Origin of the sequence: Saccharopolyspora antiqui (genome assembly GCF_052246905.1) — a bacterium.
Lineage (GTDB): Bacteria > Actinomycetota > Actinomycetes > Mycobacteriales > Pseudonocardiaceae > Saccharopolyspora.
On record NZ_JBQQBO010000036.1, the window covers coordinates 1 to 57671 of the forward strand.

Below are 57671 nucleotides of genomic sequence, written 5' to 3' on the forward strand. Positions count from 1 at the left end.
AACACCGGTGGCCGCGGTTTGTCGCACCCACGACCCATCACCGCTGGTAGCGGCCACCTTTGACGGCGGATAAGAAGGTGTGCCAGGGCTGCTCATTGAAGTTGAGGATGTCGCCGCAGGGGTTCTTGGAGTCCCGTACTGCGGTCGCCTCCGGGGTCAGCGCTACCTCGACGCAGTTGTACTTGTCGCTGTATGTGCTCTTGCGCCAATTGGGTTCAGTCATCGTTCAGACTCTCCGCGATTTTCCTGATCAGTACGCTGGATTCGGCCGTATCCAGCGCTGACTCGTCCAGTGATCGACAGACTTTCATAAACGACCGCACCTCTGAAGGGTCCGTGACGAACAGGCCGAGATTGTAGACCTCTGCGAAAACGTAAGGACTGCCGCTCACAAGCTCGTAGGCGGAGAACGAGGCTTTGATCGACGAGCTCGGCGTCCAGTCGAAGGGGATGACTCGGACCTCGACATTGTCTCTGCGTTGCAGGATGATCAGCTGCTCCAGCTGATCACGCAGGACTCGCGAGTTTCCCAGCGTGCGGTGCAGTACACCTTCGTCGATGAAGCACGACACTCGCGGTGCTCGCGGCTTGCTCAATACGGCTTGACGCCCAAGCCTTGTCGCGACCTTGTTCTCAAGGTCGATGCCAGGCTCCGCTTGATCCCCAAGAACCAGCCGAGCATAGTCGGCCGTCTGTGCCAAGCCCGGCATGACCGACACCTGGACGTCGGTGATCGCGACTGCTTCGCGTTCCAGGACCATCAGGCTGGCCAGTTGGTCGGGAACTCCGTTCGCCAGCCATGCGGCGGTTTCCGCGCTGTCCCCGACCTTTTCGAGCAGCGCTTCCTTGTCCTCGCCGACCACGCCGTAGAGCGCGCAGAGCGCGCTGACCTCTTCCTTGCTCGGTGCGCGCAGGCCCAACTCGTTGCGGTTGACCGAAGATGCGGAGACACCAAGGGATTTCGCCACCGATCGGGTGGATAGCCCAGCATTTTCGCGCAGTGCCCGCAGTTGCACGCCGAGCCCGATCTGACGCAGTTTTTCGGATTGCCGCACGCGCTGACCTCCCGGTTCTTCATTGATCGTGTGTCAGCCGATGACGCAGGTGATTCACCGACCCGGCATCCACCTGTGGTGTCTCAGATTCGCTGACGCAGAAGCTAGCGATCTAGCTTTCCGGTGTCAGCGCTTTGACCAGCGATTAAGCCGAAGGTGGAGCCATGTTGGCAGACCCGTACAGCGATGTCGAAGAGGTCTACTGGATCGTGGGGATCGGCTTGCAGCGGCGCCACGCAACACCGATCCGGCCCGGCGCACAGCCCGGCGGCGAGTGGGTTCCTTCGCTTTGCGAAGTGTGGCTGCGGATTCCGTTCGCCACGCTCTGGGGCCGCGAACCGCGCTCAACCGCTGTCATCGAGCGATGTCCACAGTGCACGGGAACCGTCGAGGAACGCGGGTTTTCCGGGCGGAACTGGGATTTCTGAAAGCGGCAGCAAACTCACGGCTTCCACCCCGGCGGTGCGGTACCGCCGGTTGGAACCGCAGACCGGATCGGCGCGTCGCCCCTCCCCGACCCTCGCGCCGATCCATCCGGCGGCCGGGTGCCAGCGCCCCCAAACCGCACCCGGCCGCCGGAGCCTCACAGTCGCGGAAGCTTCACGACCGCAGCAGTTCCAGGGCCGCCGTGTGCAGGTGGCCGTTGGTGGACAGGGCGGATCCGCCGTCGTAGCGGGGTTCGCCGGAGAGGTCGGTGAAGGTGCCGCCCGCCTCTTCGACGAGCACCTGGGCCGCCGCGACGTCCCACGGGTTGACGATCGGTTCCGCCGCGATGTCGATCACACCCTCGGCGACCAGGCAGTGGTGCCAGAAGTCGCCGAACGCCCGGTTCTCCCAGCAGGCATCGATCAACCGCAGGTAGGACTCCCGCGAGTGGTACTCCACCCACGTCCCGAGGTGCGTCGTCGACACGTACGCATCGGCGAGGTCGCGCACCCCGGACACCGCGATCCGCTCCGGCTCCGCGTCACCGGTGCGGCACCAGGCGCCCGCTCCGGCCGCCGCCCACCAGCGCTTGCCCAGCGCCGGGGCGCTGACCACGCCGACCACCGGACGCCCGCCATCGACCAGGGCGATCAACGTCGCCCACACCGGGATACCGCGCAGGAAGTTCTTCGTGCCGTCGATCGGATCGAGCACCCACGCCCGGCCCGCGCCCACCGCACCACCGCGCTCCTCACCGGCGACCACGTCGTCCGGGCGGCGCTGGGCGAGTTCCGCGCGCACCGCGTCCTCGACCGCGAGGTCCGCGTCGGTGACCGGCGTGCGGTCGGGCTTGCGGTCCACGCTCAGGTCCCGCGCCCGGAACCGGTCGCCGGTGATCCCGTCGGCGAGGTCGGCGAGGTGCAGGGCGAGGTCGAGATCGCTGGTCACGCCAGGAACCCTAGTCCGCCCCGATCGGCGTCCCACCAGGCCCCACCAGGCCCCGGCAGACCCGTCAGACCCGGCGGGACCGGCGAATCGCCCACGACGACGGACGTGATCATCGGCGCCCTCTAGTCTGGAGGCGTGAGCGTGGTGCTGCTGGCAGAAGATGACCCGGCCATCGCTGTGCCGCTGTCCAGGGCGCTGCAGCGCGAGGGCTATTCGGTGCAGGTGATCGAAGATGGCCCTGCGACGCTGCGCGCCGCCGCGTCCGGCGGAATCGATCTCCTGGTGCTGGATCTGGGCCTGCCGGAGATGGACGGCCTGGAGGTGTGTCGGCGGCTGCGGGCGCAGGGCCGCGGCCTGCCGGTGCTGATGCTCACCGCGCGCACCGACGAGGTGGATTTCGTCGTCGGTCTCGACGCGGGCGCCGACGACTACGTGGCCAAACCGTTCCGGCTCGCCGAGTTGATGGCCCGGATCCGCGCGCTGCTGCGCCGCGGTGCCCCGGAAACCCTGGAGGCCTCCGGCGTCCGGCTCGACCTGACCGCCCGCCGGGTGCTGGTCAACGAGCACGAGGTTCAGTTGGCGAACAAGGAGTACGAGCTGCTGCGGGTGCTGATGCAGCACGCCGGCCAAGTGGTGACCCGCGAGGAGATCCTCGAAGAGGTCTGGCCCGAATCCGACCGCAAGGGCAGCAAAACCCTCGACATGCACATCTCGTGGCTGCGCCGGAAGCTCAGCGACACCAACGGCCGACTCGACGAGACGCGCATCGCCACGGTCCGCGGCGTCGGGTTCCGGTTCAACGCGGACTGACACCCGATGCGCCGTCGGATTCTGCAGGCCACCTTGCTCGCAGTCGCGGTCACCGCCGTCGCACTGGGGCTGCCGCTGGGCTTCAGCGCGCTGAAGCTGGTCCAGGACCTCACCACCGGCGACCTGTCCACCCGCGCCCAGCAGATCGCCACGCTGCTCGACGAGCAGATCGCCTCGCAGCGCGCGATCGACCTCAACGCGGCCCGGCTGGCGGTGCCCGGCGGCGCCCGGCTGATCGTCCGCATCCAGGCGCACGACTACGTCTACGGCCCCGATCCCGGTGAGAAACCGTTGGTGGAGAGCGTGCCGATGGTGCAAAGTGGCACGGTCACGATCGCCGCGCCCAGCGGCCCGGTGCGCACCCAGCAGCTCCAGGTGGCGGCGCTGGTGCTGATGCTGGTGGTGTTCTCGGCCGGTACCGGGATGATCGTCGCGACGGTCACCGCCCGGCGGCTCGCCGACCCGCTGCGGCACGTCGCGGCCCGCGCGGCTCGGCTCGGCGCCGGTGACTTCCGCGCCGATCCGCAACGGCACCAGGTCCCGGAACTGGATCGCGTCGCCGACGCGCTGGACGCCTCGGGCGCGGCGCTTTCGCAGCTGGTGCAGCGCGAGCGCGACCTCGTCGGCGACGTCTCGCACCAGTTGCGCAGTCGGCTCACCGCGCTGCACCTGCGGTTGGAGGCGCTCGCCACGGTGGACGACCCGGAGGTCACCGAAGAGGCGAACGCCGCGCTGGAACAGGCCGAACGGCTCTCCGGTGTGCTCGACGACCTGCTCGCGGCGGCCACCGCGGCGCGCGCTCGGGACGCCGAACCGCTGGATGTCTCAAGCCTGCTCACCGATGTGGCGGCCGAGTGGCGGGAGCCGCTGAAGGCCGAGAGCCGGGCGCTGCGGTTGAAGGTGTCGGACGGCCTGCTCGCCCGCGCCACTCCCGCGCGGCTGCGGGAGACCATCGGTGTGCTGCTCGACAACGCCCTGCGGCACGGCGAGGGGACCGTGACGTTGGCGGCGCGCGGGGGCAGTGGAACGGTCGTCGTCGAGGTCAGCGATTCCGGGCCGGGGGTGCCGGACGCGCTGGTGCCCTACGTCTTCGAGCGAGGGTTTTCCGGCCGCGGCTCCACCGGTGTCGGGCTGGCGCTGGCCCGCGCGCTGGTCGAGGCGGACGGCGGACGCCTGGAGCTCAGCCAAGCCCGCCCGGCGCTGTTCGAGGTGTTCCTGCCGATCGCCCGCGCCGACGACATCCTCGGCGTCCCGTGGAACATCGAATCCACCCCCCGCTGACCACCCGTCGCCCCGCTCGTTCTCCGTTCGGGTGAAGTGTGAAGGGCACCTTCTACCAACTAACTTGGTGAAAGGTGCCCTTCACCTCGCCCTCATCGTGTGAACCCGCAGTGGTGCCGCAAGAACGAGATCAAGGACTCGCGGTGGGGCCTGTGGCGGTTGGGGATTTGGGTCAGCGGGCCAGGGTGTGGTCGCGGGGTGGGGAGCTGTGGGGTTCGGGTTGTTCGGCGGGGAAGACCCACTTGCGGAACGCCCACCAGCGGAACGCCATGCCTACCAGCAGCCCGATGATCTGGCCTGAGGTGAAGTCGGCGATCTCCTCCACCAGCCGGGTCGTGAACGGGGTTTGCAGGTGCAGCAGGTACCGGGAGATCCACAGCGGCGCCGAGTAGAACCCCACCCCGATGCCGCTGATCACGAAGTACAGCATCGCCTCGTGGTAGCGCTGGCGCCCGCCTCGGGTGCGAAACGACCACTCCCGGTTCAGCACGTAGGACACCAACGTCGCCGCCAGCACCGCGATCACCTTCGAGGTGACCGGCTTCGGCGACAGGATCGTCAGCTTCAGCGCGTAGAAGATGCCGGTGTCGATGAAGAACGTGATCGCGCCGACGACCCCGAACTTGAGCAACTCGCGATGCCGGATCGCGAGTGCCCGGTACGGCTGCGGGATGCGGGCGAGCACCGAATCGACAGCGGACACATTCCGAGTCTACGGAGCTGCTCCAACCGGGCGTGCTTGAAGATGGCGGTGGTGCCCGTCCGTGAAGGTCAAGCGCTCGACGCCGGACATGGACCACACGCGCACTTCCTCGCGTGCCGCGGTGGTCCGGCCGGTGATGGTCAGGAGGTCGGCATTGAGGGGTGTGTTCATGAGGGGGCTCCTGCGGTTGGTGGTGTCCGGAGCGGGCGAGAACAGCCAGACCTCCGACCGCACCCGCAAGGCAATCACCTCGCGCCGCTCTACCCTCTCCGTCTACCAAAGTGCCCGGAGCCGCCGAACTCGCCCGCCGCGTTAGGACCCTCGAATATTTCTGTGCGGCAGTGTCTGCTCTGGCGCACCCGCACGAGCGTCGCGACAGCCTGTCGCGTCGAAGGCGATGGGCGGCTTCAGCGTGGGCGCGGTCCGGTCAGTCTGCCGGCGCACCGGCGGCGAGTTGATCGGCCCACTGCCGCTGGTGCGGGTCCAGTTGCAGCCGTGTCCGGCCCCACAGGTCGAGATACAGACTCTCTGCGGTGGCATCGATCTGCGTGTCGCATGGTCCGCCCGGCACCCCCACCCTGGTGTGCGCGGTCGTCGCAGTCGTCACCAGTAGCCAGCGGTCACCCGTGTCCGTGCAGTGCACCTCGATCCGGCCGGTACGAGTGAAGCGCCTGCCGTCCCGAACACCGGCGGCCAAGTGGACAGTGAGGATTTCGTCCACGCCGTCGGCAGCGACCTCCGCGGGGATCGTCAGTGCTTCCCCCACGGCATCCGCAATGTCCCAGCCGTGGACGAACGCCTCGTGGGTGAGACACCGCGGCCAGAATGAGACGATGTGCGGCTTGGTGGACCAGTTCCATGCAGCGGCGAGGGGGTCGGCTGCGGCAAGGCGGTCCAGGATCCGATCCCATTCCTCAGCAGCCCACTTGATCACGCGGTCGTCGGGAAGCATCTCGGCGTCGGTGAACTCGGGTTCACCGGCCCCCTGCTCGACGCAGGCATGAATGAAGGAGGCAACGTTGCCGAGATGGTGGACGACGTCGCGGATCCGCCATTCCGGACAGGCGGGGACCGCGGCGTCGAGCCGGTTCTCGGCCATTCGCCACGCCTCCGCGCCCACGGCCCGGGTCGATTCGATGTGGCGTGCGGTGTCCAACAAGCTCATCAGGTTGAACCTTTCGGTAGTGGGGGTTCGGCGGCTTGGCGGGGTGAACCGTTCGGGAGCGGGATCCGGCGGCTGATGCGCCGCGCCACGGCCTTGCCGCCGACGATGAGCATCACCGCGCTGACGATGATGGCCCCGCCGAGCAGCACGTTCGGGCTGAGCGTCTCCTCGCCGAGCAGGGCCCCGAGTACGACGGCGACCACCGGGTTGACGTAGGCGTAGGTGACCACCGTGTCGTTGGGCAGGGTGGCGTTGGCGTAGCTGTATGTCGTGAAGGCGATCATGGACCCGGCGACGACCAGCCACAGGAACCCGGCAATCGAGCCGGCAGAGATCGCCGCGAGGTCGAGGCGCCCGAATTCGCCCGTCACGGCAGCTGCGATGATCAGCAGCACTCCTCCAGCGATCATCTCCAACGACGTCACCACAAGTGGGTGCGAGGGCAATGGGGCGCGGCGGGCGTAGACCGAACCCGCTGCCCAGCAGAGCGACCCGACCAACACGATGGCGGCGCCTCCGATGTCGACGCGGGCACCCGGCCCACCGACGAGCACTCCAACCCCAGCCGTGCCGAGAACGAGCGCCAGGATCATGGTGGCCGTGATCCGCGTCCTCGTCACCGCCGCGTTGATCAGGACCATCCAGACCGGCACGGTCGCCACGATGAGGGCGGCCAGCCCGGAGTCGACGCTCGTCTCGCCGACGCTGAGCAAACCGTTGCCACCGACCAGCAGCAGGGAGGCGATGACCAGAACGGAGCGCAGCTGCCGCACGGTCGGGTGTTGGGCTCCGCGAGCGTGGCGCGGTCCGACGATCGCGAAGAGCGCCGCGCCGGCTGTCAGAAACCGGAAGCCGGCCATAAGCAGCGGCGGAATCGTGTCGACCGCCAATTGGATGCCAAGGTACGTGGACCCCCAGAAGATCCGCACAGTGATCAACGCCAGCCAGGGGAGCAGGCGGCGCGGTGACTCTAAATTAACCCTGATGGTCATATAGGCTCATTAAACAAGGGAGTTTCGACAAGATACCTTAGAAAGGTTAGGATAACTGGCCATGAAGGGCAAGTTCTCGGTATGACGCGACAGATGGACGACATCGACCGGACAATCCTGCGAGAAGTGACGGCGGACGGCCGACAGACCGTCCGGGCGCTCGCGCGGACAGTCGGACTGTCCGAACCATCGGTGCGGGATCGCCTGCAACGACTCGAACGCGACGGGGTGATCACCGGCTACCACGCGGACCTCGACCCCGTGAGCGTGGACGCGGGCACGGCGGCGTTCGTCGCGCTTCGCTTCGAGCCCGGTGAGGCCGCGAAGGCGGTCGTCAACGAGCAACTCGAACGCGAAACCTGCGTGCTCGAAGTGCACGAAGTGGCGGGCGAGGACTGCTACTGGCTGAAGGTGCGCGTGCCTGGGACGGGCGCGCTCGCGGACGCACTCGACCGCATCCGCTCGATCCCACCAGTGATTAGCACGAGCACGACCATCGTGCTGCGCACCGTTCTTGAACGACCACTGGGCCCGGACACCGCGCGTCCTGAGTGACACTCGACGGCCTTCTTTTCATCGAGCCGTCCAGCGCACCCCAAAGGCTCGACCGACACGACTTTCTGAACCCTGCGGAGGATGTTGATGTTGCCTTGGTCAGCCGATCTCGGCGGCCGGTTCGAGCATCGGACGATCGACAGCGCGGTGCTGCGTGACAACCCGCTCGGTGATCCGTATGAGCGGCCGCTGCTCGTGTACGTGCCGCCCGGCTACGACGACGAACCCAGGCGACGCTACCCGACGATCTTCTGGCTGCCCGGATACAGCGGTCATATCGGAATGGCCTTCAACCGCCCGCCGTTCCGGCAGGCGTACCCCGAACTGATCGACGCGATGTTCGGCGGCACGGACGTGCCACCTGCCATCGTCGTCTACTTCGACGCCTGGACCTCGTTCGGCGGCAGCCAGCACCTCGACTCGCCGGCCACGGGCCGCTACCACACCTACCTGTGCGACGAGGTCGTGCCGTGGGTGGACGCGAACTACAGAACCATCCCCGACCGCGATCACCGGGCGATTGCAGGCAAATCCACCGGCGGGTATGCCGCGATGGTCACCCCGATGCTGCGGCCTGACGTATTTGGCGCTCTCGCCACCCACGCCGGTGACGCGCTCTTCGAGACCGGCTACCGGGCCGAGCTGCCCCAGCGGTTCCGGATGCTGCGGGGCGAGTACAGCGGATCGTACGAGAAGTTCCTCGCCGACTTCCGGACCCGGATCGCCAACCCCAGGACCGGCGACCTCGAACTCCTGGAGGTGTACGCCTACGCCGCGGCCTACTCGGCCGACGAGGACGGCACCGTGCGCCTGCCGTTCGACGACATCGGGGCGATCGTGCCCGATGTCTGGGAGCGGTGGCTCGCGTGGGACCCGGTGGTGATGGCCGCGCAGCCGAAGTACGCCGAGGCGCTGAGCTCCATGCGGGCCCTGTGGATCGATGCCGGCAACCGGGACGAATATCACCTCGACGCCGGGGCGGCAGCGTTCCGGCGGGCGGCCTCAGCCGCCGGAGTGCCGGATGACCAGGTCCACTTCGAGCTGTTCGACGGCGGGCACGGTGGGATCGAGTACCGCTACCCGCTCTCGATCGGCTGGCTGAGCAGGGTGCTGGCCGACTGACCGCGCGCACCTGGGGTCCGCGCACAGTCCGCAAGACACCCGATCAAGACCGTCGCGCCCCATCGCCAGCAATCAGGAAAAGTCCAGGTCGGCGGCACGCAGCATCGATCACCGCAGGTCACCGACCTGGCCGATTATTAGGCGACCAAGAAGGCGCGTGGCTCGGCAGCGCGTGCTCGTGAGTGGAAATCCCGGTTTTCACCGGAACAACCACTCACGAGCCCCAGCGTTGCCGGATCACCTCGGCCGTGGTCGAGGTGTCGAGCTGGTCGTGGGGGTTGAGCTCGAACTCGGCGGTGGCTGGGTACTGGTCGACGGCTCCGATGACTGCGTCGTCGCGGTCGGCGGTGGTTCGGTGCTCGGCGTCGTCGTGGTGCTCGTCATCGGTGGCTCGGGCGGGGGCGGCTCGGGCAGGGGTGGCTCGGACGGCGGCTTCAGCGGCGGCGGGCCCGGTGGCAGCGGGATCGGCTGCGATGGGCCCGGTGGCAGCGGCCACCAGCAGTACGCCGGACGCCACGGCGGTCGGACGCCCCCGTCCGGCGGGCATTGCGGCGGCGTGGACGTCGGCGGACGGCTCGTGCTGGTCGGTGGCGGTACCGGCTCCGGCGGCGGCACCCACGGGTACCAGAGCCGCACGGAGATCGGGTCGCTGTCGCTGGCGGATCCCAGGGTGGCGGACACCGGGATCGTCACTTCGCGGATGATCCGGCCGTCGACCGGCTCCCCGGGCCACGGGTACTCCGGCAGCGTCGTCAACCACAGGCGGCCTTCGAAGGACTTGCCGGGCGCCAACTCCGCCGAGCAGCTGATCCGGCGCTCGTCGACGGGCCGCACCTCGCATTCCGGCGGTATCCCGGTGGCCCGGACGCCCTCCGGCAGTCGGGCGACGGCTTCCGCGCGCCCGGTGCTGGTCCCGGTGTTGCGCACGTTGATGTCGATCCGGCTTTGCAGCCACGGCGTGTGGTTCCAGGACGAGGTTTCGACGTCGACCTCGTCGACCGGTGTGGGCGGCCGGACCACCACCGCAACCACCGGCAGTCGCAGCTGGATCGCGGTGCCCGCGACGATGCTGCCGGTGATCTCGCCGCCGGTGGCGGTCTCGTCCGCCCGGATCCGGAAGTCGAAGACGAACGTCTCGCCGGGCTGGAGTCCGCGGTCGGTGGCGCAGGTGATCGTGCCGGGCCTGCTCGTGCAGCGCACCGACGGCGCGCCCGGTGCCTGGGTGCGCACCGAGGTCACGCGCTGCGGGGTGGTCGGGGCCGGGCCGGATTGAACGGCGGTCGGCAGCGCTGCGGTCACCCCCCTGGGCAGGTTCAGCGTGGCGTTGACCGGCTCGGACGGAGCGGATCCGGTGTTGCGCACCTTGATCGGCAAGGCCACCGGGTCGCCACCGGCGACCAGTTGGATGGGCGCGCCCAGGCCCGCCGCGTTCAGCACGGCGCTCGTGGGTGGCGGAGCCGGTGGTGGTGCGCCTGGTGTCTGCGGCGGTTGTTCCGGTGTCTGCGGTGATGGGGTTCGGCGCGGCGGCGCTGGTGGTGGCGGCGCGGGGGTGGGCGAGACCACCGCTGGTGGTGGCGGCGGAGCGTCCGCCAGCGGTGCGGGCTGATCGCTACCAGCGGTCATGGCGATGGCGACGGCCGCGGCCAGCACCGCGGTCGCCACCCCGGCGGTGACCGCTTGGCGAGGTCCGGCGGAGGCCGCGTTCACGGCGCCGGAGGCGCCAGTCGTGGTCCCCGCAGCGGCCGCGCTGGCACCGGAGGACGAGGTGGCGAGGTATCCGGTCGCGGAGGCGCCGAGCACCAGCGGCGCGATGATGGCCCGCAGCGCACCGTTGACATCGGCGAGTTCGGCGGCCAGCGCGCGGCACCGATCGCAGCCGTCGAGATGTGCCTCCACCTGGGCGGTTTCCCGCCTGGACAGTCCACTGCGGGTCCAGGCACCGAGCCGGTCGACCGCCGCCCGGCACTGCTCGACACCGGATTCGGCGGCGTCCAACTGCCCGAGGTGCACCTGCAGGTAGGCCTGGCGGAGCCCTTCGCGGGCCCGGTAGGCGAGTGCGGAAACGCCGTTGGGGGTCAGCCCGAGCAGCGGCGCCACCTGGGCCGGAGTCTGGCCCTCGACCTCGACGTGCCACAGCACCGTCTGCCACCGCTCGGGCAGCCGGGCGAACGCCTGCGCGGCGAGCGAGCGCTCCAACCCGGCGACCGCGGTGTCGGTGAACGGCACGCTGACGTCCGCGCCAGAGACCTCCTCGACATCGTCGGAGAGCTGCACCTTCCGCTCGCGGCGGGTTCGGTCGTAGGCGGTGTGCCGCAGTGCGGTGAGCAGGTAGGCGCGGAACGCGGTGGTCGGGCCGCGCCCGTCCCGGAGCGTGTCGAGCACCTTCGCGAAGGCCTCGGACACCAGGTCATCCGCCTCGGCCGACGACTTGGAGACCTGTCGCGCCATGTTGTACGCCGCGCCCACGTGCCGCTCGTAGAGCTGCGCGTAGGCCGCCGACGAACCGCTGCGAACCTGTTCCAGCAGCTCCCCGTCGCTGGGACCCTGCACTTCTGCCGGGACTGTCGCCACGCTGCACCTTCCTCCCCGCAGGGCAGTGTCGATCCGTTTGTGTAGGGAGTCGCGGACAGCGAAGACCATGACGCGACAAAGACGAAGAATATTGTGATCTAGATCCTATTGCGGACGCCATCGACTACACCGTCATGGGCGACCAATTGCTCCGTCTCGATGACAGCCGGTTGGGAAGAAGGGGCGTTGAGCATGAGGGAGTGGCCGCTGTGGTGCGACGCTACGACCACTCAGGCGCGGCAGCGGGCGCTGCGAGATCGTTGGCGCACCGCGAGCTTCGCGGCTGGGTGGCCGTTTCCGAGCGACTGGTCCTCGTCGGCGGTGGAGGCGGTGTGCGCCGCGATGATCGCGGGGGACGACCTGTCGGAACCGCTGGTCGAACTCGGCGTGGCCAGGGCGGAGGCGGGCGTCGGGCTCGCCGGGACGTTGCTTGACCTGGCCGCGCTGCACGCGGTGTCGACCGGCGAGCACGACGGTCTGGTGTCCGCCGATCCGGATGCCGTGCCGACCGCGATGGTGCGCAGCACCGCGCTGGGCTGGGCGGAGGTGGTGACCCGGCTGTCGATCGGGCGCGAGGTGGTGGATCCGCTCACCGGCCTGAACACGGCGAGCTACCTGCGCACCCGGTTGCACGAGGTCTACCGGGCGGCCGGTGTCGAGGGGCGGTGCGTCGACGAGGAATACGCGCTGATCATGGTTTCGTTCGGCGCCGCGACCGACGGCTTCCCCCGGATGATGGCGATGGTGCTGGTCGCCGACGTGCTGCGGACCGTGTTCGACGGCGGGGAGACGGTGGCGCTGCTGCGGTCGGCGACCGCGGCGGTCCTGGCGGCGCGCGACCAGGCGTTGGCCGCCCGCTGCCGCCAGGCCCGCTCGATGATCCAGCACCGGCTGGCCGCCGACCCGGCCTTGCACGACTGCAGCGAGGTGCACCTGCGCGAGGAAACCCTCCCGGCAGGCCACGAAGAAGCCTGCACCCTGCTGGCAGCCCTTTGATCGGTGCCAGTCCGGATCGGCGGCGATTTCGCGAAATCGCCGCACGCCCCGCGCGACAACGGGTTCGAGGTGCGGCCCTTTGGGATATCGGCGGGGCTTTCCGCTGGCGTGATGGTGTGGCGAAAGTGCTTGTGAGGTGGGTCGCGTTCGGTGGTCCCGGCGCTGGTTCGGGTAGCCCACGGCTCTAGGCTGACGGGGTGGACCACCGCACCGGAACCCCAGTCGTCGGCATGATCGGTGGTGGCCAGCTCGCGAGGATGACCCACCAGGCCGCGATCCCGTTGGGGCAGTCGCTGAAGGTGCTGGTCGCCTCGAAGGACGATGCCGCGGCGCTCGTCGCGCCGAACGTGGAAATCGGCCACCACGCGGACCTCGAAGCGCTGAAGAACTTCGCGCAGGGGTGCGATGTGATCACCTTCGACCACGAACACGTACCCGGCGATCACCTGCGGGTGCTGGCTGCGTCCGGGGTCTCGGTGCAGCCCGGTCCGGACGCCCTGCTGCATGCGCAGGACAAGCTCGTGATGCGCCGCAAGCTCGCCGAACTCGGCGTGCCGGTGCCGCAGTTCGCCGAGGTCACCGAGGTTGGCGACGTGCTGCGGTTCGGCGCGGTGCAGGGTTGGCCGTGCGTGCTGAAGACCACCCGCGGCGGCTACGACGGACGCGGCGTGTGGGTGCTCAACACCCCGGACGGCGCCGAGCGCACCGTCACCGAACTGCTGGAAGGCGGTGCGTCGCTGCTCGTCGAGCAGCGGGTGGCGCTGCGCCGCGAGCTCGCCGCGCTGGTCGCCCGCTCGCCGTTCGGGCAGGGCGCGGCGTGGCCGCTGGTGGAGACCGTGCAGGAGGACGGCATCTGCGTGCAGGTGCTCGCCCCGGCACCGAACGCCTCGGTGGGACTCGTCGAGCAGGCGCAGGGTCTCGCGCTGAAGATCGCCGATGCGCTCGACGTCACCGGCGTGCTGGCCGTCGAGCTCTTCGAGACCGATGCCGGGCTGGTGGTCAACGAACTCGCGATGCGGCCGCACAACTCCGGGCACTGGACCATCGAAGGCTCCCGGACCTCGCAGTTCGAGCAGCACCTCCGGGCGGTGCTGGACTACCCGCTGGGCAGCACCGAACCGACCGCGCCAGCCGTGGTGATGGCCAACCTGCTCGGCTCGCCGACCGAGTTGCGGATGGGCGTGGACGAGCGGCTGCACCACCTGTTCGCCCGCTACCCGCACGCGAAGGTCCACCTGTACGGCAAGAGCGAGCGTCCGGGGCGCAAACTCGGGCACGTGACCCTGCTCGGCGACCGGATGGACGACGTTCGGGAACAGGCGCGCCTGGCCGCGCACTGGCTGTCGCGCGCCGAGTGGCTGGACGGCCACCAGATCCACTGAGCTCCACCGACTCCACTGGCGCCGAAGCAAGAGAATCGAGAGGTCCGAGCGTGGCAGGCGAGAACCCACTGGTCGGCGTGATCATGGGCAGCGATTCCGACTGGCCGGTGATGCGGGCGGCGGCGGATGCGCTCACCGAGTTCGCGGTGCCGTTCGAGGTCGGTGTCTACTCCGCGCACCGCACGCCGCAGCGGATGCTGGACTACGCGCGCACCGCGGCCGACCGCGGTATCCGGGTGATCATCGCTGGGGCGGGCGGTGCCGCGCACCTGCCGGGCATGGTCGCCTCGGCCACCGTGCTGCCGGTGATCGGTGTGCCGGTGCCGTTGAAGTACCTCGACGGCATGGATTCGCTGCTGTCGATCGTGCAGATGCCCGCCGGTGTGCCGGTGGCGACGGTGTCGGTCGGTGGGGCCCGCAACGCGGGTCTGCTGGCGGTCCGGACGCTGGCGGCCGACTCCGGTGAGCTGGGTGCCCGGCTGCGCGCGGACATGGCGAAGTTCCAGTCCGGCCTGGAAAGCATGGTGCTGGACAAGCACACCGCCCTCCAGCACAAAGCCACCCAGGACTGAGTTGGCCTCGTTTTGCCCTGCGGCGCACCACGTAGTGGCGGCGAACGCAGTGGTGCTGTTGCCATCGGCAGCTGGCCGTTCCCGGATTTCTGGCGATTTGTCGCGATTTCATTTCGCATCGCGAAAGCCGTGTGAGCATCTTCTCAGCCCGGCAGGTCGGTCGAATTCGCGTGCTGGGTTGGCGGAATCGACCTCGAAAGGTTTTCCAATGCAGCACAGTCTTCGCGACGTGATGGTCCTGGTCGCGCGCCTCGTCGTGGGCGCGACGTTCCTCGCGCACGGCTACCGGAAGTTCGTGCTCAACGGAATCGACAACGTCGTCGCTTCGTTCGGTGAGATCGGGTTGCCCGCGGTCGCGGCGTGGTTCACCGCGCTGGTCGAACTGCTCGGTGGCGCGGCGCTGATCCTGGGCGTGCTGCTGCCGATCGCCGGAATCCTGCTCGCGGCGGTCATGGTGGGCGCGCTGTTCACCGTGCACCTCAGCGCCGGGTTCTTCGCCGCGAACGGCGGCTTCGAATACGTGCTGGTGCTCGCCGCGGCCAGTCTCGCGCTCGGTTTCAGCAGTCCCCGCTACACCCTTTCCGGACTGTTCAAGGCCAACTCGTCCCGAGCGGGGGAGCGGGCCGCGGCCTGACCCACCTGGCGGAAAAGCGCCGGGTGAGCGGCACTTTCACCCGGCCATTCCGGTCGAGAGCTCCACTTGCCCGGTCCGCCTTCACGACCCCAGTTCGACGGTGATGCGTTCGTCGGATCGGCGCCGATCCAACTTCTGCGGATCGGGGTTGGTGCAGTGCACCAGGGACGCCTGTGCGGCCAGCACGGCGAGGAACCCGTCGACCACCCCGTCCGGCAGCTGCCATTCCAATGTGGACAGAACTCGGTCGTCGCGGCCGATGCGCAGCTCCTCGGCGCGCTGCCGCGCCCTGGCGATCAGGTCGTCGACGGAAAGCTCCAGCAGCGCTGGTTCGCTGCCGTCGATCGGTGAAAGCGGGCTGAAGTCGTCACCGTGCACCCGGATGTCCGAGACGTAGTCGATCACGCCGTCCGGCAGCCCGCGCAGTGGAGCTCCCAGCGCGTCCAGCCCGACGGCTGCCACGGTGTGCGCGCCCTTGCCGCTTTCCGGTTCGGCGGCGGGCACGAACGCCACCTCGGCGCCCTGCGGATCATCGGTGAGGTGCGCACCGCACCACCACGCGCCCAGCAGCACCCCGACGGTCTGCCAGTGCGCCGGTAGTGCGACCAGCACCGGCGCGCCCGGTTCCAGGTCGATTTCGTCGACCAGCCAGTTCGCCGTCTTCGCCGCCCAGTTCGCGGTGGTCGCGCGGGATAGCTCGATGCGCGCCCCGGTGGCGTCGTCGTAGTGCGTGATCAGCGGCTTCGGCGCCCCGCTGGCCAGCAGCGGACCGAGCAGTGCCTGGGTAACGCTCATGGTGCGAGCCTAGGAGACAGTCTGGGAAGCGGCCGTGCCGGGACTTCGCCGGTGCGCGTGGCTGGCGATCCCGATCTTGGGAAACAACCTTGTGCAGGTGGTACCGGCGGTACCCGCCGATCGGAGTCGAGGATCAGCGCGAACGCCGCCGGATCAGTTCACGCAGGGGACGCTGCCGTCGGAGGTGATCGGCTGCTGGCGGTGGGCGGTGCCGTCCAGCCGCAGCAGCGGCGTCGCGGCCAGCCGAGGCCGCGGCGCCGCGGTCAGCGCGCTGAAGAAGTGTTGCGCCGCTACCGGATCGACGTTGACGATGCTCTGCCCCCGGTCGTCGCGGGCGCCGGTGTCGGTCACCGGCAGGGTCAGGAACGTGACCCGGCCTGCGGCCAGTTCCTGCATCCGCTGCACGAACCCCAACGGGTCCCAGTCCTCGTCCAGCACCACGGCGCGGCGGGTGGCCTGCACCAAGTTGTTGATCATCGTCGGATCGGTGAGCGTGCCGGTGGACAGCACCTTGTTGGCCAGCGCGGCCATGAACGCCTGCTGCCGCACGATCCGGTCCAGGTCACCGCGCGGCAGACCGTGCCGCTGCCGCACGAACGCCAGCGCATCGCCACCCGAGATGGTGTGCCGCCCGGCGGCGAAATCGGCGCCGGAGTCCTTGTCGCTGGTGGCCTGCTGCAGGCATACCTCCACGCCGCCGACGGCCTCGGTGAGCTCGTAGAAGCCGAGCAGGTTGATCTCCGCGTAGTGGTCGATGCGGATCCCGGTGAGGTTCTGCACGGTCTGCACCAGCGCTCGCTGCCCGGCCAGGCCCGCTTCGTGCTCGACGTTGGCCGCCGGTTTGCCTTCGTCGCGCAGCTTTTCCGCGGTGGCGCTCTTCGTCAGCCCGTAGACGGCGTTGATCTTCTCGGACCGACCGCCGGGCACCGCCGCGTAGGTGTCGCGTGGAATGGACACCGCGGCCGGTGGCGTGCCGTTGTGCGGGATCCGGATCACCACGAGGCTGTCGGTGTTCAGACCGCCAACGGCCTCGGTGCGCAGGTCCCTCAGCACGCTGTCCGGCAGCGGGTTGCCCTGGGCGTCGGTGCGGCTGTCACTGCCCACCAGCAGCACGTCGGTGGCGCCGTCGTCGGCGGGCGGTGCCTGCGGCACGTCGGCGAGCACCTCGGTCGAACTGACGTCGCTGAGCCGGTCCACCACCACCCAGCCGATCGCGGTGAGGACGAGCACGGCGGCCGAGACCAGCGCGAGCATGGTACGACCAGCGATGCGAACCCCGGACCGGTGTGTGCCGGTCGACTCCGCGGCCGCCGGCTCCTGCTCCGGTTCGCCCACCTTCGCCTCCCCCAAAAACTGCGTTGACGAACCAGGCTATCCGGCTGCGGAACCGCAGCGGGGCCCCTCAACGGGTTTGGTAACCAAAACCTCGTCAGTTCACGCAGGGCACCCCGTTGGCGGTGATGGGTTGTTCGTCGGTGGTGCTCACCTGGGCCGGGAACGGGGCGGCCTGGCGCAGCCCGTCGAGCCGGACGGTCTGGCGACTGGCGAAGTTCTGCGCGCCAGGTCCGGCGTAGTCCCTGCCCAGGTAAACCTGGACGCTGCCAGCCTGGACGTCGGAGCGCGCTTCGGTTGGCACCCCGCCGAGCGCGTCGGACACCTGCTTGGCCGCCGCCTCTTCACCGGTGGCGTAGTAGATCACCGAACTTTCCATGGCATCGGCGTTGGAGCTGGTACCGGCGTTGAAACCCTGCCCGGTGAGTTCCTCCAGCACCCGTTTGGCCAGGCCGCTGACCGGGGAGGAGTTGTAGACGCTCACCGAGATCGTCGACCGGGACTGCTGGGCGGCCTGCTTCTGCTGCCGTTCGGTCGGCGACAGCAGCAGATCCGCGGCGAACTGCTTGACCTCCGGGATCTGGATCGTGACGTCTTCCTGCCCGGACGGACCGACCAGGTGCACCGGGGCGCCGTAGAACTGCACGTTGCCCCCGGCGATGCCCTGCATCTGCTGGGCGAAGCCGAGGATGTCGCCCGCCAGCTCGGGGTCCAGGATGACCGATTTCTTGATGGCGTTGACCAGGTTGGTCAGTTTGGCCGGGTTGGTCAGCGTGCCGGTGGACATGATCTTGCGGGCGAGCGCGGACATGAAGGCCTGCTGGCGCTTGCCGCGCTCCAGCTCGTTGATCAGACCGTGCCGCTGGCGCACGAACGCCAGCGCGGAACCGCCCTTGATCGTGTTCAAGCCCTTTTGGAAGTTCGCCCCGGAGTAGCTGTCCTTGGTGGCATCGTTGAGGCAGACCTCGACGCCGTCGATGGCGTTGGTGATGTCGTAGAAACCGAGCAGGTTCACCTCGGCGTAGTGGTCGATGCTGACACCGGTGATGTTCTCGATCGTTTCGAGCAGCAGTTGTTTACCGGCCAGCCGGGACTTCTCGTCGAGTTCCTTCTGGTCGGTGATGCCCTGCTTCTGCAGCTTCGCCAGTTCGGCGTCCTTGCCGCGGTTCATCGTCTCGGTGAGCTTGGTCTTGCCGTCGCCGAGGCCGATGTCGACGAGCGTGTCGCGGGGGAAGGAGATCGCGCTGGCGCTCTGGGCGCCATTGGGGATGCGGACCAGGATCATCGCGTCGGTGAGGTCGCCGCCCTCCTGGGTGGTGTGCAGGTCTCGCAAAATGTTCGCGGGCAGCGGGTTGCCGAAGGCGTCGGTGCGGCTGTCGTTGCCGATCAGCAGGATGTCGGTCGCGCCGTCCGGGGCGTTGAGCCCGCTGCCGATGACGTCGGCGGTGGACGTGCCGCCCGCGCCGGGCCGGAACATCGCCCAGCCCAGTCCGGTGGTGCTGAGCACCAGCACGGAGAGCAGCGCGACCAGCACGCGTCCGGCGTTGCGCGCGCCGCGGTGCTCGCGACGCCGCCGCCAAACATCATCTTCCGGGGGAAGCTGCCCTTGCCCGGATCGGGTGGCGGCACGGCGTCGAGCATCACTCTGAGCTGGCCTGCGGCCGGGCCCGCCGGGCGGCGGCGAGGCACCACGACGACCAGCGGGCGGGGTGCCGCCGCCAGCGCCGGGTCGGCCTTGACCACCGGGCCCGCGGGGCGGAACGGGTCTGCCCGGCTGCCCCTGAGGGCCTCCTGGCCACCTCGGCCGGTCCTCCACGCCGAATCCTCCTTGGAGCGTTACACCTTGGCAGAGTGATTTTGCTCGTGTTCCGGTTGCAGGCTAGCGGTGATCGAGGAGTGCTTGGCCAGGTCCCAGTATTAGGGGTGATATCACTCATAAGAGTGACTTAAATCCGTAACCCTAGGTAACACGGGAGCCTTATTCGTCGCTGGCCGTGGCATGCCAGACTGCGCACGCGGCTCGCTGTTGCGGGCGCGCAGACCCCGGCTAGGAAGGGCGCGATGCGGATTCTGGTCACCGGTGGAGCCGGTTTCATCGGTTCGCACTACGTTCGGCAACTGCTCGGCGGGGCCTATCCCGGCTTCGCGGACGCCGAAGTGATCGTGCTCGACAAGCTCACCTATGCGGGCAACGAGGCGAACCTGAAGCCGGTCGCGGACAACCCGAGGCTGAAGTTCGTCCGCGGCGACATCTGCGACCGCGAACTCGTCACCGGGCTGATGGTCGGCATCGACGTGGTGGTGCACTTCGCCGCCGAATCCCACGTGGACCGCTCGATCACCGGCTCGGACGCCTTCGTGGTCACCAACGTCGTCGGCACCAACGTGCTGTTGCAGGCCGCGCTCGACGCCGAGATCGGCAAGTTCGTGCACGTCTCCACCGACGAGGTCTACGGCTCCATCGAGACAGGCTCCTGGCCCGAAGACCACCTGCTGGAGCCGAACTCCCCGTACTCGGCGGCGAAGGCGGGCTCGGACCTGCTGGTCCGCGCCTACCACCGCACGCACGGCCTGCCGGTGTGCATCACCCGCTGCTCCAACAACTACGGGCCGTACCAGTTCCCCGAGAAGGTGCTGCCGCTGTTCATCACGAACCTGATGGACGGCAACAAGGTGCCGCTCTACGGCGACGGGCTGAACGTGCGGGACTGGCTGCACGTCAGCGACCACTGCCAGGGCATCCAGCTGGTGGCCGAGTCCGGGCGCGCGGGCGAGATCTACAACATCGGCGGCGGCACCGAGCTGACGAACAAGGCGCTGACCGAACGACTGCTGGCCGAACTGGACCTGGACTGGTCGATGGTGCAGCCGGTCGCCGACCGCAAGGGACACGACCGCCGCTACTCGGTGGACCACCGCAAGATCGTCCGGGAACTGGGCTACGCGCCGCAGGTGGACTTCGCGACCGGACTGCGCGACACGGTGCGTTGGTACCGGGACAACCGCGACTGGTGGGAGCCGCTGAAGGCCCGGTCGGCGGCGGCGCGATGAGCCGCCTCGCCCTCCTGGTGCCCGGCGGTCGCGGCCAGCTCGGCTCGGAGCTGACCCGGATCCTCGCTGCCCGGGCCGGTTCGCTGGTCCACGCGCCGGGCTCCGGTGAACTGGACATCACCGACGGCGAAGAGGTCACCGACGCGGTGGACTCCTTCGCCGAGACGGCCAGGGATGCCGAGCTACGGCCAGTGGTGATCAACTCGGCCGCCTACACGGCGGTGGACGCGGCCGAATCCGACCCCGACCGCGCGGCCCGGATCAACGCCGACGGTGCCGCGGCCCTGGCGCGGGCGTGCCGGGTCAGCGGTGTTGCGCTGCTGCACGTGTCAACGGACTACGTGTTCCCCGGCGACGCCACCCGGCCCTACCAGCCGACGGACGAGACCGGCCCGAAAACGGTCTACGGGCGGACCAAACTCGCAGGCGAGCGTGCCGTGCTGGAGTCGGGTGCCCAGGCGTGGGTGGTGCGCACCGCGTGGGTTTACGGCGCACGCGGCGGAAATTTCGTGAAGTCGATGGTCCGCCTCTCCGCCGCCCGCGACTCGCTGTCCGTTGTGGACGATCAGGTCGGTTCGCCGACCTGGGCGGCGGATCTCGCCCACGGCCTGCTGGACCTGGCCGAAAAGGTCGCCGCGCGCCAGGGTCCGGAGCAGAAGGTGTTGCACTGCACCAATTCCGGTCAGGCGAGCTGGTGCGACTTCGCCCGAGCGATCTTCGCGGAACTGGGCCTGGACGAAACCCGAGTGCACCCCTGCACGACGCAGGACTACCCCCGCCCGGCCCCCCGCCCGGCGTACTCGGTCCTGTCCGACGAGGCATGGCGAGCAGCGGGCCTGACCCCGCTCCGCCCGTGGCGAGAAGCCCTCGCGGCAGCCTTCGCGACCGACGGAGAAGCCCTCCGAGGAGCCTGACAGATCACCCGAAGGGCGTCTTCGAAGCGCAGATCCGCTCGCGTGCTGTGCGTGGTAGGTGCTGCCTGATCCTGCGGGAAGACGGAAGGCCAGGTGACCCGGGGCATTGCCGGGAGCCTGGCCTGACGTTTTCCGGGGGCTGGTCAGGTTGTTGCGCGGTGGTAGGCCGTGAGGGTTTTTTCGGCGCAGTTCTGCCAGGTGAAGGTTCTCGCCCGCGTTCGGCCGGTTGCCGCGTTCGGCGGGTTGGTCAGGGCCCGGTGCAGGGCCTCGTGCAGGGCGGTCGGGTCGCCGTAGCGGAAGTGGATCGCTTGGCCTGCGGTGACTTCGCGCAGCGCCGGGAGGTCCGAGCACACCACCGGTACGCCGCAGGCGAGAGCTTCCAGGGCTGGTAGGCCGAATCCTTCGTCCCGGGATGGCAGCACGAGCGCGCTGGCTCCGGCGACCAGGCTGCGCAGCCGGTCGTCGGGCAGGTAACCGGTGCGGATCACTTCGCCGTGCCGACCCGCATCGGCCGGGCCCGCGATGACCAGCGGTGGCAGGTCGGGTCCGTGGGCCCGCAGCAGTCCGGGCAGGCCCTTGCGGGGGCCTTCGGCGCCGACGAACAGCAGGTACTCCGACGGTAGTCCATATTGGACTCGCAGGGTGGAATCCATTGGCGTTGCGGAGAACCACTCCGGATCGACACCCAGCGGAGTCACCACGATCTTCTCGCGCGGGACGTCGAGGCGGGTGCTGACGGCGTCGGCCACCGCCGCCGTCGGCGTGCACACCGCCCGCGCTCGGCGCACCGAACTTCGCACCAGCGCGGGCAGATCCTGATCCGCCAGCGACGGGTCGTCCAGGAACGCCAGGTCGTGCACGGTCACCACGCCGCCCGCTCGGATCGACGGCGGCAGCACGAAGTTCGTGCCGTGCACCACCCGCGCCGGTCCACCGAGCAGTTCGATCGGCGGGAAAGCGCCGTGCTGCCAAAGCTTTCGCAACACCCTGGCCGGGATCGGTGGCCCCACCGCCCGCGTTCCCGCCGGGGCCAGCGAGCGCAACCGCCGCCAGCCGCGCGTGGTGAACCCGATCAATCGAATGTCCGCAGTGGACGCGAGTTCGCAGACCAGGGACGAGGTGTAGCGCCCGATCCCGGTGCGCTGCCCCAGCAACGGCGTGCCGTCGACCAGAACGCGCAGGTCAGTGGCCACGGAACCGCTCACCGGCGAGCCGCCGCAGCCGCCCGGTCGCCCGCTTCGCGACCTCCAGCGGGCCGCCCGCGTCGAGGTACTCCCGCAGCAGCCCGATGTCCCGGCGCACCGTTTCGACGCGGCCCAGCCGCGGGCTGCGCACCAGCGGAGCGGACGCCCTGAGCCGATCCGCGGCGGGCCGGGCGTCCCGGCAGAACTCGGTCAGCGGTGCCAGCACCGACTCCCAGGTGAAACGCTGCCGAACCGGGTCGATCCGGTCGCGGCACGCGGCGGCGAACTCCGCGTCGTAGAGCACCTTCTCCAGCGCGGCGGCAAGCGCGTCGGGATCCTCGGCGGGCACCACCACGCCGATGCCCTCCTCGCGCACCAGATCGGCGAACGAGTCGCCGTCGGTGGTCACCACCGGAAGCCCCGCCCACAGGTAGTCCAGCACCCGGGTGCGGAACGCGAAGGTCGTCTCCACGTGCTCGAAATGGGTGGTGACCCCGCAGTCCGCGTCGAGCAGGTAGTTCTGCCGTTCGCCGTAGGGCACCCAGGTCTCGTTGAAGAACACGAACTTGTCGGTCAACCCGAGCCGCCGGGCCAGGCTCCGGGTCTGCTCGGCCATGCCCATCTCCGGCACATCCGGGTTCGGGTGCTTCATGCCGAGGAAGAAGAGCCGAACATCGTTGTGCTGCTGGGAAAGCCGGTGCACCGCTTGCAGCAGCGTCAGCGGGTCGAACCAGCTGTACACCCCTCCTGCCCACAGCACGACCTTGTCCTCAGCCGAGATGCCCGGCCGAGCGCCCTTGATCGCCGGTGCGGTGCGCCGCGGTGCCACCGACGGCAGACCGAACGGCACGACCGACAGCAGCGAGCGGACCGTCGGGTCGCTGTCGTACAGGCCGGGGGTCAAGCGCCCCAGCGAGGCCAGGTGCCCCAACCAGAAGTGCCGTTGCCGTTCCGATGCGCAGAGGAAGAAATCACCGCGCCGCAACTGGGAATTGAGCACCTTGGTGACCCCGACCAGGTCCTTCGCGCGGCGCTCGTCATCGGTGTCGCGCCCCTGCTCCAGCAGCTCCAGGTGCATCGGGTCGTAGACGTCGCACACCACGATCTTGGTGGACTCGACGTGCTTGAGCGCGGGCACCATCTCCAGCACGTGGCCCTGCAGCACCACGATGTCCGCCCAGTCGACGTGCGCGCCGAGTTCGCGCGGTTTCGCCCCGCACACCTCGAAATCCGACTGCGGCGGGCTGACCAGGGCGTTGACGCTGACCAACCGCACCTGGTGCTCGGCGGAGAGGACCTCGGCCATGTGCCACGCGCGGATCGCCGGACCGGCCATCCGCTCGGTGACCGCATCGCCGGTGATCACCACGACCTTCCGGGGGCGCCCGAAGACCCGGTCCAACTCGAACGCCTCGACCAGGGCGTCGTGCGCCGCGAGGTAGCGCGGCAGCGGGTAGGCGGGCTCCATCGCCTTGCGCATCAGCGGCACCAGGTCGGCGTCGGTGCGAACCCGCGCCTGCTGCTCCTCGTCGCGGGACTGCTTCAGCGACGGCAGCAGCTCGACGAACTGGTCGATGGCCAGCATTCCGGCCAGCGCACTGCGATCGATCGGCACCGGGCTGTCGTCTTCGCCGTCGCCGCGCCGGGTGATCTCCAGTTGCGTCGGGTCGATCTCGCCGCGCGCGGTGGCCCGCCGCACGGCCAGCGCCATCGCCGCTGGCAGCGCCTTGGCCAGCGTCTCGTCGGAGACGTTCTTGTACAGCGTCGCCAGCGCGTTGCGCTCCAGCAGGTAGTGCTCGCGCGCCGAGGACACCTCGGCCATCGAGGCGTGGTGCCGGTGGAACGTCAGCGAGCGCGGCTCGTAGCGGACCCGCCAGCCGCGCAGGTTCAGCCGCCAACCGAGGTCGACGTCCTCGTAGAACATGAAGTAGCGCTCGTCGAAACCGCCGAGTTCGGCGAACAACTCGGCCCGCACGAACAACGCCGAACCGGTTCCGAACAGCACGTCCCGGGCGGCGTCGTGCGAACCGTCGTCGATTTCCCCGGCGTGGCGCTTGTAGCCCATCCCGAACCAGGTCAGCCCGCCGTCGACGAAGTCGATGTGCTGGCCCTCCCAGTCCAGGACCTTGCTGGCGACCGCGCCCACGGTCGGCTCGGCCCGCAGCGCCGCGACGGCCGCGCGCACCCAGGCGCGATCCGGTCGGGCGTCGTTGTTGAGGAAGGCCAGCACCTGGCCGGTGGCGTCGCGGGCGGCGAGGTTGCAGCCGCCGGCGAAGCCGAGGTTGGTGTCCGACTCGATCAGTCGCACCTGCGGCGCGGCGGCCCGGATCCGCTGCGCGCTGCCGTCACCGGAGGCGTTGTCGACGCAGATCACCTCCAGGCGGTCGGCGGGGTAGTCGAGCTCGTCGCGGAGCGCGCGCACGCAGGTGATGGTGTCGTCCGCGCCGCGGTAGTTGACCACGATCACCGACACCACGGGCAGGTTGCTGCGGTCGGACAATTCAGCCACGCCCTAAAGCGTGCACCATCCACCAACGCACCCTGCGAGGTGTTGGCCAAACCGACGTGTTCCGGTGTTCGTCGTATCGGGTTGGAGACCTGTCCACCCGGCCGTTCCGGGCGAAAGGCTCCTACCGCCCGGCCCAGGTCCGCCAGAGTTCGCGGCGGGAGGTCGCCGCGGTGCGGCCGATGCGGTGTCGCGCGCGCAGCGCCGCCGGGAGGCCCGCCGCGACTTCGGCGAGCACGCGCAGCCGCAGCGGAACCCGGAAATTCGCCGCGTCGGGCACCGCGCGGCGCAGCGGTAGTGTGAACGTGATCGCCGCGAAGCGGGCTAGCTCGCGCACCGCGACCGCAGCCGGGGCGCAGCGCAGCAGCATCAGCAGCCGGTTGCGCTCGTTCCAGCGGTGGAACCGCGCCGAGCCCGGCACCGTCGTCGCACCGTGCAGGTGCGCGGCGCGGGCCCCGGGAGCCGGGACGATGTCGTGCCCGGCCAGGCGCAGCCGCCACGAGGTGTCGGTGTCCTCGTAGTAGCAGAAGAAGTGCGCCGGAACCCCGCCGATGGATCGGAGCTGTGCGGTGCGCAGCAGCGCGGCACCGCCGCAGAAGCCGAACACGCCGCCACCGGCATCGAGTGAGTCAGCGCCGTGGCCGTCGGAGGTCAGGCGAACGCCGACGGACTGCACGCGGCCGTCCGGGGTGCGCAGCACCGACGACGCCGCGGCAGCACCGCGATCGGCGTCGAGCGCCGCTTCGAGGGCGGCGAGCCAGTCGGGGGCTGGCGCGGCGTCGTCGTTGAGCCATCCGAGGTACGGCGTGCGGATCCGGTCGAGCGCGGCGGCGATGCCGCCCGCGTAGCCAAGATTCCGGCTCAACCGCAGCACTTCCGGATTCGCGGGGTGCGCCGCGAGCAGGTCTGCCGTGCCGTCGTCGGAAGCGTTGTCCACCACGAGAATCCTATGTGGACGATCCTGGGCGGCCAAGGCGTCCAGGCAGGCCTCGATGTGGTCCCGTCCTCGCCAGGTCACCACGATCACGGTGCTGCGCACCCGTTCCGACGCCGTCACGCCCGAAGACGTTACGTCCCGGCCACCCCGGAGCGGTCGCGGCCACCGCCGCCACGTCCGCACAGCCTTGCCGACCTGCGAGAACGGCGAATCGGCAGGCCCGGCCGACGGCCTCGGGCGGCGTGGCACGCTGGTCGGGTGCCCGAGCTCGTCACGATCGCCGAGCAGCTGCTCGCCCCCGTTCCCGGCGGAACCGGCCGCTACACGCGGGAGCTGCTGCGCGCGATGGCCGAAACCGCGCCAGCCGGTTGGGAGCTGAGCAGCGTGGTCAGCCGCAGCAGCGATCCCGCGGCCGCCCGGGTTCCCGGTGTGCGGGGGCCGCGAGTGCTCCCGCTCCCGCGTCGCGCCCTGATCGCGTCCTGGGAACGCGGCCTGCCGCTGTGGCCCGGTGGCGACTCCGTGCACGCCATGACACCGCTCGCCCCGCCCGCCAAGCGAGGGCGCGGCCTGGTGGTGACGGTGCACGACACCGTCCCGTGGACGCATCCGGAAACCCTGACGCCGCGCGGAGTTTCCTGGCACCGACGGGCCATCAGCCGGGCCGCTCGGCACGCCGACGCGCTGGTGGTGCCCACCGCGGCGGTCGCCGCCGACCTCGCGCGGCACACCGAGATCACCGCCGGGCTGCGGGTCATCGGCGAAGGCGTCACCCCGGACCTGCTGGCCGAGCCGGATCCGAATGTCGTCGAAGGGCTGGAGCTGCCCGCGCGGTACGTGCTGGCGATCGGCACCGTCGAGCCGCGCAAGGGCTACGAGCACCTGGTCCGGGCGATGGCCGAGCCCACCGCCCCGGATGCCGCGCTGCTGATCGTCGGCCGTCCAGGTTGGGGCGGTGTGGACATCGCGCGGATCGCCGCGGAGTGCGGTGCGGACCGGGTGCGCCTGCTGGAGTCGGTTTCCGACACCGAACTCGCGGCACTGCTGCGGAACGCGACCGCGCTGGCCGCACCCAGTCTCGCCGAGGGTTTCGGTCTGCCGATCGTCGAGGCGATGGCGCTCGGCGTGCCCGTCGTGCACTCCGATGCGCCCGCCCTGGTCGAAGTCGCCGGTGGCGCCGGTGTGGCGGTCCCACGTGCCGACCCGGTTGCGCTCGCCGCGGCTTTGCGCGCCGTCGTGGACGATCCCGCGCACCGCGCGGCACTGGTCGCGGCGGGAACTCGCCGGGTCGCGGATTTCACCTGGACACAGGCCGCGCACGCGGTTTGGCGAGTGCACCTCGACATCGCCGCCAGCTGAGCCCATTCGCGCAACTGGCTGGCACAAGAGCCTGTCCTCGAACTCGTTTTGCGTGGCGGTGCAGGTAGCGAACCTGACGATCCCGCGCGAACTGAGAACCCGCGGCAGTGCGAGTTGCGCGAGTGGGCCAAGCGGCTGCGCCGCTTCGAAGAACAAGATCAAGGCTGGCGGGTAAGAGATCTCACAGCCCAGACAGCTGCTCAGGCGCGGTGTGCGAGCCGCCGGACGGCCGCTTCGGCAGGCCAGGACACATTTTCATCGACTCGTCACGGACCTGGCCGTCGGCACCGTACGCTGCTCGGGTGCACAGAGGCGAGCCGCACGTTCTCATCGACGCCACCGCTGTACCCGCGGATCGTGGCGGCGTCGGCCGATACGTCGACTCCCTGCTGACGGCCCTGGACACCGACGGCGCCCGGATCAGCGTCGCCTGCCAGCCCCGCGACGCCGAGCTGTACGCGACCATCGCCCCGCACACCGATGTGGTGCCCGCCACCGAAGCCGTCGCGACCCGGACCGCGCGGCTGACCTGGGAGCAGACCACCCTGCCGTTACTGGTGCGGCGACTCGGGATCGACGTCCTGCACTCGCCGCACTACACGACACCGTTGGCCAATCCCGCCGCCTCGGTGGTCACCCTGCACGATGCGACGTTCTTCACCAATCCGGCAGTGCACTCCCCGGTCAAGGCCAGGTTCTTCCGCGCGTGGACGCGCACCGCGCTGCGCCGCGCGACCCTTTGCATCGTGCCGAGCCAGGCCACCGCCGCGGAACTTTCCCGGTCGGTCGGCGCGGAACGCGCCAGGATGCCGGTCATGTACCACGGCGTGGACCCGGAGCGGTTCCACCCGCCGACACCGGAGGAGATCCAGGAGGTGCGCGACCGGCTGAGCCTGCACGACCAGCCGTACGTCGCGTTCCTCGGGGCATTGGAACCGCGCAAGAACGTGCCCGCCCTGATCCGCGGCTTCATGCTCGCCTGCCAGGGCCGCGGCGACTCGCCCGCGCTGGTGCTGGCCGGACAGCCCGGTTGGGACACCCGCGTCGAGCGAGCCCTGGAGGCCGTGCCGCACCGGATCCGGGTCATCCGGGCCGGTTACCTGCCGTTCAAGCAGCTGTCCGGGTTCCTCGGCGGCGCGCACCTGGTGGCCTACCCGAGCCTCGGCGAAGGGTTCGGCCTGCCGGTGCTGGAGGCGATGGCCTGCGGCGCCGCGGTGCTCACCACGCGGCGGCTGAGCCTGCCCGAGGTCGGTGGCGATGCGGTCGCCTACTGCGGGGTGGGGGCGGGCGACATCGCCACCGGTCTGACGGAGTTATTGGACGATCCGGCCCGCCGCGCCGCGCTGGCGGTCGCGGCACAGCTGCGGGCCAAGGAGTTCACCTGGGCGGCCTGCGCGACGCAACACCGCGCCACCTACGCCCGCGCCCACCACATCCACACCCACTCCCGCTGACCACGTTTCCCCTGGTGGGGGGCGATATTTGCGGTTCAGCGCCCAACGCGCGGCAGCCGGTTGCGCGGCGCTGCCGCACCGAAACCGGCCTCGGGTGGCGGTGCGTCCAGTGCTGTTCGGCAGAATGTGACGACGTGACCGACGCGCGCACCTACGGCGACGAGCTCGCCGTTGTCACCGTGACCTATTCGCCGGGCGAGACCCTGGAGCGGTTCCTCGACACCCTGGAGAAGGCGACGCAGCGATCGATCCGGGTGGTGCTCGCCGACAACGGTTCCACCGACGGCGCCCCGGAGCGGGTCGCCGCCGAACGCGCCAACGTCGACTTCGTGCCCACCGGCGGCAACCTCGGCTACGGCGGCGGCGCCAACCGAGGGGTTGCCGAGCTCGACGCGCGGTACGGCTGGGTGGTCATCGCAAACCCGGACCTGGAGTGGCAGCCGGGGGCGCTGGACGAGCTGCTGGCCGCCGCCGAGCGCTGGCCGCGCGGCGGCTCCTTCGGCCCGCTGATCAAGGAACCCGACGGCACCGTCTACCCGTCGGCGCGGCTGCTGCCGTCCATCGGCCGCGGCGCGGGCCACGCACTGCTGGGCAAGGTTTGGCCCGAGAACCCGTGGACCCGGTCCTACCGGCAGTCCGAGGCGGCGATCAGCGAACGCCCGGCGGGCTGGCTGTCCGGCTCGTGCCTGCTGCTGCGGCGGACGGCATTCGATTCGGTGGACGGTTTCGACCCGCGCTACTTCATGTACTTCGAGGACGTCGACCTCGGCGACCGGTTGGGCAAGGCGGGTTGGCTGAACGTCTACGTGCCGACTGCGGAGATCATGCACATCGGCGGGCATTCCACCTCGGGAGCCGCCAAGCGGATGCTCGCCGAACACCACCGCAGCGCCTACCGCTACCTGGCCGACCGCTACCCGGGCCCCGCCTGGGTGCCGCTGCGGATCGCGCTGCGCGCGGCGCTGGCCGCTCGCGCGCGCATCGAAACCCGCTAGTACTGGGGGTAGTGCTGGTTGGCCTGCGAACCCAACGGCCCGAACTCGTTCGGAGCGCGCTGCGCGTGGTACGGGTTCGGCGGGAAGTTCTGCTGGCGCTGCCCGTAATCCTCCGTCGGCCAGCCGCTGTGCTGGGGTTCCGGCTGGGCCTGCGGCCGCTGCTGACCGGTGGACGGGAGCACCTGCGTGGTGTCCGCCGGATCGGCCTGGCTGATGACTTCGCGCGGGATGCGAACGGTGCTCGCGGCGTCCATCGGCGAGATGGCATTGTCGGGGGTGACGACGAACGCGCCGCGTGCCCGCGCGCGAGCAAGTGCTTCGTCGGCTCGGAGGCGCGGGTCCATGGGGATGCCCTCTCAGTCGTTCGCAGTCGGTGGTCCGCGGGGCGGGCGTCGAACTGGGCACGGCCGCTGGGGGCGGGCCCGCTGTTCATTATGCCGTTGCTCCTGCCAGAGTATTCCCCCCAATGGGTTTTCGTTACTGAAGTCCCTCACGTAGAGGAGGAACAACGCCGATGTCCGCCGATGCGCAGGACCCGGCCGCGTCGCCCACTGCGGAAGCGGTCGTGCTGGTGGGTGGTCGAGGGGTGCGGCTGCGCCCCCTGACCCTCTCGGCGCCGAAGCCGATGCTGCCGACTGCCGGAGTCCCGTTCCTGAGCCACCTGCTGTCCCGGATCCGGGCGGCCGGTATCGAGCACGTGGTGCTCGGCACCTCCTACAAGGCGGAGGTGTTCGCCGAACACTTCGGTGACGGCGCCGATTTCGGCCTGCGGCTGGAGTACGTCGTCGAGCCGGAGCCGCTGGACACCGCCGGTGCGATCCGCAACGTCGCGGACCGGCTCAGCGCCGACGACGTGCTGGTCTTCAACGGCGACATCCTCTCCGGGGTGGACCTGGCGAAACTGCTGGAAACCCACCGCGCCGCCGCGGCGGACGTAACGCTGCACCTGGTCAAGGTCGCGGACCCGAGGTGGTTCGGCTGCGTGCCCACCGATGCCGACGGGCGGGTCACCGCGTTCCTGGAGAAGACCGAGGACCCGCCGGTGGACCAGATCAACGCGGGCTGCTACGTGTTCCGGCGCGAGGTGATCGACACGATTCCGGCGGGGCGGCCGGTGTCGGTGGAGCGCGAGACGTTCCCCGAACTGCTCGCCTCGGGCGCGCGGGTGCAGGGCTACATCGACACCTCGTACTGGCTGGACATGGGAACTCCGGCGGCGTTCATCCGCGGCTCGGCGGACCTGGTGCTCGGCGTGGCACCGTCGCACGCGTTGCCCGGTGCGCGCGGCGAAGCGCTGGTGCTGGCGGGCGCATCGGTGGCCGCCGACGCGGAAGTCGGCGGCGGAAGCACCATCGGTGCGGGCAGCGTGGTGGAGTCCGGCGCGCGGGTGGTCGAGTCCGTGCTCTTCGACGGGGTCCGCGTGGCGCCTGGCGCGGTGGTCGAGCGTTGCGTGATCGGCACCGCGGCGACGATCGGACCGGGGGCCGTGCTGCGCGACGCGATCATCGGCGATGGTGCGAGGATCGGTGCCGACTGCGAATTGCTGAACGGAGTGCGCGTGTGGCCCGGTGTGGAACTACCGCCGAACGGCGTGCGGTTCTCCGCGGACTGACCAGCACGAATCGCCTCGCGCGTCGCAACGACGTGCGTCGCGGAGAACCATGAGCGATGCCCTGACCCGGACTTGGCGCCCGCCGTACCCGCTGGATCTGCCGCGGGTGCTGGCCCCGCTGCGCCGGGGCAGCGGTGACCCCACCACGCGGGTCGAGGCGGGCGAGTTGTGGTGGGGCACCACGACCGCGACCGGTCCCGCGACGTTGCGGTTGCGGAAGGATCGCGACGGCACGGTGCTCGCGACGGCGTGGGGCCCGGGCGCGCACCTGGTGCTGGACGGCGTTCCGGATCTGCTGGGCGCTTCCGACGACGACACGGGTTTCGTCGCGGTGCACGACGTCGTGGAGCGCGGTCGGCGGGCATCGCGCGGGGTGCGGTTGTGCGCTTCGGGCCGGGTCTGGGACGTGCTGGTGGCCGCGGTTCTGGAGCAGAAGGTCACCAACCGGGAAGCGTGGCGGTCCTGGCGGGAGCTCTGCTGGCGCTTCGGCAGCCGCGCGCCGGGGCCGGTCGAGAAGCTCTGGGTGGCACCGGATCCCGTGCAGCTGCGCCGGATCCGGGACTGGGAGTGGCATCGAGCGGGCATCGACGGCGCCCGGCGCCGCACCCTGATCGCCGCCGCGTCGGTGGCCGGTCGGCTGGAGCGGGCCGTCGAGCTGCGCGGCGCCGAAGGCCGCGAGTTGTTGCAGAAGGTGCCCGGCATCGGCCCGTGGACGGCGGCCGAAGTCGCCCAGCGGGCCTGGGGCGACCCGGACGCGGTCAGCGTCGGCGACTTCCACCTGCCGACGATCGTCGGCACGGCCCTGGTCGGCCACCCGCTGGACGACGAAGGCATGCTCGAAGCCCTCGCCCCCTACGCGGGCCACCGCCACCGAGCTGTCCGGTACCTCGGCGCAATCGGTGTCAACCGCCCCCGCCACGCCCCCCGAATGCCCATCCGCAACTACCGCACCATGTGACCGCGCTTCTGTTCACAGACCCCCATGGAGTGACCGCTTCGCTTCAACGGCGCTGGGCTGCGGTCATCATCGGGCCGAGGTCTGAGCCTTCGGGCAGGGCGTCGAGCGGCCACCAGCGGAGGTCGAGGGACTCCTCGCTGCGGGTCGGCTGGGCTCCCTCGGGTGCGCGGACCACGAAGCGCACGTCGAAGTGCCGCGTGGGCTTGCCGAGCGAGCAGGTGATCGGGTGCACGTCGAGGTGCACCGGTTCCGGCTCCACCACCAGACCGTCCACACCGGACTCCTCCGTCGCCTCGCGCAGCGCCGCACCGGCCAGCGAGGTGTCCGCGGGCTCGCAGTGGCCGCCGAGCTGCAACCACGCCCCCACCCGCGGATGCAGGGTGAGCAGCACGTTCTCGCCCGCCGCGTCGAGCAGCACGGCCGACGCCGTCACGTGCCCCGGCTCGCACGCCCGCAGGCAGGCATCCGAGCGGGCGTCCAGCAAGGTCAGGAACGCGTGGCGCAGCGCCTCCTGCTGCGGATCGTCGGGCCGCCATCGGCCGAGCACGCGCAGCGCGTCCGCGTGAGGTCCGCTCACAACTCCACCAATCCGCCGTCGAGGTCCCGGGGCTCACGCGGCCCGTCGACGGGCTCCGCGGGATGACCGACCGCCACCGCACCCAGCGGCTCCCACGAGTCGGGCAGGTCGAGCGCGGCGCGCACGACATCCGGGCAGAACAGCGTCGAAGACACCCAGCACGACCCGAGTTCCTCGGCGGCCAGCGCCACCAGCAGACCCTGCACCGCGGCCCCGCCCGCGACGGTGAACATCTGCCGTTCAGCCGCGCTGCGCTGCTGGTCGGGGTAGTCGTGCGAACCCTCGCGCACCAGGAAGGGCAGCACCACTTCCGGTGCGGCGTAGAGCAGGTTGCCACGCGAGACCCGCCGCTGCGCGGCCTGTTCGGCCAGTCCGTCGGCGCGCAGGTCGTCCAGCCAGGCGGTGCGCATCGCATCCAGCAGCTTCGTCCGAAGTGGACGGTCGCGCAGCCAGACGAACCGGACTGGACGGGTGTGGTGCGGCGCGGGCGCGGTCAGCGCCGCCCCGATCGCGCGGCGCACCGCATCGGCGTCGACCGGATCATCGGCGAACGACCGCACCGAGCGGCGCATCAGCACCGCCTCGCGACGGCCCTGCGCCAGCGCCTCGGCGGTGCCCAGGTAGAACAGGTCCTCCTCGACGGTCCGCGCCAGCTCCCGCGCGCTGGAACCGTCGTCCTCGGTCGTCAGACCGCGCACCACGGCGACCGGGACCGAACCCAGCTTGCCCTTGACCAGATCCGCCGCACCGGCGATCTCGTCGGCCACCGCCACCTCGGTCACGGCCAGCTCGTTGCCCTGCGAATCCGTGTTGCCCGCATAGCGGTGCAGCACACCGAGCCCAGCGGAACCGATCGCCACGTCGGTCTGACCGACCCGCCAGGCGCGGCCCATCGTGTCGGTCACCAGCACGCCCACCTGGACGCCGAGGCGGTCGGCGAGCCCGGCCCGCAGCCGCCGCGCCGAGGCATCCGGGTCCTCCGGCAGCAGCGCGATCTGGTCGAGCGGCACGTTCGAGGCGTCCACCCCGGAGGCCGCCTGCACGATGCCGAGCTTGTTCTGGGTGATCAAGGTGCGGCCCCGGCGGGCCAGCACGTAGGTGGACTCGGCCAGCACCAGCTCGCGGCGCAGCTTGTCGCGCAGCTCCGGATCGCGCGGCGAGGACACCAACCGGCCCTCGACCTTCGACACGATCTTGCTGGTGACCACCACGATGTCGCCGTCGCTGAGCCACGGCGCGGCGGCCGCGATCGACGCGGCCAGGTCGTCCCCCGGGCCGAACTCGGGCAATCCGCCCACTGCGAACAGGCGCAGCCCGGCCGCGGCCGCGTGATCCTTCATCGCCCCTCCTGGGCAAGGTCGAACGCCGCCCGGGCCATCGCGGCGGTGGCGTCCACATCGGACATCAACAGCGGGACCGCGCGGACGTGCACCCCGGGAACCACCGCGCTGTCGCCGGTGTGCACCAGCCAACCGTCCAGGATGCCCTCGGCTTCCTGGCGGGATCCGTAGTGCCGACCGACCGCCTCGGCGGTGCTGTCCACCCCGATCGCGGCCAGGCACGCATCGGCCATGCCCCGCAGCGGTCGCCCCCCGACGATCGGCGACAGCCCCACCACCGGGGCCGAGGACTCCCGCAGCGCGGTGCGGAAACCCGGCACCGCCAGCAGTGTTCCGATGCTGACCACCGGGTTCGACGGCGCCAGCAGCACCACGTCGGCACCGGCGATGGCGTCCAGCACCGCCGGTGTCGGCTTCGCCTCGTCGGCGCCCACCGGCACGATCGCGTGCGCCTTCGGCTCCGCACGGTGACGCACCCACCACTCCTGGAAGTGCACCGCGCGCTGCTCGCCCAACTCCGGATCGTCGATGGCGACGTGCGTCTCGACCCGGTCGTCGGTGACGGGCAGCAGCCGCGCCCCCGGCCGCCACCGGTCGCACAGCGCCTCGGTCACCGCCGACAGCGAATAGCCCGCGCGCAGCATCCGGGACCGCACCAGGTGGGTGGCGATGTCCCGGTCGCCGAGCCCGAACCAACTCGGCTCAGCGCCGTAGGCCGCCAGTTCCTCCTTGACCGACCAGGTCTCGTCGACCCGGCCCCAGCCCTTCGCCGAGTCGATGCCGTCGCCGAGGGTGTACATGCAGGTGTCGAGGTCCGGGCAGACCCGCAACCCGTGCATCCACACGTCGTCGCCCACGTTGACCACGGCGGTGATCTCGTGCTCGGACCGCTGCTTGGGCTCGCCGGTGGCGGGCAGCCCCAGCGCCGCCTTGACGCCGAGCAAGAACCGCGCGCCACCGACCCCGCCGACCAGAACTACGACCTTCACGGACCCGATCCTCGCACGGCGGCCGGAGCGCGAAGGCGCGAACCTGCGAGCTCCCAACCAGCGGACGCGTCACAGGAACCCGAAGATGCTGCGGAACATGCTCTGCCCCAGGTAGCCCAGCCCCGGATCGCCGCCGACCAGGTCGAACACGAAGTAGGCGAGACCGAAGAACGCCTCACCGACGAACGGCACCCCGATCAGCAGCAGGAACAGCACCAGCGGCGCCCACGGGCGCGCCTTCGCGCCGAACCGCTGCGCTGGTCCGGACAACCACGGTTCGATCGCGCCGTACCCGTCCAGGCCGGGAATCGGCAGGATGTTCAGCACGAACGCGATCACCTGCAGGAAAGCCAGGTAGGACAGCCCGGAGGACAGGCCGATCGGCATCGGCACGAGCGCCACGGCGGTGGCGATCAGCAGGCCGAGCACCAGGTTCGTCAGCGGCCCGGCCAGCGACACCATCGACTCGATGCGCCGGGAGCGCAACGCGTGGTGGTTGATCCACACCGCACCGCCCGGCAGCGGAATACCGCCGAGCGCAACGAAGATCAACGGCAGCACGATGCTCAGGACCGGATCGGTGTAGCGCCGGGGATCCAGCGTCAGGTAGCCCTTCGAGCGGACCGACCAGTCGCCACCGCGGTAGGCAATGATCGCGTGGCCGAACTCGTGCAGGCACAGCGATGTCGCCCAGCCGCCGAGCACGATCAGCACGACGCCGGTGATCCGCGTGGCGTTGTTGTCCAGGGTGGCGAGCACCCCGCCCAGCACGGTCAAGCCGACGAGGGCCAGGAACAGGGGGCTTATTCGCGCCGCGGAATTGGTCACGCCGTCCAGTGTCCACGAACGACCGCCCGGCGAAGATGACCATGGGGTGGTATGCATGATCTTGGGGGGTCGACGTTGCGTCGGACGGAGTACCGGCGATGCGCCGAACGTGCTCAGCAACGGTGCTGAGCAGCCGGAGGTCAGGGTGTCCCCCTACGGAAGGTCTCCGCTTGACCGCAAGGAGCTACACGGGTGTAATCACAGCAGTGTCATTCGCCGCCGAAATGATCGTTGCTCGGCTGGATGCCAAGTAGATGATCTCGGGAGCGGCCGACCGGATGCGGGAGATCCGGGCGGGCACCGGTCGATCGAGGCACCGCCAGCGGTGAGAGGGCGGGCGGCGCAGCCGATCGGCGACGGCTGGAGTCGTCGAAGTACCAGGCCCCCGAACTTTGGGGACCGGGCAAACCTGCGAGCAGGAGTGCGTCCTGTTCCGGCCCTGGGGAGGGCCGGTGGGAACGGGAGATATCGGGGGAACCAACAATGTGGGAATCAGGAGACAACCGACTCGCGGAGCGTGGGGATGCTACCGCGGCCGAACTCGACATCCTGGCCGAACTGTTCGAGCTGAGCGAGGACGAACAGGAATGGCAGGAGCGCGCGTTGTGCGCGCAGACCGATCCGGAGGCGTTCTTCCCGGAGAAGGGCGGCTCGACGCGGGAGGCCAAGCGCATCTGCGCGGGCTGCGAAGTGCGGTCCGAATGCCTGGAGTACGCGTTGCAGCACGACGAACGCTTCGGCATCTGGGGCGGACTGTCCGAAAGGGAGCGCCGCAAGCTCAAGCGTCGCGCGGTCTGATCGGAGCCAGTGGGCGCAAGCCCCGATGCGTCCGGAACACCGGGTCCAGGCCGCGGCTGATGTTGCGCCGCACGACCAATGGATCCAGCTGTTTCGTTTGAGGGGTTTTCTTCCGCTGCTGGTGCATTACCGTTCTGCGGTAGTCGATCAGTTTCGCGGGAGGCATTTTGGTCGCGCCGGTGCTGGCGGTGTTGGTTTGTCACGACGGCGAGCCCTGGCTGCCGGATGTGCTTGCCGCACTGGGCGATCTGACCGAGCGGCCACGGTACCTGCTGGCCGTGGACACCGGCTCGACCGACCGCACGGCGGAATTGTTGGCGCAGGCCCGCGCGGATCGGATCGTCGACGATGTGCTCACCACATCCCGCGAAACGCCCTTCGGCGAGGCAGTCGCCGAAGCGGTCGCGCACGGGACGCGGCGGTGGGCTGATCCGGGACGCTGGTTGTGGCTGTTGCACGACGATTGCGCGCCCGAGCCGCAATGCTTGCAGCGGTTGTTGCAGGCCGCCGAACTGGATTCGACGGCGGCGCTGCTCGGCCCGCTCGGGTTGGACTGGGCTGATCCGCGGCTCGTGGTGGACGCGGGCCTGAGCACCGATGCGGCCGGAGGTCGGCAGACCGGCATCGGACCGTCCGAACTGGACCCCGAATTGATCGGTGCGGCTCCGCCGGTGTCGGAGGTGCTGGCGGTGACGACGGCGGGGGCGCTGGTTCGGCGCGACGTCTTCGAAAAGCTGCACGGCTTCGACCCGTCCTGCGATGCGGACGTCGACCTGGGGTGGCGGTTCAACCTGGACGGACACGGCGTCCGGTGGGTTCCCGACGCGAGGATGCGGCACGCGGCCGCGCGGCGCCGATCACGTGCCGAGCAGCGGATCAGCGCGGTGCGCACGTTCTTGGTCAACTCGTCGATGTCGGCCTTCCTGATCGGCCTGCCGCGGCTGTTCTGCCTGGCGTTGTTGCGGATGTGCGGCTTCGCGGCGCTGCGGCGCTGGACCGATTCGGCCGCCGAACTGGCGGTGTTGCGCGGGCTGCTCGGCGGGCGGCTGAAACTGCTGGCCGGTCGGGCGGCGCGCGCTGCGCAGATCCCGATCCGGCACGGTGTCCGCGGACTGTTAACAAGTCGTTCGGCGAGAATTCGCAATTTGCTGCGCGGCGCTTTCGCGGCCCTGGTCCGCGAGCGGGTGCGGCGCGATCTGCTGTTGCGGCGGGCGCCGGACGGCCACCTGATCAAGGCCGTTGCCGATGAGCCGGTGCAGGCGGCGGGACTGCGTCCGGCCGGGCTGGTCGTGGTGCCGGTGCCGGCGACCTCGGTGCCGAAACCGTCACCATCGCCGAGGGACACGGCCCGAGCCGACCTGCTGCTCGTCCCCGTCGACCGCTGGCGGATGGTCCGCGAGCTGGTGTTGACGCCACCCGTGGTGCTCACGGTCGCACTCGCGGTGTTCGCGTTGATCACCAACGGATTGCTCACCGATCGGTTCGGGGCAGGTTTGGCAGGCGGCCGGTTGCTGCCGGTGGCCGACTTGGGCACCACGTGGCAGGACTACCTGGCGGCATGGCATCCGGTCAGCGGCGGTACGGGCTCGGCGGCTCCGCCATCGCTGCTGGTGCTCGCGCTGCTCGGCACCGTCCTAGGTGGACCGTCGGTGGTGGTTTCGGCGCTGCTGCTGTTCGGCACCGCGCTCGCGGGCCTGAGCGCCTACCTCGCGACTCGCGCGCTGCCGGTGTCGCGGCTGCGGCGAGCACTCGTGGCGGGCGGCTACGCCCTGCTGCCCGCGGCTGCGCTTTCGGCCGGACAGGGCCGCCTGGACGTCGTTGTCGCGCACATCCTGGTGCCGCTGCTGCTGGCCGGTATCGCGGCGGTGATCTGGCGTTCCGACGGGCAGTGGTTGGGGACGGCATGCCTGACCGCCCTCGGTCTGGCGGTGCTGGGTGCGTTCGCGCCGCTGCTGCACGTCGCGCTGATCGTGCTGGCCCTGCTCGCCTTCGTCGCCGTGCCCGGCCGGGACTCGCGTGGTCGGCGCCGCGTGGTCGGGCTGGCCGCGGTGGTGCTGCTCTCCGTTGGCTGCCTGCTGCCCTGGCCGGTCGTGCTGCTGCAACATCCGCAGCTGCTGCTGCACGGGCTCGGCGCACGGACCGTCGAGCTCCCGGCCGGGGCCTGGCTGCTCGCGTTGAGCCCGGACGGATCACCGGTGAGCGTGGTCGGCGCGCTTTTCGTGCTCGCGGCGCTGGTGACGGCCGGGACCCAGCGGATGCTGCTGGGCGCCGCCGTCGCGATCTTCGGCTGGGCGTTGGCCGTTCTGGTGGACGTGGTCTCGGCCGAGCCGATCACCGGCGGGCCCAGCACCACCGGCTGGACAGGCGCGCCGCTGGTCATCACCGCCGCCGGTTGCGGGTGGGTGGTGCTGGTGGCCGGAAAACCCCGTGTTCCAGGCAGGATCCTGATCCCGCTGCTGGCGGTCGGACTGCTCGGCCTGGCCTGCGCCGCGGCGTTCGCCACGCTCGGCGGACCGCTGCGCGCCGGGCAGCGCAGCGCCGCGGATCTACCGGGCTCGCTGCTGGTCCTCGACCCCGGGCCGCAACCTGCCCGGCTGGTGGACGGCACCGGCCCCCGCTTCGGCGACGACGACCTCGTACCGGTCGGCACCGCCGTCAACTGGCTGCGCCGGGTGGACGACGACCTGCAGTCCACCGACCCCGCTCGGGCGCGCGGAGCGCTCGCGGCGACCGCGGCTCGGGGTGTGGGGTTCATCGCGGTGCCACCAGGTTCCCGGCTGCCGGAGTTCGCCGCGGACCTGGTGGCCGAGCACGACCGGCGCTCCGACGGGCGGCGCGTGCTGCGCCTGCTGCTGCCGAGCAGCCCCGTCGAGTTGCTCGGACCCGACCTCGCGCGGGCGGCGCGAACCGAGCCGGAGCCGACCCCCGAGGCGCGACCACTGCCGGTGGACGCCCGGCTGCCGAATTTCACCGTCCGGGTGTCCGAAGGCGGGGCTGGTCGGGCGCTGGTCCTCGGCGCGGAGAACGAGCCGGGCTGGTACGTCCGGATCGACGGTCGACCGTTCCCGCTGGCCACCGCCTGGGGCCACCAGGTGGCGATCCCGCTGCCGGAGAACTCCGCCGAAGTGCGGGTGGGCTACACCGAGATCCCCCGCACCGCGCTGCTGGGCCTGCAGGCGGCGGTCATCCTCTTCACCGTCGTCGCCGCCCTCCCAGAACGCCGCCGCGCCCGGCCCCACCGGCTCCCCTGAACCGTCACGAGCCCGGAGCAGGACGCGGCGATTTCGCGCGAAACCGGCCGCACCGCAGCACGGGGCACCAGCGGTCGGTCACTGGCCTTCGATGACGTCCGGGTCCAGCCCGAGATAGGTGGCGACCTGTTCGACGAGCACGTCGTGCAGCAGATCCGCCATGTCCGTGCCGTCGCGGGCGCGGGCTTCCAGCGGTCGGCGGTACAGCACGATGCGCGCGCGAGTCGGCAACCCGCGCCGGTCGACGCCCGCCGGGACCAGCCGGGCCAGTGGCACGTTGGCGTCCACCACCACGTCGTCGTCCCACACCAGCTTCTCCGGGGTGGTGCTCTTGATCTCCGGCACCTCGTCCACGGCCACGTCGAGCTGGGTCAGCTCCGCGTGCCAGCGCTGCTCGATCGGTTCGAGCGCCTCCAGCACCAGCGCATCGAAGCGCTGCGAGCGGCTGCGGGACACCGGAACCGAGGACGGGTACAGGGGTCCGCGCAGGCCACGGCCGCGCCGGTCCCGCCGGAGGCGGCTTCGACGCCGAGATCCACGTGCGGTCACCACGCGCCGAGAGTACGCCCTCGACAACCGACGACGGGACAAGCCGCGGCGGGATTTCCGGCAGCCGCTCGCCCCGGGCGTTCGCGCAGAGCAGACACGCCGGAACCCGCTGTTCGCGGGCCCCGTCGGGGGCGGTTTCCGCGTGCCTGCGCCGCACGCCCGAGCGGGGGCGCTATCGTGCGTGTCGTGCGGAGCGTGAGGCGTTGCTCGCGGACCGGGTGTACCAACCCGGCCGTCGCCACGCTCACTTATGCCTATGCGGACTCCACCGCGGTCGTGGGCCCGCTGGCCACCTACGCCGAGCCGCACAGCTACGACCTTTGCGAAGCGCACGCGCTGCGACTCACGGTGCCCAAGGGCTGGGAGGTCGTGCGGCACGAAGGCGAGTTCGCGCCACCGGAGCCCTCCGACGACGATCTGACCGCGCTCGCCGAGGCCGTGCGGGAGGCCGGTCGCCCCGATCGGCCGGTCGAAGCCCCGGGCTTCACCGCAGGTGGGAGCCGTCGTGGACACCTGCGGGCGCTGCCCGATCCGATCGACGAATGAACAGCTCGTGACCAACAGCTCGGCTGTGCGCAGGCGTCGTCGCCGGAAACTCGATCGCCGGTAGGCTTCGGGCCACGAGGGGTGTCTGACGCGAAAACGGGGAGGGTGCAGCGTGCGGGACCTGTCGGGGATCGTCAAGGCCTACGACATCCGCGGGGTGGTCGGGGACGGCCTCGACACCGACGTGGTGCGGGAGATCGGCGCCGCGTTCACGCGGCTGGTCGGCGGCCCGGCCGTGGTCGTCGGGTACGACATGCGGGACTCCTCGCCGGGACTGGCCGAAGCGTTCGCCGAAGGCGTCACCGGGCAGGGCGTCGATGTGATCAACATTGGCCTGGCCAGCACCGACATGCTGTACTTCGGTTCCGGGCGGCTCGACCTGCCCGGCGCGATGTTCACCGCCAGCCACAACCCGGCCCGCTACAACGGCATCAAGATGTGCCGCGGCGGCGCCGCCCCGGTCGGCCAGGACAGCGGCCTGTCCGAGATCCAAGAGCTGGCCACCCACGGGGTGCCGGAGTTCCTGGGCGCCAAGGGCACCGTCACCCAGCGGAACCTGACCGCCGAGTACGCCACCTTCATGCGCGAGCTGGTCGACCTCAGCGTCATCCGCCCGCTGAAGATCGTGGTGGACGCGGGCAACGGGATGGGCGGGCACACCGTGCCGACCGTCTTCAACGGCCTGCCGGTCGAGCTGGTGCCGATGTACTTCGAACTGGACGGCACGTTCCCCAACCACGAGGCCAACCCGCTGGACCCGGCGAACCTGGTCGACCTGCAGGCCAAGGTCCGCGAAGTCGGGGCCGACGCCGGACTCGCCTTCGACGGCGACGCCGACCGCTGCTTCGTGGTGGACGAGCGGGCCGAGCCGGTCTCGCCGAGCGCGATCACCGCGCTGGTGGCGGTCCGCGAACTGGCCAAGGAGCCCGGCGGCACCATCATCCACAACCTGATCACCTCCAAGGCGGTGCCCGAGATCGTCGCCGAACACGGCGGCAAGCCGGTGCGCACCCGCGTCGGCCACTCGTTCATCAAGCAGACGATGGCCGAGACCGGGGCGATCTTCGGTGGCGAGCACTCCGCGCACTACTACTTCCGCGACTTCTGGCGCGCCGACTCCGGCATGCTCGCCGCGCTGCACGTCCTCGCCGCGTTGGGCGGTCAGGACCAGCCGCTGTCCGAGCTGATGGCCGACTACTCGCGGTACGTCGCCTCCGGCGAGATCAACTCCACGGTCGACGACCAGCAGGACCGGATGCGTGCTGTCGCCGCAGCCTTCGGCGCCCGAATTGGCGCTCGTGTGGACGAGCTGGACGGGCTTACCGTGGAGTTGTCGGACGGATCCTGGTTCAATCTGCGCCCGTCCAACACCGAACCGCTGCTCCGGCTGAACGTGGAGGCAAGGGACACTGACGCCATGGCCGCGCTGCGCGACGAGGTGCTGGCGGTCGTCCGAGGGTGAAGTTCCGGCGTCGCCGCGACGCCCGAGCGGTAGCGCGTCCGCGACGCCGCGCGGGCGAGTTTGGGAGGAAAAGTGGCCGTTGACCTGCAACCACAGTTGTTGGAGATCCTGGCTTGCCCGTGCCCGCAGCACGCGGCGCTGCGGCCCGGGTTGGCCGATGACGCGCAGGCCGACTACCTGACCTGCACCTCCTGTGGCCGTAGCTTCCCGGTCCGGGACGGAATTCCCGTGCTGCTGCTGGAAGAGGCCGTCGGGGGCCCGGCCCCCGGCGCCGCCGGTGAGGGGTGACGTTCGTGCTGGACGACAGTCTCTTCGACGATCCGGCCAGGCTGGCCGACGTGGACTCCAGCGGATTGCTGCGGCTCGCGGCCCTCTCCGGCGCACAGGTCCGCGCTGCGATGGAGACCGCGACCGAGATCGGCCTGGACGACCTCGCCGACGGTCGCCCGCGCGCTCTGGTGCTGCTGGCGCGGCCGGGCGTCGGACCCGCGGTCTGCCGGTTGCTCGCCGCGCTGACCGGTCCGCGATGCCCGGTTCCGCTGGTGATCGCCGAGTCGATTCCGGCGTGGGTCGGCGCGTTGGACGTCGTCTTCGCGCACACCGACGACGTCGGCGACGCGGTGCTCGCCGAGTCGGTGTCGGTGGCCTGCCGCCGCAGTGCGACCGTCGTGCTGGCGGTCCCGTCGGACGGCCCGGTCGCCGCCGCCGGAGCGGGCCGCGCCAAACTGCTCTCGCCGCGCATCCCGGTGCCGCCCGCGCTGTCGTTCGCCCACGTCTTCGCGGCCGGGCTCAGCACGTTCGCCGCCCTCGGCCTGCTGCGCTTCGACGCCGAAGAACTCGCCGACGAACTGGATCGGGAAGCCGAACGCGCGCACCCGAGCCACGAGTCGCTGATCAACCCCGCGAAGTCGCTGGCGCTGCGCCTGGCCGATCGCACCCCGCTGCTGTGGGGCCTCGACCCGGTTTCCACGGCGGTGGCGGCGCACGGCGCGTTCGCGCTCGGCAGCTACGCGGGTGTGCCCTCCGATGTCGCCGACTACCCGCAGGCCGCCACCGAGCGGGCGCTGCACCGCGTCGCCGCCGGAATCGGCTCCGAGGCCGATCTGTTCGCCGACCCCGAGGACAACTCGGCCGCCCTGCTGCGCGTGTTCCTGGTCAGCGCGCGGCACGACGCGCAGGGGGAGGTCTTCGAACGAGCCGCGATGCGGGATTTGCCCGGCGCGGACCTGGTCACACCGGGTGAGTCGGTGCGCGCCGACGCGGTGCTGCGGGCCGCGGCGCTGGCCACCCGATTCGATCTGGCCGCCGTGTACCTGGGGTTGGCCGCCGGAACCCTGAACGGACCCGGCTGGCCCGCACTTGCGGTGCGTTGAGGGAAAGTTTCAGGGAACGCCCCGATGCGGCCCGCCGACCCGACGCGGTGTGCTGTGCTGGGTGCTGCGGACGAGCTGCGCAAGACGAGGAAGCGAGAAACGACTGTGGAGCTACTGCGGAACGCGGTGCGCCCCTATGCGTGGGGCTCGCGTACCGCTATTGCTGATCTGCTCGGTCGGCCCGTTCCGACACCCCACCCCGAAGCCGAGTTGTGGATGGGCGCGCACCCCGGCGACCCGTCGCGGGTGATCCGGCCCGACGGGGACGAGGTGTCGCTGCTGTCCCTGCTGGACGCCGACCCCGCCCACCACCTGGGCCAGCGGTGCGTGCAGCGCTGGGGCGGCCGCTTGCCGTTCCTGCTCAAGGTGCTCGCCGCCGACGAACCGCTGAGCTTGCAGGCACATCCGTCGGCGGAGCAGGCCGCGGAAGGCTTCCAGCGGGAAGAAGAGGCGGGCCTCGCGCGCAACGCCCCCAACCGCAACTACCCCGATCCCACCGCGAAACCGGAACTGATCTGCGCGCTGACCGAGTTCCACGCGCTGGCCGGGTTCCGCGAGGCGCAGCGCACCGTGCGGCTGCTGGACGAACTGGCCGTTCCGAGCCTGCGCGCGCACCGCGAACTGCTCGCCGCGCAGCCCGATGCTGACGGGCTGCGCGCCTTGTTCACCACCTGGATCACCCTCCCCGAGCACTACCTGCGCGAGGTGCTGCCGGACCTGCTCGAAGCCTGCGTGGCGCACGTGCGGGGGCGCGGCGAGTTCGCCCTCGAATGCCGGACGGTGCTCGAACTCGGCGAGGCGTACCCGAACGACGCCGGGGTGCTCGCGAGTCTGCTGCTGAACCGACTCGTGCTGCAGCCGGGCGAGGCGATCTTCCTGCCCGCCGGGAACCTGCACGCCTACCTGCACGGCACCGGCATCGAGATCCTGGCGAACTCCGACAACATCCTGCGCTGCGGGCTGACCCCCAAGCACGTCGACGTCCCGGAACTGCTGCGGGTGCTGGACTTCGCCTGCGGCGACATGCGGGTGCTCAAGGGCGAATCGCTGGACGCCAACCTGACCGCCTACCGGACCCCGGCCAACGAGTTCGAACTGTCCAGGCTGGACTGGACACCGGCCGAATCCGGCGCCGTCCAACTGGACTCGCCTGGGCCGCAGATACTGCTGTGCACCAAGGGCGGCGTCCAGCTGACCAGCAGTGCACATCGGACGAACGGGGCGCTGCCAGACGAACTGCGGTTGGCTCGCGGCCAGTCGGTGTGGCTGGCCGCATCCGATCCGGCGGTGCAGGTGCATCCCGTCGAACTCGACGAAGACGGCAGCGCCCAGGTGTTCCGCGCCGCCGCCGGTAGGTTCTGAAACGGCGCCACGAAGCGACCATTCCTCGTACCGCAGCGGGGTGCGAGCCAGCAGAGCAGGCGCTCGGACTTCCGCCCACTTCGTCGCTCGCCGACCCGGAGCACCCGGTAGATTTCTCCCGACAACGGCGCGGGCCGGACCGCAAAGCGAATCGGGAGACAAATCGTGTCAGCAGGAGGCGGGGCCAAGGCCATCGTGGCCGCACTGGTCGCCAACGCGGGCATCGCCGTGGCCAAGTTCGGCGGATTCCTGTTCACCGGCTCATCGTCGATGCTGGCGGAATCGGTGCACTCGCTCGCCGACACCTCCAACCAGGGCCTGCTGCTGCTCGGCCGGAAGACCTCGCAGCGCAAACCCGACGAAGAACACCCCTTCGGCTACGGCCGGGACCGCTACTTCTACTCCTTCGTGGTCGCGCTGCTGCTGTTCACCCTCGGCTCGGTGTTCGCGCTCTACGAGGGCATCCACAAGATCGACCACCCCGAGCCGCTGGAGTCGGCGTGGGTGGCGGTGCTGATCCTGTTGATCGCGATCGGCCTGGAGGCCTTCAGCTTCCGCACCGCGATCAAGGAATCGCGGGTGCTCAAGGGCGGCCTGACCTGGTGGCAGTTCATCCGCCAGGCCAAGACACCGGAACTGCCGGTGGTGCTGCTGGAGGACTTCGGCGCGCTGGTCGGCCTGGCGCTGGCGCTCGGTGGCGTTGGCCTCACGGTGCTGACCGGCGACCCGGTGTGGGACGGGGTGGGCACGGTGTGCATCGGCGTGCTGTTGGGGGTGATCGCGATCGTGCTGATCATCGAGACGAAGAGCCTGCTCATCGGGGAAGGCGCGAACCGCGACGTGCTCGACGAGATCGTGGCCCAGCTGGAGTCCGACGGCGTCGAGAAGGTGATCCACATCCGAACCCAGTACCTCGGCCCGGAAGAGCTGTTGGTGGCCGCCAAGATCGGCCTCTCCCCGGCGTTGTCGGTGGCGGAGGTGGCCGATGCGATCGACGCGGCCGAGTCGCGGATCCGGGCGAAGGTGCCTGCGGCGCGACTGATCTATTTGGAACCGGACTTGGAACGAGGCCGGGCCACGGCGCGCTGACCAGGCATGGTGGGGCGCATCACAGCGCGTTGACGAAACGCGTGGCGGACACAAGTCAGCCAGTTCCTATTGAGACATTGCCGGGTTACTGTGCGACCCACCATTTGGGATTCATGAGGGAGGGCGACAGTGCCAGGCACTGGGCTGTGGCGAACCAAGTCGGTTGAGCAATCCATCTTGGACACCGACGAACCGGACACCAAGTTAAGAAAGAACCTCGGCACCTGGGACTTGATCGTCTTCGGGGTTTCGGTGGTCATCGGTGCCGGTATTTTCACACTCGCCGCGAGGACCGCAGGCGACGTTTCTGGTCCCTCGGTGTCACTGGCGTTCGTGCTCGCGGCCATCGCCTGCGGGCTCGCCGCGCTGTGCTACGCCGAGTTCGCCTCGACGGTGCCGGTCGCGGGTAGCGCCTACACCTACTCCTACGCCACGTTCGGCGAGTTCATCGCCTGGATCATCGGCTGGGACCTGATCTTGGAGTTCGCCGTCGCCGCGGCGGCGGTGGGCAAGGGCTGGTCGGTTTACCTGGAGCAGGTGCTCGGGCTGATCGGTCTGGACGTGCCCACGGTGCTGCCGCTGGGACCGCTGCAGTTCGACTGGGGTGCGGTGCTGCTGGTGGCGGTGCTGTGCACGCTGCTCGCCCTCGGCACGAAGTTGTCCGCCCGGGTCAGCCTGGTGATCACACTGATCAAGGTGGCCGTGGTGCTGCTGGTCATCGTGGTTGGCCTGGCCTACGTCAACGCGGCCAACTACACGCCGTTCGTGCCGCCTGCGCAGAGCGCCACGGAGTCCGGCCCGAAGCTGGAGCAGTCGCTGCTGTCGTTGATCCTCGGCGGTGGGACCAGCACCTACGGCGTCTTCGGGCTGCTGGCCGCGGCGTCGCTGGTGTTCTTCGCCTTCATCGGTTTCGACATCGTCGCCACCACCGCGGAGGAGACCCGCAACCCGCAGCGGAACGCGCCGCGCGGCATCCTCGGCAGCCTGGCGATCGTCACCGTGCTCTACGTCGCGGTCGCGCTGGTGGTCACCGGCATGGTGCCCTACACCGACCTGGCCACCGCCGAGGACGGCACCCGAGCCACGCTGGCCACGGCATTCGCCCAGCACGGCGTGACCTGGGCGGCGGCGATCATCTCGGTCGGCGCGCTGGCCGGTCTGACGACGGTCGTCATGGTGCTGCTGCTCGGGCAGACCCGCGTGCTGTTCGCGATGTCCCGCGACGGTCTGGTGCCGCGCGGGCTGGCCAAGACCGACCCGAGGCACGGCACGCCGGTCCGCGCCACCCTGCTGGTCGGGGTGGTCGTGATCATCGCGGCCGGTTTCTTCCCGGCGGACAAGCTGGAAGAGATGGTCAACGTCGGCACGCTGTTCGCCTTCGTGCTGGTGTCGCTGGGCGTGATCGTGCTCCGCAAGACCCGGCCCGACCTGCCGCGTGGCTTCCGGGCTCCGCTGGTGCCGCTGGTGCCGATCCTGGCGATCATCGCCTGCGTCTGGCTGATGCTGAACCTGACCGCGTTGACCTGGGTCCGGTTCGTGGTCTGGATGGCCGCTGGTGTGGTGATCTACTTCCTGTACAGCCGCAAGCACTCGCGCCTGGGGCAGCAGCAGTCCGGCGACGTTGCAGCCGGTGGCCCGGTGTCCCGCAGCTAGGTTCTCCAGCCTGTTTTCGATCGTTGAAACGGCGCCGTCCGACCGGGCGGCGCCGTTTCGCGTCTGTCCACACCTTGATTCGAACAGATGTTCACCTGGCTGAGTGATGACTCGCGGTGCTCGCGTCCGGATCATGGTGAGCATGACATCGAAAACAGCTGAAACCAGGAACAGTCAGCCCGCCGCGTACCAGCACAGCAGGGTGTTCGACAGCACGGTGCTCGCCAACAGAGCGTTGGACAGCAGGGTTTTGGACAGGGTTTTGGACAGCAGAGTGTTCGGACTCGGGAAGGTAGCGCTGCTGTGCATGGACGATCGGGAGCACTCAGGTGCACCGCCACCGACCGCATGCCGGGTGGACGTCGGCGAGCCAGTACGTGGCCTGCGGAACGTCGTGCCGTCGTGGGAAGTCGACGCGCGGGTGACGGCTGCGCGGGTTGGTCGTTCGCGGGCGTTCGCGGTTGCTCAGCGTTCGGACGCGCGCAGCGACGTCCCGCGTTCCCACGGGGCGGTGCGCCCTCGGGGTTCGGTGATTTCCGGTAATACCGAGGGCTCCGGGCGTGGTTTGGCTTCCTGCCGTCGTTGTGCCGCTGCGGCGGTCCGCTTCCGTTCGCCGGTCTTGGCGATCCGAGCGGTTTCGGGCTGCTCGGACTCCGCCGGGCGGTGCGACCATTCCTCGGCGGTCTCGGTGAGGGACCCGCCGTCGCCGCCCTGCGCGGGCAGGTGCGGCTTCGAGGTGCTCGGCGCGGTCGGCGCCTGAGCCGGTGTCGGGGTCTGCGGCCGCAGTGGCAGCGCCGCACCGCGGACCGGGGTCTCCAGGCCAGCGGCCATCGCGACGGCGCGGTCCCATTCCGGGTCGCCGGCGTAGTCGGTGTGCCCGAGCACACCAGGAACCCAGCGGCGGCACGAGAACGGTCCGCGCTGCGGGTCCGGCAGCCAGTGATCGCCACCGAGGACCAGCGCGCCGGTCGGGCCGCGGGTGGCGGCGGGCAGCGGTCCCTCGGTGCCATCCGCCCGGAGCCCGACCCCGATCAGCATGCCGTCGTACACCTGCCGGTTCCAGGTGGTCACCGCACCGCCGATCGGGTCGGTGCCCCGGCACAGCGAGCGCCAACGACCTCCCAGCGCCCCGGCGAGATCGCGCAGCGCGGCGTGCGGAACCACGCCGGGAAACGCCCGCGGGTATGCCCACTGGAGCTGGGAGCCCGCGGTCACCAAGCCGACCCGCTCGCGGTCGGCCTCGGGCAGCGACTCCAGCAGCCGAGCGGTGGCGACGGCCGCGAGCAGGCTGCCCTGGCTGTGCCCGACGAGCACGACTCGGGTGTTCGGGTCGGCGAGGTGTTCGGTGGCGCGGTCGGCGAGTTCGGGGATCACCTTCAGCGCGTAGCACGGCGGCACCACGGGATGCGCCTCGCGGGGCCAGAACAGCGCCAGATCGCAGAGCACTCCGAGGTATCGCGCGGTATCGCGCTTGGTGGCTGCCAGGTACACCATCCGCAGCAGTCCGATGGCGAGCGTCGCCAGCGCCGCGACCCCGACGCCGACCAGCCAGTCCGACCACGCCCAGCGCGGCAGTCCGACCAACCGGGCCGCCAGGGTCAACGCGGTGCTGACCGTCAGCACCCCGGCGATCACGAGGAGGACGTGATGTGAATAACGACGTTGCAGGTCCGCCCACTTCCAGGCGTTGGCCGCGGCGCGCTGGTCCTGCCTTCGGCCAGCGTGCAGCAGGGCGACCTCGTCCGGGATCGTGTTGTCGTCGTCGGTGCGTTCCGCCCGCCACCGCTTGAACAACATCCACGGGATTCCGACGATCGCGGCCGCCAGCAGCAGCACGGCGGTCGTGCCCCAGAAGATCGTCACGTCGTCGTACGCGGCGGGCAGCCGCAGTTCCGGGTCGCCCGGTCCCTGCTGGACGCCCAGCGCTTGGCGCACGCTGAGCCCCAGCCCGGCGCCGAACCCGTTGCCGAGCATGCAGGCGACCATCAGCACCGGGGCGGTCATCCAACCGCCTGCCCACGGCCGGAGCCGACGCGGACATGCCTTCCAATCGGGGCGCGCGATCAGCGCGGCAGGCGCGAGCAGGATGGCCACCGCGACGCACGTGATCACCAGCGCACCGGTGATCGCGTCGATCGTGGTGCCCGAACCTGGCAGCGGTCCGGCCAGCGGCCCGGGGAGCAACGCGACCGAGCACAGCAGTACCGAGGCTGCCGCCATCAGCACGCGCCGCGGCGTACGACCGAGCGCGGTCCGCAGCGCCCTTTCCTTGCCGCTGGGGCGCAATCCGGCCGGGTCGTCGAGCGCGGCGGTGCCGACCAGCGCGATGCCGAGCAGAAGCGCGGCGGCCAGCCAGCGCGGATCTGCGGTGACCGCGAACGGTCCGCCGAGCACGAGAAGTACCACAGTGGACAGTGCGGCGATGACGTGCAGGGCGCGCAGTGCCGGCGTGTCCGGGTCGGAGACGACGTTCGCCCCGGGCAACATCGGCGCACGGGCAGAGTGCTGCGGTTTCTCGGTCTTCGGCGCGGAGACCTGCCAGGACACAGTGGACAGATGATGCATCAGGAGGATCACGAGCGCGATGGGCAGCAGCGCCGCCGACGAGCGCAGGATGTCGATGCCGCGGACCGCATCCGGGACGAAAGCCATGCAGGTCGCCCCCGGCTGCAGGCACTGCGCGGCCAGCAGATCCAAGCTGACCACGGTCAGTTGCGCGACGAACAGCATCGTCAGCAGCAGGGCGGAAAGTCGCAGCAGTGCGCGCAGCACGGACGAAAGCACGTGGCTGAGCGGATTGCCGGGTCGGGCCGGTGGCAGCATCCAGTGCGCCATGTTGGCCAGCGCGAACGGGAACAGCAGGGCCCAGGTCGCCTTCGCGAGGCCGCCGGAGGTCATGCCACCCCAGACGTAGCCTTCGACGATCCGGGGCACCGAACGGTCACCGGTCGACAGCATCGGCCCCGGCACCGGACGGCGCAGCCGGTCGGCTGGGCGCATGATGCGCCCGATGCCGTCACCGGCGACGTCCACCGAAGCCACCGAATCGGTCAGTTCGTCGCCTGTGGCGCCGAGGACGCCGTGTACCCGCAGCTCGACGACGCGGGTGTCGGGCCCGGGTACTTGCACTGGATCCTCCAGAGCGGTTGTTGATCGTCGAACGCCGGTGGCGATTCTCCACCGGAGATCGGCATCTGGCGAGCGCTGTCCCTCCGATTGTGATCGCCCGAGGTATCCCATGTCCCGAATTCCCGGCAGGTTCCCCTGCCCATTTTGGGAGGCGGCGCGGCTGGCGGCTGCCCGCGGGAGCTGCTGTCGTCGCCGCGCAGCGGATCTCCGGTGCAGGTCTGCCCACCCCTGGGCGGCCCGTGCGTGCGGTGACGGCTCCACCGCTGGCCTGCCGTCGAAACGCGGTCGGGTGCGTCGGACCGGTGCGGTGCGCGTCCTCCGGCGATCTCGCGGACCGCGATCATCCGCAGGCTGGCGGTAGGCTCGGCGCGGAATCGGCTGCCGAATCCGGGCCTCGACCCGGGCCGCGCCTTCCCGAGGAGTCCGATAGATGAGTGCCGAGAAGCTGCAGACTCGCAATGGTGTTGAGTTCGCCGTCGCGGACTTGGCGCTGGCCGCCGACGGCCGGAACCAGGTCCGGTTGGCCGAGCACGAGATGCCCGGTCTGATGGCGCTGCGGCGGGAGTACGCCGAGGTGTACCCGCTCAGGGGCGCGCGCATCTCCGGTTCGCTGCACATGACGGTGCAGACCGCGGTGCTGATCGAGACCCTGGTGTCGCTGGGCGCCGAGGTGCGCTGGGCCTCCTGCAACATCTTCTCCACCGACGACGCGGCGGCCGCCGCGGTGGTCGTCGGCCCCTACGGCAGTACCGAGGAGCCCAAGGGCGTCCCGGTGTTCGCGTGGAAGGGCGAGACGCTGGAGGAGTACTGGTGGTGCACCGAGCAGATGCTCACCTGGCCCGGTGACCAGCAGCCGAACATGATCCTGGACGACGGTGGCGACGCGACCCTGCTGGTGCACAAGGGGGTGCAGTACGAAAAGGCCGGTGTGGTGCCGAATCCGGCCGACGACGACCCGGACGAGTTCAAGGTGTTCCTGGACCGGCTGCGCGCGTCGTTGGCCGCCGACTCCACCAAGTGGACGCGGGCCGCGTCGAGCATCCGGGGCGTTACCGAGGAAACCACCACCGGTGTCAACCGCCTCTACCAGTTGGCCGCGCAGGGCGAGCTGCTGTTCCCGGCGATCAACGTCAACGATTCGGTGACCAAGTCGAAGTTCGACAACAAGTACGGCATCCGGCATTCGCTGATCGACGGCATCAACCGGGGCACCGATGTGCTGGTCGGCGGCAAGGTGGCGGTGGTGTGCGGCTACGGCGACGTCGGCAAGGGTTCGGCCGAGTCGCTGCGCGGCCAGCGGGCCCGCGTGATCATCACCGAGATCGACCCGATCAACGCGCTGCAAGCGATGCTCGACGGCTACCAGGTGGCTCGGCTGGACAGCGTCATCGAGCAGGCCGACATCGTGATCACCACGACCGGCAACAAGGACATCGTCACCGTTGACCACATGCGGCGGATGAAGCACCAGGCGATCCTCGGCAACGTCGGCCACTTCGACAACGAGATCGACATGGCCGGTCTGCAGCGCGCCTCCGACACGCGCCGGGTGCAGATCAAACCGCAGGTCGACGAGTGGGTGTTCGGCAACGGCAGGTCGATCATCGTGCTGTCCGAGGGCCGGTTGCTCAACCTGGGCAACGCCACCGGTCACCCGAGCTTCGTGATGTCCACCTCGTTCTCCAACCAGACGATCGCCCAGATCGAGCTGTTCACCAAGCACCAGGAGTACGACAACGAGGTCTACCGGCTGCCCAAGATCCTCGACGAGAAGGTCGCCCGCATCCACGTGCAAGCGCTCGGTGGCGAGCTGACGAAACTCACCAAGGACCAGGCCGAATACATCGACGTCGACGTGGAAGGCCCGTACAAGCCGGAGCACTACCGGTACTAGGGCCTCGCTGGCCTTCGGCGGATGGTGGCCGCGCGGCGACCACCGTCGCGTCAGACCGCTGCTCGCCTCGTGCGCTGTGCCGCTTCGGGGCGCCGAGGTCAGCTCCCGATGCTGATCTCCGGTTCGTGGCGGACCGGGAAGTTCACCGAGTTCGCGATGAAGCACTCGCGATGCGCCTGTTCGTGCAGCTTCTCGGCGGTCGGCAGCATCGCCGCGTCGGTGATGGTGACCTTCGGGCGGAGCACCACCTCGGTGAAATGCCCGCCCCTGTCGGCGTTCTCCACCATGACCCCGCTCGCCTCGTCGCGGTAGGCGGCGACGATGACACCGGAGGTGCTGCACAGCGCCAGGTAGGTGAGCATGTGGCATTCCGACAGCGCGGTGACCAGCAGGTCTTCCGGATTGACCAGCGCGGGGTCGCCGCGGAAGGCGGGATCGGCTGACGCCGTCAGCCGTGGTTTGCCTTCGATGTCCACGACGTGTTCGCGGCTGTAGCCGCGGTACGAAGCGGTGCCGTCGCTGGTGTTGCCGGTCCAGGTCACCGTCGTCCGATAGGTGTGTGCTTTGGGCATACTCGTTGTATACAGCGGAACGACCTGTGGGAAAAGGGAATTCGCCCACCAGGGGTCAGATCAGGGGATGCCGTCCAGCGGCGGGCGCGCTGGACTACCGTCGTTGGCGTGGGTCGACTAATCGTCATCGAGGGCCTGGACGGCGCGGGCAAGCGCACGCTCGCCAACGGGATCGCGGCAGAACTGACCGGGCGCGGCTGCCGCGTGGCACGCGCGGCGTTCCCGCGCTACACCGACGACGTCCACGCCGAACTGATCGCCGAGGCACTGCGCGGCCAGCACGGCGACCTCGGCGAGTCCGTGCACGGCATGGCCGTCCTCTACGCGTTGGACCGCCGCGCCGCAGCGGCCTCGCTGCGCGCCGACCTCCGCACCCACGACGTCGTCCTCCTCGACCGCTATGTCGCCTCGAACGCCGCCTACGGCGCCGCTCGACTCCACCAGGACAGCCACGGCGACTTCGTCGCCTGGGTCCACGAGCTGGAGGTGGCCCGCTTCGCGCTGCCGAAACCAGACCTGCAGATCCTGCTGCAGGTGTCGACGGAGGTGGCGGCCCGCCGAGCCGAGCGCCGCGAACGGACCGAAGTGGACCGGCAACGGGACAACTTCGAATCCGATGCCGCGTTGCAGCAGCGCTGCGGCGAGGTGTACGCAGAGCTCGCAGCGCAGCACTGGTGGTCACCCTGGATCGTGGTGGACGGCGCCGCCGAGGTCGACTTCACCACCCTCGTCGACAAGCACGTCCTGGCATAACCGTCCGAAGTGCACACCGCCCGCCGGAATCGCGGTGCGGCACAACCCGCGTCGCCAGCGCCGCCACATTCGATTCCGCCGTCCCCGATTTCCGCTCGACCTGCTCCATTCGGCGGTACCAGTTGGGCCGATCCGGTCGCCATGTCGCGACCTGCGGTGACGATCAGCGGGTGGATGCACAGCAGCGGAGTGACAAGTGCAACCATATTGGCCATGAAGGCACGCGTGCTCGTGGTGGACGATGATCCGGCCCTGGCCGAAATGCTGACCATCGTGCTCCGAGGAGAGGGGTTCGAGACCGCCGTCGTGAGCGACGGCACCAAGGCGATGCCTGCCCTGCGGGAGCTCAAACCCGATTTGGTCCTGCTGGACTTGATGCTGCCGGGCATGAACGGCATCGACGTCTGCAAGGCCATTCGCACCGAGTCCGTCGTGCCGATCGTGATGTTGACGGCGAAGAGCGACACGGTCGACGTCGTGCTGGGTCTGGAATCCGGCGCCGACGACTACATCGTCAAACCCTTCAAACCGAAGGAGCTGGTCGCCCGCCTGCGTGCCCGCCTGCGGCGCACCGATGCGGAGCCCGCAGAGGTGCTCACCATCGGCGATGTGACCATCGACGTGCCGGGCCACGAGGTCACCCGCGACAGCCAGCCGATCGCGTTGACCCCGCTGGAGTTCGACCTGCTGGTGGCGCTGGCCCGCAAACCGCGCCAGGTGTTCACCCGCGAGGTCCTGCTGGAGCAGGTGTGGGGTTACCGGCACGCCGCCGACACCCGACTGGTCAATGTGCATGTCCAGCGCCTGCGGTCGAAAGTGGAGCGCGACCCGGAGCGCCCCGAGGTGGTGCTCACGGTCCGCGGCGTCGGTTACAAAGCCGGCCCGCCGTGATGCGGTGAGAAAACCGGAGCGCCTGTTCGCGGGACAGGCGCCACTCGCGGGTGGCGTGGGCTGCGGGCCCGCCGCCACGCGGTGAGATGTCCGGAAACGACCGCGTGTCCGGCGCTGCGCGGTCGACGTCCAGCGCGGTCGCCCCACGCGTTCGACGCCTGACGACAACAGGTGGTCGGTGCAAGCCGTCGACCTGGCCTTTGACACAGTTGCTAGTCGGTCGTAGTCGCGGCAGGGGCCGAGGGACGGTTGCAGTGAGCGTGTTGACACGTCGAGGCCGCGTGGTGCGGCGGTCGATCAGTCGTGTCCGCGAGGAGCTCCAAGACCGGTGGCACCGCTTCGAGGCGCTGTGGCGGCGCTCGATGCAACTGCGCGTCGTGGTGAGCACGCTCGCCCTGTCGTTGGCCGTGATCTTCGTGCTGGGCATGGTGCTGCAGTGGCAGATCACCTCGCAGTTGGTGGCCGCCAAGGAGAACGCCGCGATCGCGCAGGCCGAGTACAGCCAGCCGATCCTGGAACGCGAGCTGACGGCGGTCGACCCGAACTCGGACAACGTCTCCGAACAGCTGCAGGCTGCGCTGAACCGGCTGACGACCACCTCCTCGGGGCAGTCCACCACCGAGACGGTGGCCGGGGCTTTCGAACCCGTGCTGGTAGACGGGCACGCGCCGGTCGACCAGCGGCAGCAACCGGCGGCGGGACCGATCGGTGATGTGCCGCAGGGCCTCCGCCAGTTCGTCGAACGCGGCCAGCTGGCCACCATGATCACCACCGTGGAGAAGGACAACGGCCCGGTCACCATGCTGGCCGTGGGAACCCCGGTGAGCACCGCCACCCGGCCGTTGCAGGCCTACCTGCTGTTCCCGCTGACCGCCGAGCAACGCACCCTCGTCGTCGTGCAGCAGACGTTGCTGCTCGGCGGCGCCGTCCTGCTGGTGATGGTCGGTGCCATCACGAACCTGGTGACCCGCCAGGTGGTTCGCCCGGTGCGGCAGGCCGCGCAGATCGCCGAGGAGCTCGCCGAAGGCGACCTCGACAAGCGGATGCGGGTGATCGGCGAGGACGACGTGGCCCGGCTCGCCGAGTCGTTCAACGAGATGGCCGACAGCCTCAAGCAGCAGATCACGCAGCTGGAGGAGTTCGGGCAGCTGCAACGCCGGTTCACCTCCGACGTCTCCCACGAGCTGCGCACCCCGCTGACCACGGTGCGGATGGCCGCAGATGTGCTGCACGCGTCCCGCGAGGAGTTCCCGCCCGGCCTGTCCCGGTCGACCGAGCTGCTGGTGGACGAGCTCGACCGGTTCGAACTGCTGCTGGCCGACCTGCTGGAGATCTCCCGCCTGGACGCCGGAGTCGCCGACCTGGCCGCCGAGCAGTTGGACCTCACCGAGATCGTGGACCGCTCGGTGGAGTCGCTGCGCGCGATCGCCGACACCAGCGGCGTGGAGCTGCGGATGATCGCGCCGACCACCGCGGACTCGGAGCTCACCATCGTCGCCGACGCCCGCCGGGTGGAGCGGATCATGCGCAACCTGCTGGCCAACGCGATCGACCACGCCGAAGGCGGACCGGTGGAAATCCGCCTCGGCAGCAACGAACAAGCGACCGCGATCACGGTGCGGGACTACGGTGTCGGCCTGCGCGCCGGCGAAGCCGAGCTGGTGTTCACCCGGTTCTGGCGGGCAGACCCGTCGCGCAACCGGCGCACCGGCGGCACCGGCCTCGGACTGTCGATCAGCCAGGAGGACGCCCGGTTGCACGGCGGCACGCTTGACGCGTGGGGCGAACCCGGCGAAGGTTCGTGCTTCCGCGTCACCCTGCCCCGACGGCCGGGCGAGGCGTACGACAGCAGCCCGCTGCCGATGCCGGGCACGCGGCGCATCGCCGCACCGGAGGCGCTGCTGGCCGCCGGATTCGATCCGCCGCAGGACGGTGAGACCGGCGAGCCGGAGATCCGCGACCAGGGACCGGCGCGGTTGTCCGAGGAGACCTGGGAGGGCAACTGATGGGCGTGCGCTTCACCCGCCGGCTGGCGGCGCTCGTGGTCCTGCTGCTCGCCTTGTCGGGATGTGCGTCTATCCCGCAGAGCTCGAACCCGAAAGCCGTGAAGGAAGTCGACGAGAGCAACACGACCACACCGGTGACCCCGCCGCCGGACGGCGCCGATCCGCTCGCCCTGGTGCGCAGCTTCGTCAACTTGGCCGCCGCCCCGGAAAGCAACCACGAGGCCGCGCGACTGCACCTCACCGCCGCTGCGCACCGCAGCTGGAGCCCGGTGCCGGGCTTGTTGATCGTGGACAACGTCGACA

The 57671-nt window shown here is 70.0% G+C and carries 52 protein-coding genes (1 of these 52 running past the window's edge); 30 read left to right on the forward strand and 22 right to left on the reverse strand.

All coding sequences use genetic code 11. The features are described 5' to 3' along the window. Positions 1 to 37: 37 nt before the first annotated feature. Both ACTWQN_RS34980 and ACTWQN_RS34985 read right to left on the reverse strand, forming a co-directional pair. Entirely contained in the window at positions 38 to 223 is a 186-nt protein-coding gene (locus ACTWQN_RS34980) for a DUF397 domain-containing protein (RefSeq protein ID WP_443207949.1), read from the reverse strand. Continuing rightward, positions 216 to 1055 (reverse strand): helix-turn-helix domain-containing protein, encoded by an 840-nt coding sequence (locus tag ACTWQN_RS34985; protein ID WP_443207950.1) that lies wholly within the window; start codon positions 1053 to 1055, stop codon positions 216 to 218. The genes ACTWQN_RS34980 and ACTWQN_RS34985 overlap by 8 nt, the downstream gene beginning before the upstream one ends. A gap of 164 nt (positions 1056 to 1219) precedes the next feature. Here ACTWQN_RS34985 and ACTWQN_RS34990 point away from each other — a divergent pair, with 164 nt between their 5' ends. Continuing rightward, a complete protein-coding gene (locus ACTWQN_RS34990; RefSeq protein ID WP_443207951.1) occupies positions 1220 to 1483 on the forward strand; it encodes a hypothetical protein in 264 nt (87 codons plus the stop codon). 172 nt (positions 1484 to 1655) lie between these two features. Here ACTWQN_RS34990 and hisN read toward each other — a convergent pair whose 3' ends face one another. Continuing rightward, complete coding sequence (gene hisN / locus ACTWQN_RS34995; protein ID WP_443207952.1) at positions 1656 to 2429, reverse strand: histidinol-phosphatase; 774 nt, start codon at positions 2427 to 2429, stop codon at positions 1656 to 1658. Positions 2430 to 2564: 135 nt separating this feature from the next. On the opposite strand from hisN, the gene ACTWQN_RS35000 reads away from it, so the two are divergent. Both ACTWQN_RS35000 and ACTWQN_RS35005 read left to right on the forward strand, forming a co-directional pair. After that, positions 2565 to 3239: a response regulator transcription factor gene (locus ACTWQN_RS35000; protein WP_443207953.1), complete on the forward strand. Its 675-nt coding sequence runs from the start codon at positions 2565 to 2567 to the stop codon at positions 3237 to 3239. A 6-nt stretch (positions 3240 to 3245) separates the two neighbouring features. After that, positions 3246 to 4520, forward strand: coding sequence for a sensor histidine kinase (locus tag ACTWQN_RS35005; RefSeq protein WP_443207954.1), 1275 nt, complete (start codon positions 3246 to 3248; stop codon positions 4518 to 4520). A gap of 172 nt (positions 4521 to 4692) precedes the next feature. Here ACTWQN_RS35005 and ACTWQN_RS35010 read toward each other — a convergent pair whose 3' ends face one another. From ACTWQN_RS35010 to ACTWQN_RS35020, 3 genes are all read right to left on the reverse strand, one after another. Further along, positions 4693 to 5223 (reverse strand): GtrA family protein, encoded by a 531-nt coding sequence (locus ACTWQN_RS35010; protein ID WP_443207955.1) that lies wholly within the window; start codon positions 5221 to 5223, stop codon positions 4693 to 4695. A gap of 427 nt (positions 5224 to 5650) precedes the next feature. Then, on the reverse strand, positions 5651 to 6388 hold the full coding sequence (locus ACTWQN_RS35015) for a maleylpyruvate isomerase family mycothiol-dependent enzyme (RefSeq protein ID WP_443207956.1): 738 nt from the start codon (positions 6386 to 6388) through the stop codon (positions 5651 to 5653). Beyond that, positions 6388 to 7380 carry an EamA family transporter gene (locus ACTWQN_RS35020; protein ID WP_443207957.1) on the reverse strand — a complete coding sequence of 331 codons (993 nt, stop codon included), beginning with the start codon at positions 7378 to 7380 and terminating at the stop codon, positions 6388 to 6390. Before ACTWQN_RS35020 ends, ACTWQN_RS35015 begins: the two co-directional genes overlap by 1 nt. Positions 7381 to 7461: 81 nt before the next feature. Here ACTWQN_RS35020 and ACTWQN_RS35025 point away from each other — a divergent pair, with 81 nt between their 5' ends. Further along, positions 7462 to 7935 (forward strand): Lrp/AsnC family transcriptional regulator, encoded by a 474-nt coding sequence (locus ACTWQN_RS35025; RefSeq protein ID WP_443207958.1) that lies wholly within the window; start codon positions 7462 to 7464, stop codon positions 7933 to 7935. A gap of 87 nt (positions 7936 to 8022) precedes the next feature. Continuing rightward, on the forward strand, positions 8023 to 9057 hold the full coding sequence (locus ACTWQN_RS35030; RefSeq protein WP_443207959.1) for an alpha/beta hydrolase: 1035 nt from the start codon (positions 8023 to 8025) through the stop codon (positions 9055 to 9057). A gap of 237 nt (positions 9058 to 9294) precedes the next feature. Here the strand turns inward: ACTWQN_RS35030 and ACTWQN_RS35035 are convergent, their stop codons facing one another. Next, positions 9295 to 11628: a sigma-70 family RNA polymerase sigma factor gene (locus ACTWQN_RS35035; RefSeq protein ID WP_443207960.1), complete on the reverse strand. Its 2334-nt coding sequence runs from the start codon at positions 11626 to 11628 to the stop codon at positions 9295 to 9297. 192 nt (positions 11629 to 11820) lie between these two features. On the opposite strand from ACTWQN_RS35035, the gene ACTWQN_RS35040 reads away from it, so the two are divergent. The 4 genes from ACTWQN_RS35040 to ACTWQN_RS35055 all read left to right on the forward strand — a co-directional run bounded on the left by ACTWQN_RS35040 (position 11821) and on the right by ACTWQN_RS35055 (position 15212). Continuing rightward, the gene (locus ACTWQN_RS35040) at positions 11821 to 12624 is read left to right on the forward strand and encodes a hypothetical protein (RefSeq protein ID WP_443207961.1); all 804 of its coding nucleotides are present in this window, start codon (positions 11821 to 11823) and stop codon (positions 12622 to 12624) included. 197 nt (positions 12625 to 12821) lie between these two features. After that, positions 12822 to 14006: a 5-(carboxyamino)imidazole ribonucleotide synthase gene (locus ACTWQN_RS35045; protein WP_443207962.1), complete on the forward strand. Its 1185-nt coding sequence runs from the start codon at positions 12822 to 12824 to the stop codon at positions 14004 to 14006. Positions 14007 to 14089: 83 nt separating this feature from the next. Next, positions 14090 to 14578: a 5-(carboxyamino)imidazole ribonucleotide mutase gene (gene purE, locus ACTWQN_RS35050; RefSeq protein WP_443208004.1), complete on the forward strand. Its 489-nt coding sequence runs from the start codon at positions 14090 to 14092 to the stop codon at positions 14576 to 14578. 208 nt (positions 14579 to 14786) lie between these two features. After that, a complete protein-coding gene (locus ACTWQN_RS35055) occupies positions 14787 to 15212 on the forward strand; it encodes a DoxX family protein (protein WP_443207963.1) in 426 nt (141 codons plus the stop codon). An 81-nt stretch (positions 15213 to 15293) separates the two neighbouring features. Here the strand turns inward: ACTWQN_RS35055 and ACTWQN_RS35060 are convergent, their stop codons facing one another. From ACTWQN_RS35060 to ACTWQN_RS35070, 3 genes are all read right to left on the reverse strand, one after another. Next, positions 15294 to 16007 (reverse strand): TIGR03089 family protein, encoded by a 714-nt coding sequence (locus tag ACTWQN_RS35060; protein WP_443207964.1) that lies wholly within the window; start codon positions 16005 to 16007, stop codon positions 15294 to 15296. A 153-nt stretch (positions 16008 to 16160) separates the two neighbouring features. Beyond that, complete coding sequence (locus tag ACTWQN_RS35065) at positions 16161 to 17342, reverse strand: LCP family protein (protein ID WP_443207965.1); 1182 nt, start codon at positions 17340 to 17342, stop codon at positions 16161 to 16163. A gap of 94 nt (positions 17343 to 17436) precedes the next feature. After that, the gene (locus ACTWQN_RS35070; RefSeq protein ID WP_443207966.1) at positions 17437 to 18873 is read right to left on the reverse strand and encodes an LCP family protein; all 1437 of its coding nucleotides are present in this window, start codon (positions 18871 to 18873) and stop codon (positions 17437 to 17439) included. Between the two features lie 527 nt (positions 18874 to 19400). Here ACTWQN_RS35070 and rfbB point away from each other — a divergent pair. Further along, on the forward strand, positions 19401 to 20390 hold the full coding sequence (rfbB, locus tag ACTWQN_RS35075; RefSeq protein ID WP_443207967.1) for a dTDP-glucose 4,6-dehydratase: 990 nt from the start codon (positions 19401 to 19403) through the stop codon (positions 20388 to 20390). Beyond that, positions 20387 to 21304 carry a dTDP-4-dehydrorhamnose reductase gene (rfbD, locus tag ACTWQN_RS35080; RefSeq protein WP_443208005.1) on the forward strand — a complete coding sequence of 306 codons (918 nt, stop codon included), beginning with the start codon at positions 20387 to 20389 and terminating at the stop codon, positions 21302 to 21304. The genes rfbB and rfbD overlap by 4 nt, the downstream gene beginning before the upstream one ends. A gap of 143 nt (positions 21305 to 21447) precedes the next feature. On the opposite strand, the gene ACTWQN_RS35085 is transcribed toward rfbD, so the two are convergent. From ACTWQN_RS35085 to ACTWQN_RS35095, 3 genes are all read right to left on the reverse strand, one after another. Then, complete coding sequence (locus tag ACTWQN_RS35085; protein ID WP_443207968.1) at positions 21448 to 22497, reverse strand: glycosyltransferase family 4 protein; 1050 nt, start codon at positions 22495 to 22497, stop codon at positions 21448 to 21450. After that, positions 22487 to 24997, reverse strand: coding sequence for a glycosyltransferase (locus ACTWQN_RS35090; protein WP_443207969.1), 2511 nt, complete (start codon positions 24995 to 24997; stop codon positions 22487 to 22489). Before ACTWQN_RS35090 ends, ACTWQN_RS35085 begins: the two co-directional genes overlap by 11 nt. 121 nt (positions 24998 to 25118) lie before the next feature. Then, positions 25119 to 26051 carry a glycosyltransferase family 2 protein gene (locus tag ACTWQN_RS35095; RefSeq protein WP_443207970.1) on the reverse strand — a complete coding sequence of 311 codons (933 nt, stop codon included), beginning with the start codon at positions 26049 to 26051 and terminating at the stop codon, positions 25119 to 25121. Between the two features lie 138 nt (positions 26052 to 26189). Between ACTWQN_RS35095 and ACTWQN_RS35100 the strand changes: the two genes are divergently transcribed. The 3 genes from ACTWQN_RS35100 (at position 26190) to ACTWQN_RS35110 (ending at position 29736) form a co-directional block, all read left to right on the forward strand. Next, positions 26190 to 27287: a glycosyltransferase family 4 protein gene (locus tag ACTWQN_RS35100; RefSeq protein ID WP_443207971.1), complete on the forward strand. Its 1098-nt coding sequence runs from the start codon at positions 26190 to 26192 to the stop codon at positions 27285 to 27287. A 302-nt stretch (positions 27288 to 27589) separates the two neighbouring features. Beyond that, positions 27590 to 28741 carry a glycosyltransferase family 4 protein gene (locus ACTWQN_RS35105; RefSeq protein WP_443207972.1) on the forward strand — a complete coding sequence of 384 codons (1152 nt, stop codon included), beginning with the start codon at positions 27590 to 27592 and terminating at the stop codon, positions 28739 to 28741. 134 nt (positions 28742 to 28875) lie between these two features. Further along, on the forward strand, positions 28876 to 29736 hold the full coding sequence (locus ACTWQN_RS35110; RefSeq protein WP_443207973.1) for a glycosyltransferase family 2 protein: 861 nt from the start codon (positions 28876 to 28878) through the stop codon (positions 29734 to 29736). Here the strand turns inward: ACTWQN_RS35110 and ACTWQN_RS35115 are convergent. Next, positions 29733 to 30080: a hypothetical protein gene (locus ACTWQN_RS35115; protein WP_443207974.1), complete on the reverse strand. Its 348-nt coding sequence runs from the start codon at positions 30078 to 30080 to the stop codon at positions 29733 to 29735. The genes ACTWQN_RS35110 and ACTWQN_RS35115 overlap by 4 nt on opposite strands. Positions 30081 to 30250: 170 nt before the next feature. On the opposite strand from ACTWQN_RS35115, the gene manB reads away from it, so the two are divergent. Both manB and ACTWQN_RS35125 read left to right on the forward strand, forming a co-directional pair. After that, a complete protein-coding gene (gene manB, locus ACTWQN_RS35120) occupies positions 30251 to 31348 on the forward strand; it encodes a mannose-1-phosphate guanylyltransferase (protein WP_443207975.1) in 1098 nt (365 codons plus the stop codon). Positions 31349 to 31397: 49 nt separating this feature from the next. Further along, positions 31398 to 32306 carry a DNA-3-methyladenine glycosylase family protein gene (locus tag ACTWQN_RS35125; protein ID WP_443207976.1) on the forward strand — a complete coding sequence of 303 codons (909 nt, stop codon included), beginning with the start codon at positions 31398 to 31400 and terminating at the stop codon, positions 32304 to 32306. Positions 32307 to 32349: 43 nt separating this feature from the next. Here ACTWQN_RS35125 and ACTWQN_RS35130 read toward each other — a convergent pair whose 3' ends face one another. The 4 genes from ACTWQN_RS35130 to ACTWQN_RS35145 all read right to left on the reverse strand — a co-directional run bounded on the left by ACTWQN_RS35130 (position 32350) and on the right by ACTWQN_RS35145 (position 36040). Beyond that, the gene (locus tag ACTWQN_RS35130) at positions 32350 to 32883 is read right to left on the reverse strand and encodes an NUDIX hydrolase (RefSeq protein ID WP_443207977.1); all 534 of its coding nucleotides are present in this window, start codon (positions 32881 to 32883) and stop codon (positions 32350 to 32352) included. After that, entirely contained in the window at positions 32880 to 34223 is a 1344-nt protein-coding gene (locus tag ACTWQN_RS35135) for a coenzyme F420-0:L-glutamate ligase (protein WP_443207978.1), read from the reverse strand. The genes ACTWQN_RS35130 and ACTWQN_RS35135 overlap by 4 nt, the downstream gene beginning before the upstream one ends. After that, on the reverse strand, positions 34220 to 35212 hold the full coding sequence (gene cofD, locus ACTWQN_RS35140; RefSeq protein ID WP_443207979.1) for a 2-phospho-L-lactate transferase: 993 nt from the start codon (positions 35210 to 35212) through the stop codon (positions 34220 to 34222). Before cofD ends, ACTWQN_RS35135 begins: the two co-directional genes overlap by 4 nt. Before the next feature lie 69 nt (positions 35213 to 35281). After that, a complete protein-coding gene (locus tag ACTWQN_RS35145) occupies positions 35282 to 36040 on the reverse strand; it encodes a site-2 protease family protein (protein WP_443207980.1) in 759 nt (252 codons plus the stop codon). 483 nt (positions 36041 to 36523) lie between these two features. On the opposite strand from ACTWQN_RS35145, the gene ACTWQN_RS35150 reads away from it, so the two are divergent. Continuing rightward, positions 36524 to 36838 (forward strand): WhiB family transcriptional regulator, encoded by a 315-nt coding sequence (locus ACTWQN_RS35150; RefSeq protein ID WP_443207981.1) that lies wholly within the window; start codon positions 36524 to 36526, stop codon positions 36836 to 36838. Between the two features lie 167 nt (positions 36839 to 37005). After that, complete coding sequence (locus ACTWQN_RS35155; protein ID WP_443207982.1) at positions 37006 to 40089, forward strand: glycosyltransferase family 2 protein; 3084 nt, start codon at positions 37006 to 37008, stop codon at positions 40087 to 40089. A gap of 78 nt (positions 40090 to 40167) precedes the next feature. Here ACTWQN_RS35155 and ACTWQN_RS35160 read toward each other — a convergent pair whose 3' ends face one another. Next, positions 40168 to 40641, reverse strand: a complete 474-nt coding sequence (locus ACTWQN_RS35160) for a metallopeptidase family protein (RefSeq protein WP_443207983.1) — start codon at positions 40639 to 40641, stop codon at positions 40168 to 40170. A 183-nt stretch (positions 40642 to 40824) separates the two neighbouring features. Between ACTWQN_RS35160 and ACTWQN_RS35165 the strand changes: the two genes are divergently transcribed. The 7 genes from ACTWQN_RS35165 to ACTWQN_RS35195 all read left to right on the forward strand — a co-directional run bounded on the left by ACTWQN_RS35165 (position 40825) and on the right by ACTWQN_RS35195 (position 48123). Beyond that, the gene (locus ACTWQN_RS35165) at positions 40825 to 41184 is read left to right on the forward strand and encodes a DUF3499 domain-containing protein (protein WP_443207984.1); all 360 of its coding nucleotides are present in this window, start codon (positions 40825 to 40827) and stop codon (positions 41182 to 41184) included. Positions 41185 to 41296: 112 nt separating this feature from the next. Then, positions 41297 to 42646: a phosphomannomutase/phosphoglucomutase gene (locus ACTWQN_RS35170; protein WP_443207985.1), complete on the forward strand. Its 1350-nt coding sequence runs from the start codon at positions 41297 to 41299 to the stop codon at positions 42644 to 42646. Positions 42647 to 42718: 72 nt separating this feature from the next. Continuing rightward, positions 42719 to 42934, forward strand: coding sequence for a Trm112 family protein (locus ACTWQN_RS35175; RefSeq protein WP_443207986.1), 216 nt, complete (start codon positions 42719 to 42721; stop codon positions 42932 to 42934). A gap of 5 nt (positions 42935 to 42939) precedes the next feature. Continuing rightward, entirely contained in the window at positions 42940 to 44019 is a 1080-nt protein-coding gene (locus ACTWQN_RS35180; protein ID WP_443207987.1) for a hypothetical protein, read from the forward strand. A gap of 105 nt (positions 44020 to 44124) precedes the next feature. After that, positions 44125 to 45381 (forward strand): mannose-6-phosphate isomerase, class I, encoded by a 1257-nt coding sequence (gene manA / locus ACTWQN_RS35185; protein WP_443207988.1) that lies wholly within the window; start codon positions 44125 to 44127, stop codon positions 45379 to 45381. 165 nt (positions 45382 to 45546) lie between these two features. Continuing rightward, on the forward strand, positions 45547 to 46470 hold the full coding sequence (locus ACTWQN_RS35190; RefSeq protein ID WP_443207989.1) for a cation diffusion facilitator family transporter: 924 nt from the start codon (positions 45547 to 45549) through the stop codon (positions 46468 to 46470). A gap of 129 nt (positions 46471 to 46599) precedes the next feature. Continuing rightward, complete coding sequence (locus ACTWQN_RS35195; RefSeq protein WP_443207990.1) at positions 46600 to 48123, forward strand: amino acid permease; 1524 nt, start codon at positions 46600 to 46602, stop codon at positions 48121 to 48123. 174 nt (positions 48124 to 48297) lie between these two features. Here ACTWQN_RS35195 and ACTWQN_RS35200 read toward each other — a convergent pair whose 3' ends face one another. Then, positions 48298 to 48432, reverse strand: coding sequence for a hypothetical protein (locus tag ACTWQN_RS35200; RefSeq protein WP_443207991.1), 135 nt, complete (start codon positions 48430 to 48432; stop codon positions 48298 to 48300). 156 nt (positions 48433 to 48588) lie between these two features. Further along, complete coding sequence (locus tag ACTWQN_RS35205) at positions 48589 to 51252, reverse strand: alpha/beta hydrolase family protein (protein WP_443207992.1); 2664 nt, start codon at positions 51250 to 51252, stop codon at positions 48589 to 48591. A 430-nt stretch (positions 51253 to 51682) separates the two neighbouring features. On the opposite strand from ACTWQN_RS35205, the gene ahcY reads away from it, so the two are divergent. Further along, positions 51683 to 53146, forward strand: a complete 1464-nt coding sequence (gene ahcY, locus ACTWQN_RS35210; RefSeq protein WP_443207993.1) for an adenosylhomocysteinase — start codon at positions 51683 to 51685, stop codon at positions 53144 to 53146. Positions 53147 to 53244: 98 nt separating this feature from the next. Here the strand turns inward: ahcY and ACTWQN_RS35215 are convergent, their stop codons facing one another. Then, on the reverse strand, positions 53245 to 53718 hold the full coding sequence (locus ACTWQN_RS35215; protein ID WP_443207994.1) for an OsmC family protein: 474 nt from the start codon (positions 53716 to 53718) through the stop codon (positions 53245 to 53247). Positions 53719 to 53826: 108 nt separating this feature from the next. Here ACTWQN_RS35215 and ACTWQN_RS35220 point away from each other — a divergent pair, with 108 nt between their 5' ends. From ACTWQN_RS35220 to ACTWQN_RS35235, 4 genes are all read left to right on the forward strand, one after another. Next, positions 53827 to 54471: a dTMP kinase gene (locus ACTWQN_RS35220; RefSeq protein WP_443207995.1), complete on the forward strand. Its 645-nt coding sequence runs from the start codon at positions 53827 to 53829 to the stop codon at positions 54469 to 54471. Positions 54472 to 54684: 213 nt separating this feature from the next. Then, complete coding sequence (gene mtrA / locus ACTWQN_RS35225; RefSeq protein ID WP_443207996.1) at positions 54685 to 55362, forward strand: MtrAB system response regulator MtrA; 678 nt, start codon at positions 54685 to 54687, stop codon at positions 55360 to 55362. Between the two features lie 260 nt (positions 55363 to 55622). After that, positions 55623 to 57368, forward strand: coding sequence for an MtrAB system histidine kinase MtrB (mtrB, locus tag ACTWQN_RS35230; protein WP_443207997.1), 1746 nt, complete (start codon positions 55623 to 55625; stop codon positions 57366 to 57368). Further along, positions 57368 to 57671 carry the start of an LpqB family beta-propeller domain-containing protein gene (locus tag ACTWQN_RS35235; protein WP_443207998.1) on the forward strand. The gene runs 1418 nt beyond the window's last position, so 304 of the gene's 1722 nt are visible here — the first part of the coding sequence; it begins with the start codon at positions 57368 to 57370; its stop codon lies beyond the right edge, outside the window. Before mtrB ends, ACTWQN_RS35235 begins: the two co-directional genes overlap by 1 nt.

Coding starts and splice junctions, on each gene's coding strand:
- ACTWQN_RS35020 (WP_443207957.1), bottom strand. CDS start 7,380: ATGACCATCAGGGTTAATTTAGAGTCACCGCGCCGCCTGCTCCCCTGG.
- ACTWQN_RS35055 (WP_443207963.1), top strand. CDS start 14,787: ATGCAGCACAGTCTTCGCGACGTGATGGTCCTGGTCGCGCGCCTCGTC.
- ACTWQN_RS35115 (WP_443207974.1), bottom strand. CDS start 30,080: ATGGACCCGCGCCTCCGAGCCGACGAAGCACTTGCTCGCGCGCGGGCA.
- ACTWQN_RS34980 (WP_443207949.1), bottom strand. CDS start 223: ATGACTGAACCCAATTGGCGCAAGAGCACATACAGCGACAAGTACAAC.
- manB (WP_443207975.1), top strand. CDS start 30,251: ATGTCCGCCGATGCGCAGGACCCGGCCGCGTCGCCCACTGCGGAAGCG.
- mtrA (WP_443207996.1), top strand. CDS start 54,685: ATGAAGGCACGCGTGCTCGTGGTGGACGATGATCCGGCCCTGGCCGAA.
- ahcY (WP_443207993.1), top strand. CDS start 51,683: ATGAGTGCCGAGAAGCTGCAGACTCGCAATGGTGTTGAGTTCGCCGTC.
- ACTWQN_RS35125 (WP_443207976.1), top strand. CDS start 31,398: ATGAGCGATGCCCTGACCCGGACTTGGCGCCCGCCGTACCCGCTGGAT.
- rfbB (WP_443207967.1), top strand. CDS start 19,401: ATGCGGATTCTGGTCACCGGTGGAGCCGGTTTCATCGGTTCGCACTAC.
- ACTWQN_RS35015 (WP_443207956.1), bottom strand. CDS start 6,388: ATGAGCTTGTTGGACACCGCACGCCACATCGAATCGACCCGGGCCGTG.
- rfbD (WP_443208005.1), top strand. CDS start 20,387: ATGAGCCGCCTCGCCCTCCTGGTGCCCGGCGGTCGCGGCCAGCTCGGC.
- ACTWQN_RS35040 (WP_443207961.1), top strand. CDS start 11,821: ATGAGGGAGTGGCCGCTGTGGTGCGACGCTACGACCACTCAGGCGCGG.
- ACTWQN_RS35150 (WP_443207981.1), top strand. CDS start 36,524: ATGTGGGAATCAGGAGACAACCGACTCGCGGAGCGTGGGGATGCTACC.
- purE (WP_443208004.1), top strand. CDS start 14,090: ATGGGCAGCGATTCCGACTGGCCGGTGATGCGGGCGGCGGCGGATGCG.
- ACTWQN_RS35005 (WP_443207954.1), top strand. CDS start 3,246: ATGCGCCGTCGGATTCTGCAGGCCACCTTGCTCGCAGTCGCGGTCACC.
- ACTWQN_RS35030 (WP_443207959.1), top strand. CDS start 8,023: ATGTTGCCTTGGTCAGCCGATCTCGGCGGCCGGTTCGAGCATCGGACG.
- ACTWQN_RS35025 (WP_443207958.1), top strand. CDS start 7,462: ATGACGCGACAGATGGACGACATCGACCGGACAATCCTGCGAGAAGTG.
- ACTWQN_RS35060 (WP_443207964.1), bottom strand. CDS start 16,007: ATGAGCGTTACCCAGGCACTGCTCGGTCCGCTGCTGGCCAGCGGGGCG.
- ACTWQN_RS35135 (WP_443207978.1), bottom strand. CDS start 34,223: ATGAAGGATCACGCGGCCGCGGCCGGGCTGCGCCTGTTCGCAGTGGGC.
- ACTWQN_RS35215 (WP_443207994.1), bottom strand. CDS start 53,718: ATGCCCAAAGCACACACCTATCGGACGACGGTGACCTGGACCGGCAAC.
- ACTWQN_RS35200 (WP_443207991.1), bottom strand. CDS start 48,432: ATGCACAGCAGCGCTACCTTCCCGAGTCCGAACACTCTGCTGTCCAAA.
- ACTWQN_RS34990 (WP_443207951.1), top strand. CDS start 1,220: ATGTTGGCAGACCCGTACAGCGATGTCGAAGAGGTCTACTGGATCGTG.